We start from the raw sequence: 52,735 nt of genomic DNA, 5'->3' as shown, positions 1-52,735 counted from the left end.
GATATGATTTTGTATTTGTCCCCCCCCACCCCCCCCGCCCGCGGGCAGCGTCCCCCGCGGGGGCGCGCGGCCCGCGGGGGGGCCCGCGGGCGCCCCCCCCCCCGGGTTCGGAGGAGGGGTGGGACTGGGGCGCCCCGCGGAGGTCAGGACTCGCTGCGCTCGTGATACGTCTGGCGCGTGTGCTCCGTGTGCGCACGCATGACCTCCGTCGCACGGGACTCGTCCCGTGCGGCGATCGCGGCGATGAGCTCACGGTGCTCGATCCAGGACTGCTTGCCGCGCTGGCGGGCCACCGGCGTGTAGTACCAGCGGACACGCCGGTCGACCTGCCCGGCCAGCTCGGCGAGGACGACGTTCCCGGCCAGCTCCATCACCTTGGCGTGGAACGCCGCGTTCGTGGCGACGACGAGGTCCACGTCACCGGCGGCGACGGCCGACTCCCCCTTGGCGCACAGCTCTTCGAGGGCGGCGATCCCGGCCGTACCGGCGTTGGCGGCGGCGAGCCGCGCGGCCTCGGCCTCCAAGAGGGTGCGGACGGTGAGGAGTTGGTCGGCCTCCTCCTCCGTCGGCTCGTGCACGAACGCCCCCTGCGCGGGCCGCAGGTCCACCCACCCCTCGGTGTTCAGCCGCTGCAGCGCCTCGCGCACGGGCTGCCTGGACACGCCCAGGTGTCCGGCGAGTTCGCTCTCGACGAGGTGCTGGCCGGGGCGCAGGGCGCGGGTGGTGATGAGTTCGAGCAGCGCCTCGTAGACCCGCTCGCGCAGCGGGCCGGGACGCTCCAACTTGGGCACTGTCCCCTGTGGCAGTCCTGCGGACAACATCCCGGCCCCCTCCTGGACGACGTCAAGCCGAGTCAAGCCAAACGGATTGGCTTTTGTCTACAGTTTACCGAGCACAAGGGCCAGCACCAGGGGCAGTTGGACGCGTCACAACGACGGACCCCCTCCCGTCACAGCGACAGCGCCCCTCACGGACAGCGCACGACCTGCCCCGCGTACGACAGGTTCCCCCCGAAACCGAACAGCAGCACCGGATCGCCCTTGGAGATCTCGCCCCGCTCCACCAGCTTGGACAGGGCGAGCGGTACCGACGCGGCCGAGGTGTTGCCGGAGTCCACGACGTCCCGGGCGACGACCGCGTTGACGGCGCCGATCCGGTCGGCGAGCGGCTCGACGATGCGCAGGTTGGCCTGGTGCAGGACGACCGCCGCGAGGTCGGCGGGGACGAGCCCGGCCCGTTCGCAGGCCGCGCGGGCCAGCGGCGGCAGCCTCGTGGTGGCCCAGCGGTAGACGCTCTGCCCCTCCTGCGCGAACCGGGGCGGCGAGCCCTCGATGCGCACCGCGTGCCCCATCTCCGGCACCGAGCCCCACAGGACCGGGCCGATCCCGGGCTCCTCCCCGTCCCCGCAGGGCTCGACGACGGCCGCACCCGCCCCGTCGCCGACGAGCACGCACGTCGTGCGGTCGGTCCAGTCCGTGACGTCGGACATCTTGTCGGCGCCGATGACCAGGGCCCGGCTCGCCGCCCCGGCCCGTACGGCGTGGTCGGCGGTGGCGAGGGCGTGCGTGAAGCCCGCGCAGACGACGTTGACGTCCATCGCGGCGGGCGAGGCGAGGCCGAGGCGGGCGGCGACGCGCGCGGCCATGTTCGGCGAGCGGTCGATGGCCGTGGACGTGGCGACGACGACCAGGTCCACGGACGACGGGGCGCTGCCCGCGGAGGCGAGCGCCTTGGCGGCGGCGTGCGCGGCGAGCTCGTCGACCGGCTCCTCGGGGCCCCCGATGTGGCGGGTGCGGATGCCCACCCGGGAGCGGATCCACTCGTCGCTGGTGTCGACCATGCCCGTCAAGTCGTCGTTCGTGAGCACCTTGGCGGGCTGGTAGTGGCCGACGGCGGCGATGCGTGAGCCGGGCATGGGCGGATCCCCTCGTGGTGCAGGCAGTACGGGACCGTCCAGTCTGCTCAGCGACTCACGGGTAACAGGTGAGGTAATGCAACAGGAAAGGAGCTTCCGCTTTGGATGCTTCGCCACATCGTGTCACCCGGTGAAGAGCTGTTTGGCCTTGTGTACGAGTTCGTAGAGACCGTAGGCCAAGGGCAGCCCCACCCACAGCCAGGCACCGACGATCAAGGGGCGACGCCTTGGCGGGGTCTCACTTGGCTGCGGGCTCGGCGGCGTCGTCTGCGGTGTCATCGGATGGCTCCTTCGGCGCGCTGATGTGGTGGCGGGCGTGGACCGGACGTACCAGCTCGTTGGCGACGAAGCCGATGACGAGCAGGCCGATCATGATGGAGAGGGAGACGCCGTAGAGGCCGGGGCCGTGCTTGCCCGCCTCCTCCTGGCGGTCGGCCACCCAGTTCACGATCAGCGGGCCGAGCACCCCGGCGAGCGACCAGGCGGTGAGCAGCCTGCCGTGGATCGCGCCGACCTGGTAGGTGCCGAAGAGGTCCTTGAGGTAGGCCGGGATCGTCGCGAAGCCGCCGCCGTAGAAGGAGAGGATGACGAGGGCGCAGACGATGAACAGGGGCTTGGAGTCGTCGCCGAAGCGGGCGATGAGCAGGTACATGAGCGCGCCCGCGCCCAGGTAGAGGCGGTAGACGTTCTTGCGGCCGACGAGGTCGGAGGCGGACGACCAGCCGATGCGGCCCGCCATGTTCGCCGCCGAGAGCAGCGCGACGAAGCCCGCGGCGGCGGACGCCGAGACGGGCGTCGAGGTGTCCGCGAAGAAGTCGGTGATCATCGGGGCGGCCTTCTCCAGGATGCCGATGCCGGCGGTCACGTTCATGCACAGGACCACCCACAGGCACCAGAACTGCGGGGTGCGCACGGCCTGCCGCGCCGACACCTGCGGCCCGTCGAGCGGCGCCGGAGCCCCGGGGACGCGCGCGCCCTCCGACCTCGGCACCCGCACCAGGAACACGCCCAGCGCCATGAACACCGCGTACGTCAGGCCGTGCACCAGGAACGCGAGCGCGATGCCGGAGGAGTCGGAGCCGAAGGTCTCCAGCATCTGCGCCGACCACGGCGAGGCGATCAGCGCGCCGCCGCCGAAGCCCATGATCGCGATGCCCGTGGCCATGCCCGGCCGGTCGGGGAACCACTTGATGAGCGTGGACACCGGGGAGATGTAGCCGATGCCGAGCCCGATGCCGCCGACGAAGCCGTAGCCGAGGACGATCAGCCAGTACTGGCTGGTCGCGGCGCCGAGCGCGGCGACCAGGAAGCCGGAGGAGAAGCAGACGAGCGCGACGGACATCGCCCAGCGCGGCCCGTTGCGCTCCACGAGGGTGCCGCCGAACGCGGCGGACAGGCCGAGCATGACGATGCCGAGCTGGAACGGCAGCGCGCTCTGGGTGCCGCTGAGGTCGAGCGCGGACTCCAGGGGCGGTTTGAACACGCTCCAGGCGTAGGCCTGGCCGATCGAGAGATGCACCGACAGGGCGGCGGGCGGCACGAGCCAGCGGCTCCAGCCGGGTGGCGCTACGGGGGGCCTCATGATCCCGAACGGTAGGAATCCAGGAGCCTGTTGGGAAGGGGGCGGACAGGGATTGGTCGACGGTATGCAATGTTCGGTACGCGGATGGGCTACGGGCCGGTCTCCCCTTCACCCCCGCCGAACGCCCCCTCCGCGAGCGCCGCCCGCCGCAGGTGCTCGGCCAGCGCCCGTCCGGCCGTCGACGCGGCTCCCTCCGTGACGCCCCAGGCCAGCAGGTGGTGGCGGCGCGCCCAGGGCTCCCGCAGCGCGGACACGTCGAGGGGCAGGCGGGGGTCGACGGCGCGGCGCGGTACGACGGCGAGCCCGACGCCCGCGGCGGCGAGGGAGACGAGGACGTCGAGGTCGGAGGCGGTGGTGCGGTGGCGTACGACCGGCGCGTGCGGGCCGAGGTGGCTCTCGATCCAGCGGCGCAGCGAGGAGCCCGCGTCGAGGCCGACGAGCGGGTGCTCGGCGACCTCGTCGTAGGTCAGCGCGGCGCGTCCGGCGAGTGCCCCGCCCGCCTGGCCGATGACCACCAGCGAGTCGTCCCCGAGGGGTTCGGTGACCAGTCCGCAGTCGCGGGCCTCGTCGTCGACCACGACGCCCAGGTCCGCCTCGCCGTCGGCGAGCAGCCGCAGGGTCCGCGGGGTGCGCTGCTCGGACACCGTGACGTCGACGTCCGGGTGGGCGCCGAGGAACGTGACGAGGGCCTGCGGGACGAGCCGGTAACGCGCGGAGCCGCCGCAGAGCAGGGTCAGCGGGGCGGCCGGGGCCCGGGTGTAGCTGGCGACGGCGCTGTCGAGGCGGGCCGTCTGGGCGAGGACCTCGCGCGCGTGCCGGGCCAGAGTGGCGCCCGCGGGGGTGGGCCGCACGCCCCGTCTGCCGCGGATCAGGAGCGGCACCCCGGCGTGGTGTTCGAGGGCGCGCACCCGGGCGCTGGCCGAGGGCAGGCTCAGGTGCACGCGGCGGGCGCCCGCCGTGATGGAGCCCTCCGTGACGATGCCGAGGAAGAGCCGCAGGTCGTCCAGGTCGTAGCGCACCCGGCTCAGCCTATGTCAGGGCCTTAGGCTGGGTACGCGGATCGCGCATTGTGGGCGTACCGCCCGGGGGCCGATGCTCGACAGATGTCCGAGACGCTGTGGGTGCTGCTCGCCGGGGTCGCCGCCGGCGGTCTGAACGCGCTCGGTGGCGGTGGCACGTTCGTGGCGCTGCCCGCACTGGTCGCGGCCGGGGTGGAGCCCGTGACGGCGAACGCGTCCTCGACCGTCGCCCTCGTGCCGGGGGCGGTGGCGGGTGCCTGGGTCTACCGGCGTGAACTCGGCCCGGTCGGCCCGGTGTCCACGCGGTCCCTGACCGGTGTGAGCGCGCTCGGCGGCGGCCTCGGCGCCGGACTCCTGCTCACGCTGCCCGCGGCGTCGTTCGAGGCGGCGGTGCCGTGGCTGCTCGCCTTCGCCACGGTGCTCCTGGCCTGCGGCCGCCGTGTCCTGGACGCCTTGAGCAGGGGATCCGGCGGCCCCGTCGCGATGGGCCCCCGGGCCGTGCTCGCCGCGCAGTTCGCCCTCGCGGTGTACGGCGGATACTTCGGCGGGGCCGTAGGCATCATGATGCTGGCCCTGTGGAGCGTGGGCCTGGGACTCGACGCCGCGGCGGGCAACCCGATGCGGATCGCGCAGGTCGCCGCGGTGTACCTGACCGCCGCCGCGCTGTTCCTCGTGGCCTCGGACGCCCTGGACACCCCGCTGGTCCTCGGCGCCCTCCTGACGGGCGCGGTGGCCGGGGGCTTCGGGGGCGCCCACCTGGCGCGGCGCCTTCCGGCACGGCTGCTGCGCGGCATCGTGCTGACCACGGCGGTGACGATGACGGTCCTGTACTTCGTCCGGGGGTGAGGTCATGAGCGCACCCGACCCGGCGGCCGCCGCACCGTGGCCGGAGGCGGCCCGCGCCCGCCTGGCCCTGGCCTACGAGGCGTACGAACTGGCCGAACTCGCCCGCGCCGCCGTCCCCGTGGGCCCGGACGAGCTGCGCCCCGACGGCACCCGCGCGGCCCCGGGCAGCGCGCTGGCCGACGCGGTCCGCCTCCTCGGGGCGGCGCATCGGCTGCTGGCCGCGGCCGCCGTGTACGAGCGGGCCGCCGGGGCGGACTGGCGGGCGGTCGGGGCCGCGCTGGAGGTGGCGCGGGCCTCCGGCGAGCCCGAATGGTGGCGGTCGCACCTGCTCAGGGAGCCGCTGGAGGCCGCGCGGGACCTCGACGACTGGGTTCTGCGGCACCAGGACGGCGAGAGCGGTCTCGGGGCGGCACCGGTGTCCGGCCCCCTGCTCCGGCACGCGCGCCACAGCCGCCCGTAGAACACCGCCCGCAGAAACGTAGAAGGCAAGGAGAGAAACGCCTCCTTGCCACTCTCAAGGTATAGCGGACGAGGGGGCTTGCGGCAAGGCCCGGGGCATGGCGCACAATGACCGGCCCAGGCCAGGACCTGCGGAAATCAAGAGTTCGCTGCATACGTATGCCTTTGTTTGCTTCATGGGGGATTTCATGGGGAGTTCCATGTTCGACGTGATCGTCGCCGGTGGCGGCCCGACCGGCCTGATGCTGGCCGCCGAACTGCGACTGCACGGGGTGCGGGTGGTCGTCCTGGAGAAGGAGGCGGAGCCTTCCCCGCAGTCCCGTGCTCAGGGGCTGCACGTGCGCAGCATCGAGCTGATGGACCAGCGCGGCCTCCTCGAGAAGTTCCTGCCGCTCGGGAAGCAGTTCACGGTCGGCGGCTTCTTCGCCGGTCTCGGCACGGTGTGGCCCGAGGACCTCGACACCGCGCACTCCTACGTCCTCGGCATCCCGCAGGAGATCACCGAGCGGCTCCTGACCGAGCGCGCCACCGAGTCGGGCGCCGAGATCCGGCGCGGCCGCGAGGTGGTGGGGCTGGGCCAGGACGAGGACGGCGTGGATGTCGAGCTGGCCGACGGCACGCGGCTGCGCTCGCGCTATCTGGTGGGCTGCGACGGCGGTCGCAGCACGGTGCGCAAACTGCTCGGCGTCGACTTCCCCGGCGAGCCCGCGCGGGTCGAGACGCTGCTCGGCGCGATGGAGCTGGGTGTGTCGCAGGAGACGCTGACCGAGGTCGTGGCCGAGGTCCGCAAGACCCAGCAGCGGTTCGGCGCGATGCCCATGGGGGACGGCGTGTACCGCGTGATCGTGCCCGCCGACGGGGTCTCCGAGGACCGTACGGCCGCGCCGACCCTGACGGAGTTCAAGCAGCAGCTGCGGGCGTTCGCCGGGACCGACCTGGGCGTGCACTCGCCGCGCTGGCTGTCCCGCTTCGGCGACGCCACCCGGCAGGCCGAGCGCTACCGGGTCGGCCGGGCGCTCCTCGCGGGCGACGCCGCGCACATCCACCCGCCGACCGGCGGGCAGGGCCTCAACCTCGGCATCCAGGACGCGGTCAACCTCGGCTGGAAGCTGGCCGCCGCCGTGCACGGCTGGGCGCCGGAGGGACTGCTCGACAGCTACCACGCCGAACGGCACCCGGTGGCCGCGGACGTCCTCGACAACACCCGCGCGCAGATCCACCTGATGTCCGACGACCCGGGCGCCCTCGCGGTACGCCGGCTGCTCGCGGAGCTGACGGGCTTCGACAACGTGAACCGGCACCTGATCGAGAAGATCACCGCGATCGGGATCCGCTACGACTTCGGCGCGGGGCACGAGCTGCTCGGCCGGCGGCTGCGGGACGTGGAGTTGAAGCGCGGCCGGCTGTACGGGCTCATGCACGGCGGCCGCGGGCTGCTGCTCGACCAGACCGGCCGGCTCTCGGTGGCGGGCTGGGCGGACCGGGTCGACCACGTCGTCGACACGAGCGAGGAACTGGACGTGCCCGCCGTGCTGTTGCGGCCGGACGGGCACGTGGCGTGGGTCGGCGAGGACCAGCCGGGCCTTGAGGAGGAGTTGCCCAAGTGGTTCGGGGCCGCCGCGAACTGACGCCCACGCCAACCGACGTACACACGAACTGACGCTCGGTCGGGCGAGAGAGGGCTCGCCCGACCCCTTGCTGCCCCAACTTCCATACTGTAGACAATATTCCATCTACCGTGTGCGGCTTCTCGGCCGCACACGACCAGCGCAGCCTGAGAGCGCTGCCGGTCCGTCGGAACCCTCAACCGAACGGAGCGCCCCATCGTGAAAGTCGCAGTCCTGGGCGCCGGAGCCATCGGCGCCTACGTCGGAGCCGCCCTGCACCGCGCGGGAGCGGACGTCCATCTCGTGGCCCGCGGCCCGCACTTGGCGGCCATGCGGCAGCACGGCGTCCGCGTGCTCAGCCCGCGCGGTGACTTCACCGCGCGGGTCCACGCCACCGCCGACCCGGCCGACATCGGCCCCGTCGACTTCGTCTTCCTCGGCCTGAAGGCCACTTCGTACGCGGCGTGCGGGCCGCTCATCGAACCGCTGCTGCACGACCGGACGGCCGTGGTCGCCGCCCAGAACGGCATCCCCTGGTGGTACTTCCACCGCCACGGCGGACCGCACGACGGGCACCGCCTGCAGAGCGTGGACCCGGGCGGGGCCGTCAGCGCGGTGCTCGCGCCGCGGCGGGCCGTCGGCTGCGTGGTGTACGCGGCCACGGAGCTCGCCGAGCCGGGCGTCGTACGGCACCTGGAAGGCACCCGCTTCTCCGTCGGCGAGCCCGACCGCACCCGGTCGGCGCGCTGTCTCGACTTCAGCGAGGCGATGCGCGCGGGCGGCCTGAAGTGCCCGGTGGAGCCGGACGTGCGCGGCGACATCTGGATCAAGCTGCTCGGCAACATCTCCTTCAACCCGATCAGCGCCCTCGCCCGCGCCACCATGCGCGAGATGTGTCTGCACGGCGGCACCCGCCGCGTCATCGAGATCATGATGGCCGAGACCCTGGCCGTCGCCGCGGCCCTCGGCTGCAAGCCGGACATCTCCATCGAGCGGCGGCTCGCGGGCGCCGAGCGCGTCGGCGACCACCGCACCTCCACGCTCCAGGACCTGGAGCGCGGCAAACCGCTCGAACTCGACGTGCTGCTCGCCGCCGTCGTGGAACTCGCGGAGATCACCGGCGTGCGCGTGCCCACCCTGCGCACCGTGCACGCCCTCTCGGACCTGCTCGCCCACGGCATGAGGAGCGCCGTAGCGTGACCCAGCCAGACCGCACCCGAACCCGGCCGGACCGTGCCCGGGGCAGCCGTGGGCGCGACCGCGCCCCCAAGTCGTACACCCGCCTGACCCAGCCCCTCGTCCGCGACCGCCGCGACGCCCCACTGCGCCCGGCCACCTGGGACGAGGCCCTGGCCCGTGCCGCCGACGGCTTCCGGCGCGCCCGCGCGGACCACGGCCCGGACGCCTTCGCGATGCTCTCCTGCGCCCGCGCCACCAACGAGCTGAACTACGTGGCGCAGAAGTTCACCCGCGTCGTCATGGGCACCAACAACGTCGACTCCTGCAACCGCACCTGCCACGCCCCGAGCGTCGCGGGCCTCTCCGCCGCCTTCGGCTCCGGCGGCGGCACCTCGTCCTACGAGGAGGTCGAGCACACCGACCTCATCGTGATGTGGGGCTCCAACGCCCGCTTCGCGCACCCGATCTTCTTCCAGCACGTCCTGAAGGGCATCCGTGGCGGTGCCCGGATGTACGCCGTCGACCCGCGCCGCACCTCCACGGCGGAGTGGGCGGAGAGCTGGCTCGGCCCGAACGTCGGCACGGACATCGCCCTCGCGCACGCCGTCGGCCGCGAGATCATCCACGCGGGCCTGCACAACACCCTGTTCATCGAGCGCGCCACGTCCGGCTTCGCGGAGTACGCCGCGCTCGTCGAGCCGTGGACGCTCACCCTCGCCGAGAAGGTGACGGGCGTGCCCGCGGCCGCCGTCCGCGACCTCGCGCACGCGTACGCCACCGCCGAGCGCGCCCAGCTGTGCTGGACGCTCGGCATCACCGAGCACCACAACGGCACCGACAACGTACGGGCGTTGATCAACCTGGCGCTGCTCACCGGGCACGTCGGCCGCTACGGCGCCGGGGTGCAGCCGCTGCGCGGCCAGAACAACGTGCAGGGCGGCGGCGACATGGGCGCCATCCCCAACCGCCTCCCCGGCTTCCAGGACATCCTCGACGACGGGCACCGGCACAAGTTCGAACGGGCCTGGGACACCGTCATCCAGCCGCGCTACGGCATGACGCTCACCGACATGTTCGAGGCCATGGAGAGCGGCGAGCTGCGCGCGGTGTACTGCATCGGCGAGAACCCCGCCCAGTCGGAGGCCGACAGCGAGCAGGCGGCGCGGCGGCTGGCCGCACTCGACCACCTGGTGGTCCAGGACATCTTCCTGACGAAGACCGCCGAGATGGCCGACGTGGTGCTTCCCGCCACCGCCGCCTGGGCGGAGACCGACGGCACGACCACCAACAGCGAACGGCGGGTGCAGCGGGTGCGGGCCGCGCTCACGCCGCCCGGCGCGGCCCGTGAGGACATCGACATCATCTGCGAGGTCGCCGCCCGCCTCGGCCACGACTGGAAGTTCGCCGACTCCCAGGCCGTCTGGGACGAGCTGCGGTCCCTCTCGCCGGACCACTTCGGCATGACGTACGACCGTCTCGACGCGCACCAGGGCCTCCAGTGGCCCTGCCCCGACCTCGACCGCCTGCCCTCCACCTTCCTGCACGGGCGCCTGTGGGAGGCCGACCCGGCCCGGCGCGGACCGCGCGCCCCCTTCGGCCTCGTGCACGACGACCCGCCCGTCGACCTCACCGACGAGTCGTTCCCGCTGCGGCTCACGACGGGACGGCGCCTCGACTCCTACAACACCGGGGTGCAGAGCGGGAGTTTCGCCTCCCCGCTGCGGCGCGGCGAGTACGTCGAGCTGTGTCCCGAGGACGCCGAGCGGTACGGGGTCGTGGTCGGCGAGGAGGTCAGGGTGTCCTCGCGGCGCGGCGCCGTCGTCGCGCCGGTGTGGGTCGACCCCGGTCTGCGGCCCGGGCTCGCCTTCATGACCATGCACTTTCCCGACGAGGTGGACACCAACCAGCTGACGATCGAGGCCAATTGCCCGATCGCGGGGACCGCCGAGTTCAAGGCGTCCGCCATCCGCATCGAGAAGCTGACCGCCGTCGGACGCGACTGACCGTGAGGAGATGACCAGGACGTGGACCTGCGCTTCGGGGACAGCAAGCCGACCGACGACGAACGCGCGGCCGTGGACGCGCTGCTCGGGCCGCCGGAGTCGGCCTGGGAGGGCGCCGACGACCGCTCGGACGCGGATCTTCGGTGGGCGCGGGGCGGGCGGGACGCCCGGGGACGGCGGGATCTGCTCCTCCCCGGGCTGCACGCGCTCAACGACCGCGTGGGCTGGATCAGCGAGGGCGGCCTCGACTACCTGTGCCGACGGCTCACCGTGCCGCCCGCCGAGGCGTACGGGGTCGCCACGTTCTACTCCTTGTTCTCCCTGAAGCCGCGGGAGCGGACCGTGGTGCGGGTCTGTACGGACCTGGCGTGCGCGGTACGAGGGGCCGTCCCCTCGTCGGACCGGGGCACGGCCCCCGAGGGGGTGACCGTCGAGGACAGCCCGTGCCTGGGCTTGTGCGAACGGGCGCCGGCGGTGCTGACAATGCGGGCCGGGAGCCCTGCGGGGCATCGGCGCTCCGCGCCTCGTCCTCAAGCGCCGGACGGGCTATCTCCCACCCGCCCGCCCGAACTTGCAGCGGCTGAGCAACAGCCCGGCACTTCCAGCCCCGAAACGGCCCACGCCGCAGCGCCTCTCCGGCCCGCCCCGGGGGACTTTTCAGCCCGTCCGCCGTTTGAGGACGAGGCCGCAGGCCGATCGGCGGAGGCTGTCCCACCCGAAGGGGACACCCACCCCGGGGTCCGGGGCGAAGCCCCGGTTTCGGGAAGGGGCGGGGTCGGGGAGAGAGCCGTCCCCCAAGCAGGCGACCCCGCCCTGGTCCTGCTGCGCCGCATCGGCGTCGTCGACCCGTCCTCGCTGGACGACTACCGCGCGCACGGCGGCTACGCGGCCCTGCGCCGGGCCTTCGCCATCGGCCCGGCGGCCGTGATCCGCGAGGTCACGGACGCGGGCCTGGTGGGCCGGGGCGGCGCCGCGTTCCCGACGGGGCGGAAGTGGCAGGCGACGGCGTCCCAGCCGGACCACCCGCACTATCTGGTGTGCAACGCGGACGAGTCGGAGCCGGGCACGTTCAAGGACCGGGTCCTGATGGAGGGCGACCCGTACGCGCTGGTGGAGTCGATGACGATCGCGGCGTACGCGGTGGGGGCGAGGCACGGGTACCTGTACCTGCGCGGCGAGTACCCGCACGCCCTGCGCACCCTGGAGCACGCCATCGGCCAGGCCCGCGCACGGGGCCTCCTCGGGGAGGACATCCTCGGGCAGGGGTTCTCCTTCGACATCGAGATCCGGCGGGGCGCGGGCGCGTACATCTGCGGTGAGGAGACCGCGCTGTTCAACTCGATCGAGGGGTATCGGGGCGAGCCACGGTCCAAGCCCCCGTTCCCCGTGGAGAAGGGCCTGTTCGGCAAGCCCACGGCCGAGAACAACGTCGAGACGCTCGTGAACGTGCTGCCCATCCTGACGATGGGCGCGGCCGCGTACGCGGCGATCGGCACCCCCAAGTCCACCGGCCCCAAGCTGTTCTGCGTCTCGGGGGCCGTGACCCGCCCCGGACTGTACGAGCTGCCGTTCGGCGCGACGCTCGGCGACCTCCTCGGCCTCGCGGGCACGCCGGACGACCTGCGGGCGATCCTGCTCGGCGGCGCCGCGGGCGGCTTCGTACGGCCGGACGAGCTGGACATCCCGCTGACGTTCGAGGGCACGCGGGAGGCGGGGACGACGCTCGGATCCGGGGTCGTGCTCGCGATCGACGACTCCGTGCCGCTGCCCCGGCTGCTGCTTCGCGTCGCCGAGTTCTTCCGCGACGAGTCCTGCGGGCAGTGCGTGCCGTGCCGGGTCGGCACGGTCCGTCAGGAGGAGGCCCTGCACCGCATCGCCGACCGCACGGGCGCGGCCGCGGCCGCCGACATCGCGCTCCTGCGCGACGTCGGGCAGGCCATGCGGGACGCCTCGATCTGCGGCCTCGGCCAGACCGCGTGGAACGCCGTGGAATCCGCCATCGACCGTCTGGGGGCGTACGAATGACCGCCATTCCGTTGCAACCGCCGCGCCGTCTGGTCGAGTTCACGCTCGACGGCGAGCCCGTGCGCGTGCCCGAGGGCGGCACGGTCCTGGACGCCTGCCGGGCCGCGGGCAAGGACGTGCCGACCCTGTGCGAGGGCGACACGCTGAAGCCGAAGAACGCCTGCCGGGTGTGCGTCGTGGAGGTCGAGGGGGCCCGTACGCTCGCCCCGGCCTGTTCGCGGCGCGCCGAGCCCGGGATGGCGGTGCGCACGGACACCGAGCGGACGCGGCACAGCCGCAGGCTCGTCCTCGAACTCCTCGCGTCGTCCGTCGACTTGTCGACCACGCCCCGCGTGGCCGAGTGGCTGAAGGAGTACGAGGCGAAGCCGGACCGGTTCGGCCCGGACGCGGCCCGTCTCAACGAGTCCCCCAAGGTCGACAACGATCTGTACGTGCGCGACTACGACAAGTGCATCCTCTGCTACAAGTGCGTGGACGCGTGCGGCGAGCAGTGGCAGAACAGCTTCGCGATCTCCGTCGTGGGCCGCGGCTTCGACGCCCGCATCGCCGTCGAGCACGACGCGCCGCTGACCGACTCGGCGTGCGTGTACTGCGGCAACTGCGTGGAGGTGTGCCCGACGGGCGCCCTCAGCTTCAAGAGCGAGTTCGACATGCGGGCCGCCGGGACCTGGGACGAGGCCGCGCAGACGGAGACGACCACCGTGTGCGCGTACTGCGGAGTCGGCTGCAACCTCACCCTGCACGTGCAGGACAATGAGATCGTGAAGGTCACCTCGCCGCACGACAGCCCGGTGACCCACGGCAACCTCTGCATCAAGGGCCGCTTCGGCTACCAGCACGTACAGAACCGGGACTGATCGACATGGGACGAGTCACGGAACGCCGCCGCGTCATCCGCATCCGCGACGGCGCGGTCAGCGAGCGGCCGGACACGCTCGTCGCCGAGGAGCCCCTGGAGATACGCCTCAACGGCAAGCCGCTCGCCATCACGATGCGCACCCCCGGCGACGACTTCGCGCTCGCCGCCGGGTTCCTCGTCAGCGAGGGCGTGCTCGGCTCGGCGGACGAGCTGCGGAACATCGTGTACTGCGCGGGGGCGACCGCGGATGGCAGCAACACGTACAACGTGGTCGACGTGTCGACCGCTCCCGGTGTCGCCATTCCGGACATCACGCTCGAACGCAACGTCTATACGACCTCGTCCTGCGGGCTGTGCGGCAAGGCCAGCCTGGACGCGGTCCGCACCACCGCCCGCTGGAGCATCGACGACGACCCTGGAGGACACGGTGCTCCCCCGGTCCGGCTGACGCCCGAGCTGCTCGCCCGCCTCCCCGACCGGCTGCGCGCGGCCCAGCGGGTCTTCGACCGGACCGGGGGGCTGCACGCGGCGGCGCTGTTCACCGAGGACGGCGAGCCGATCGACGTGCGTGAGGACGTGGGCCGCCACAACGCCGTCGACAAGCTGGTGGGGCGGGCCCTTCAGGACGGCCGCCTGCCGCTGTCCCGCACCGTCCTGATGGTGTCGGGGCGGGCCTCCTTCGAGCTGGCGCAGAAGGCCGTGATGGCGGGCATCCCGGTGCTCGCGGCGGTGTCCGCGCCGTCGTCGCTCGCCGTCGACCTCGCCGCCGAGACCGGCCTGACCCTGGTCGGCTTCCTGCGCGGCTCCTCCATGAACGTGTACGCGGGCGAGCACCGCCTGGCCCTGCGGACCGCGGCCGCCCGGACCTGACCGGCGCTCCCGCCGCGACACGGCGACGGGGTCCCGGCCCGGCGGGGAGCGCCCCCTGCGCCGGCCGGGCCCCAGCGCCGCCCCGTCCGGCGGCCCCCGCCGCCCGGGCTCACTCGTCGACCCGCGCGACCCTCTCCAGCATGTCCAGGAACGCCTCCCGCTCGGCTGCCGACAGGGGCGCGAGCAGGTCGGCGTTGGCGGCGCGCGCGGCCGTGGCGCACCGGCGCAGCAGGGCGCGTCCTTCGGCGGTGAGGGTGACGGCGTTCTTGCGGCGGTCCTTGGGGTCGGGCGTGCGTTCCACGAGCCCGGCCCCCTGCAGGTCGTTCAGGACGCCGACCAGGTCCTTGGGGTCGAGCTGGATGCCCCGGCCGAGGTCGGCCTGGGCCACCGGGCCGAGGTCGGCCACGGCGGCGAGCACCACGTGGTGCCACATCTTCATGCCCTCGGCGGCGAGCGCCTCGGCGACCAGGCCGCGGCCCCGGGCGGCGGCCCGGCCGAGCAGCCAGCTGGGGAGGGTGCGGACGGCGGAGGGCACGGTGGGCGCGGCGGGGGACGCGGCGGGCGTCGGTGTCGTACGCGTCGGCTGGGTCTCGGGCATGGCGTGAGCCTATCCAAGAATCGTTGGACTTCCCCATGAGTTTGCGATTACCGTTGGGACTCCCAACGATTTCTCACGACTGCGTGGAGGTGCGGATGCGTCGCGTCCGGTACGAGCGGCAAGGCGGCCCCGAGGTCCTGTTCGTCGAGGAGGCACCGGTCCCCGAGCCCGGCCCGGGCGAACTCCTCGTCCGGGTCGCGGCCGTCGGCGTGACCCTGCCCGTCGTCCGCAAGGTGCGCGAGTCCGCCGAACCCGTGGCGCTCGGCGGCGAGATAGCGGGCGAGGTGGTCCGGTCGGGCGACGGCGCGACCGGCTTCGCGCCCGGCGACCGGGTCACGGGCCTGGTCTTCGGCCACGGCTACGCGGACTACGCCCTGCTGCACACCGCGATGGCCTCCCCCGTGCCCGACGGCGCGAGCGCGGTCGACGCCGTGGCCCTGGTCCGCAGCGGGCTCGTCGCCCGCGGCGCCCTGGAGGCCGCACGCCCCGCCGCGGGCGAGAGCGCGCTCGTCACGGCGGCGGCGAGCGGCGTCGGCCATCTGGCCGTGCGCCTGGCCAGGCTGCGCGGCGCCCGGCGCGTCGTGGGCGCGGTCTCCGATCCCGCGAAGGCCGACTTCGTGCGCGCCCTCGGCGCCGACGACGTCGTCCGCTACGACGCGCCGGACTGGGGCGAGCCCGCCGACTACTGCCTGGACGGCGTGGGCGGGGAACTGCTCGGCCCGGCCGTGGCCGCGCTCGCGCCGCACGGCAGGCTGGTGGCGTACAGCTCGGGCGGCGGCACCCTGTCGGCCTACGACCTCCTCGTCGGGGCCAAGTCGGTGACGGGCTTTCAGATGGGGCTGATCGCGCGCGAGCGGCCGGAGCTGTACGAGGAGTGGCGCCGGGACCTGTGGCGGCTGTTCCACGCGGGTGAGCTGCGGCCCGCCGTGCACGCCGAGTTCGACCTCGCGGACGCGGCCGCGGCACACGCGGCAATCGAGTCGCGCGTCAACACCGGAAAAGTCGTACTTACCCCGTAATCTGACGCCATCCGCGCCCGGCGCCCCGCCGGGATTCCGTTACGCGCACGCTTCTTGTGTTGCTCCAAGGCCCCCAAGTAGCTTCAGTGACGCGCACGTTGGACGTGGGATGTCCGAATGTCCGGTCGACATGAAGGGCCCGCACCATGCCGTCGAGACTCCGTGTACGCCTCAGACCCTCCTGGTCCCCCCGCTCCCCCGGGTCCCCCCGGTTGCCCCAGCTCCTGTTGTCCCCCAGGCGGCGTACCGTCGCCGCGCTGACCGCCACCGCGCTCGCCGCCCTGGCGCTGCCGCCCGCGCTCGGCGGCGCGGCCCGGGCCGCGGGCGAGGTGCGGGCTCCGTTCGAGCAGCAGATCCTGTTCAAGGCTTCCCAGGATCCCGGCTACGCGTGCTTCCGGATACCAGCGATCGTGAAGACGACGAAGGGAACGCTGCTCGCCTTCGCCGAGGGACGCGTCAACGACTGCAGCGACGCCGGTGACATCGACCTGGTCCTCAAGCGCAGCCACGACGGCGGCAGGACCTGGGGCCCGATGCGGGTCATCAACGAGGGCGGCGGCGACACGCACGGCAACCCCGCGCCCGTCGTCGACCGCGAGACGGGCCGCGTGGTGCTCGCCGAGACGTACAACCCGGGCCGCACGGACGGCAAGAACTGCGAGGTGCCGTGCGAGCGCACGCCTCATATGCAGTTCAGCGACGACGACGGCGAGACCTGGTCCAGGCCGCGGGACCTGAGCGACGAGATCCTGCCCGATTCCTGGAACTCCTGGTACGCCACCGGCCCCGTGCACGGCATCCAGCTCAGCCGCGGTCGGCACAAGGGCCGTCTGGTCCTGACCGTCAACGCCGAGTCGTGGAACGGCAGCCGCGTCACCGAGAACCACGCCTCACTGGTCGTCAGCGACGACGGCGGCGACACCTGGAGGATCGGTGCGACGGACTCGTACCCGATCTCCGCGAGCGACGGCACCTTCCGGCAGAAGCCGTCGGAGATGACCCTCACGGAGCGCGCGGACGGCACGATCTACGTGTCCGGGCGCGAGCAGGACGGCACCGACCTCGGCCACCGCGACCACGTCGTGAGCCGGGACGGCGGCGAGAGCTTCACCGGCTCCTTCGAGGCCAGCCCCGACCTGTACACCCCGCAGGTGCAGGGCTCCACGCTCCGGTTCGGCGGCCGGCTCCTGCTCGCCGCCCCCGGCGACCCGGACCGGCGCCGCACCATGACGGTCCGCTCCTCCTACGACGGCGGCCGCACCTGGGACAGCTTCGACCGCTCCACCGTCGTCACCACCGACTGGTCCGGCTACTCGGACATGGTGGCCGTCGACGACGAGCGGGTGGGCCTGATGTACGAGGGCGGCGCGGTCGACGCCCGCGACGAGATCCGCTTCGCGCGCTTCACCGAGGAGTGGCTGAAGCCGCGCCGCGGCCCCGACCCGCGCACCAGCGACTGGGCGCCGGGCGCGCCGGACGCGACGGTGCTCGGCGGCGCCCGGCCCACGGAGGGCGTGTTCGGCGGCCAGGCGCTCGCCTTCGACGGGGTCGACGACGCCGTGCGGCTGCCGTACAGCTCCCGGCTTCCGCTGCACAGCCGGGACTTCACGGCCTCGCTGTGGTTCCGCTACTCGGCGACGAACGGTGAGCAGCCGCTGCTCTGGATGGGCGGTGTCGGCACCGGCCAGCCGCAGGTGTGGCTGCGCGGGGAGCCCGCGAACAACCGCGTCACGGGCCTCATCACCACCCGCGACGGCGGCAGCCCGCCCCGCTCGGTGTCGCTGAGCACCGAGGGCGCGTACAACGACGGCCAGTGGCACCACATCGCGCTGCGCCGCGGCGGCGGGGAACTCTCCCTGTTCCTCGACGGCAACCGTCTCTCCCGGCCCGACGTCCCGGGCAGCGTCAGCCGCAACTCGCCGTTCGGCGTGCACATCGGCCAGCGCATGGACAGCCGGGCCCACTTCACCGGCGCCATCGACCAAGTGGCCGTCTTCGAGCGGGCGCTGAGCGACGACGAGGTGACGCGGCTCGGGTCCGACCGGGCCCCGTCCGCCGCTGTGAAGTGGAACACCGTGACCTGGCTGCCCATGGACCGGGTGCGTCCGGGGAACTAGCGTCCCGGGAGTGTCCGCAGCCACAGAGCCTTATGCGGCGCCGTCCACCACGGGCGGGCCACCGCCGGGTCGGGGCGCGCGCAGGACCTGGATCGTCCTGCTGCTCGCCCTGGCCTGCGCCGCCGTGCTCCTGACCGCTCTCCCCGGCGGCGAGGACGACCGGGAGAGCGGTCCCGCGTGCGCGGCCACCACCGTCGCCGCGTCCACGCCCGAGCGGGGGCTCACCCGCGCGTTCGCCTCGTACGGCGACGACGGCGGCCGCACCGACGACTGGACGGGCGGCGACGGCACGCACTCGGTGAAGCTGCCGGACGGGCGGGTGCTCTGGCTGTTCTCCGACACCTTCCTCGGGCAGGTGCACGCGCCGCCCAACCCGCAGGGGCAGCCGCACGCGTGGCGCGACACGAGCGCCCCGATGGTGCGCAACTCCGGTGTGGTGACGGACCGTTCGGGAGCCCTGGAGCGCACGCTCACGACCCCGATGTTCGCCGATCCGGCGCCGGGGCAGTGGCGCTGGCCGGTCGCCGCGAAGGTCGAGCCGCGCTCGCCGGGCGCCGACGAGGACGTCCTGCGGGTGCTCCTGTGGACCCGCGCGTCGGCCTCGGGCCCGTGGATCTACGGGGTGCCCGCCGCCACGGAGGTCGCCACGCTGTCCCTGCCGGACCTGCGGGTCGAGAACATCACGCAGATCTCGGACCAGCGCGGTGTCGCCGACCCCGAGAAGCGCGTCCTGTACGGCACGACGACCGTCGACGACGGCGAGTGGACGTACGTCTTCGGCGGCACCGACGCGCAGGCCGCCGCCCGCCCCTCCTCGCACGCCTACGTCGCCCGGGTCCGGCACGGCGCGCTCGCCGACCCCGCCGCCTGGGAGTACTGGGACGGCGCGGACTTCACCCGCACGGGCAAGCCTCGCCCGGTCCTCGGCAACGGCGACCACAAGGGCGTGGGCAGCGCCTTCACCGTGGTCCGCGCCCGGGGGACGTACGTCCTGCTCACCATGGCCGCGGGCGCCCAGGGCCTCACGGACGTCACGTCGTACTGGTCGTGCTCCCCCACCGGACCCTGGCACGGGCCCGCCAAGGCGTTCGCGCCGCCGCTGCCGAAGGACAGCGGGGGCGCCGGGGGCAGTGGGAGCGGCGCGGGCGCGCCGGACACGGCGGCCGCGGCGCCCTACAACCCGCAGGCCCACCCGGCCGTGAGCGGCGACGGGCGGCTCGTGGTGAGCTACGACGTCAACTGGCTGGAAGCGGCGGCGGCGAACGCGCAGGCCCACGTCAACCGGAACGTGGAGCTGTACCGGCCGCGGTTCGTGTCGCTGCGCTTCCAGCGCGAGAGCTGACCGGTCCGGTTCCGGTGTCCACCGCGCGCGCCTCGACCGCCTCCGGGTCCCGCGAGCGGCGCTTGGCGATCACCGCGCAGACCATGAGCTGCATCTGGTGGAACAGCATCAGCGGCAGGACCGCGAGCGAGGCCTGGGCGCCGAACAGGACGCTCGCCATGGGCAGCCCGGCGGCCAGGGACTTCTTCGACCCGGCGAACTGGATCGCGATCCGGTCGGCCCGCCCGAACCCGAGCTTCTTCGCGCCGTACCAGGTCAGCGAGAGCATCAGGGCGAGCAGCACCGCCTCGACGCCGAGCAGCGCGCCGAGCCGGGCCGGGGTGACCTGGCTCCAGACGCCCTCCACCATGCCCTGGCTGAAGGCGGTGTAGACGACGAGCAGGATCGAGCCCCGGTCGACGAGGCCGAGCACCTTCTTGTTGCGGGCGAGGAAGCCTCCGACCCACCGGCGCAGGAACTGACCCGCGAGGAACGGCACGAGCAGTTGCAGCACGATCTTCAGGAGCGAGTCCGCGGAGAACCCGCCCGCGCTGTGCCCGAGCAGCCAGGCCGCGAGCAGCGGGGTGAGCACGATGCCCGCGAGCGAGGAGAACGAGCCCGCGCAGATCGCCGCGGGGACGTTGCCGCGCGCCATCGACGTGAAGGCGATGGACGACTGGATCGTGGAGGGCACGAGCGTGAGGAACAGCAGTCCGCTGTAGAGCGCGGGCGTCAGGACGTACGGCACGAGTCCCTTGGCGGCGAGGCCGAGCAGCGGGAAGACCGCGAACGTGCAGAGCAGCACGGTGAGGTGGAGCCGCCAGTGGCGCAGGCCGTCCATCGCCTCGCGGGTGGAGAGCCGGGCCCCGTACAGGAAGAAGAGCAGCGCGACGGCGGTGGTCGAGGCGCCGGAGGCCACGTCGGCGGCGGTGCCGCGGGCGGGCAGGAGCGCGGCGAGTCCCACGGTGCCGAGCAGGGCCGCGATGTACGGGTCGATCGGCATCCAGGACGGCCAGGACGGGCGTTTCACAGTGCTCCATGCGCTCGGGTCCGCACGGGGCGGTGCGGCCCCCGTGCTCTTCGTCGTACGCCCCGTCGGCTCGGGGCGGTACGTGCCCTCTCCATGCTCCTCCTTCCGGCCGCGATCGGGAATCCCGCACACCGCTCTGACTGTCATCACGTTCCGCGATAGCCTGGGAGCGTGTACGACCCCGTTCAGCTGCGTACGTTCCTCGCGGTGGCCCAGACGTTGAGCTTCACGCAGGCCGCGCGCCGCCTCGGTCTGCGCCAGTCCACGGTGAGCCAGCACGTGCGGCGCCTGGAGGACGCGACGGGGCGGCCGCTGTTCACGCGGGACACCCACAGCGTGGAGCTGACGGAGCCCGGCGAGGCGATGCTCGGCTTCGCCCGCCGCATCCTGGAGGTGCACGAGCAGGCGTCCGCGTACTTCACCGGGGCGCGGCCCGGCGGGCGGCTGCGCTTCGGCGCCTCTGAGGACTTCGTCCTGACCCGGCTCACCGACATCCTGGAGTCCTTCCGGCGCGGGCACCCCGAGGTCGACCTGGAGCTGACGGTCGAGCTGTCCGGCACGCTGCACGAGCGCCTCGACGCGGGGAAGCTCGACCTGGTCCTCGCCAAGCGCCGCCCCGAGGACCCGCGCGGCGAACTGGTCTGGCACGACGACCTGGTGTGGATCGGCGCGCCCCGTCTGCGCCTCGACCCGGGCCTGCCGGTGCCCCTCATCGTGTACCCGCCGCCGGGCATCACCCGCGCACTCGCCATGGAGGCCCTGGAGCGCAGCGGCCGCCCCTGGCGCGTGGCCTGCACCAGCGGCAGCCTCAACGGCCTGGTGGCCGCGGCCCGCGCGGGCCTCGGCGTGATGGCGCACTCACGCGGTCTGATCCCCCCGGGCCTGGCCCGGCTCCCGGACCGGACGGGCCTGCCGGAGCTGGGGTCGGTGGACTTCGTGCTGCGGCACGGCGAGCGGGGCGCGGCGGCGCGCGGCGCGGCGGACGCGCTGGCGGCGGCGATCCTGACCGGCGGGGACCGTCTGCAACGGGGCCGGGGCTGAGCGTCCGGAGGGCGGCGGGAGCGCTCAGCGGCTCTGGCGGTACTTCAACTGCTTGATCCGGCGCAGGAACGGGGCCGTCTCCACGTGCTGGACGCCCTCGAGACGGCCGAGCCTTCCGCTGATGTAGGCGTACAGACCCGCCGTGTCGCGGGCCACGACCGTGGCGACCAGGTTCGAGGGGCCCGCGGTCGCCGAGGCGAAGGCGATCTCGTCGTGGGAGGCGAGGGCCTCGCCCACGGAGTGCAGGGCGGCGGGGGCTGCGGTGATCCACAGGGCCGCGGCCACGCGGTAGCCGAGCAGTTCGGGCGTGTACTCGATGTCGACGAAGACGGCCCGGGACTCCAGGAGCGCGGTCAGGCGGCGCTTCACCGACGACTCCGAGAGGCCGGTGGCGCGCTGGAGTTCGGGGTAGGTGGCGCGGCCGTCCGCTTCGAGCGCGGCCACCAGCGCCTCGTCCTCGGGCGCGATGCGGGCCGGGGTCCCCGGGGCGGCCGGGAGGCGCGGGGTCAGCGCCGCGAGCTGCGCCGCGTTCAGGGGCGCGAGTTTGCTGAGCCAGCCGCGCGCCCCGCCGAAGAAGCCGTGCAGCAGCTGGAACGCGCGGATCTCCACGATGTGCGGGGTGCGCGGCAGCTTGCCGAGGAGCAGGTCGTCGTGGTCGCCGGGGTTGCGGGGCCGGGTCAGGCAGGTCACTTCGGTGCCGCCGGACATCAGGGCGACCCAGGAGGTGTCGGGGCGGCGCGCGAGCGCGTTCGCGATGGTCTGCGCGCCCTCGGGCGTGCAGCGCAGCCGCAGCATCCAGAAGTCCGTGCCGAGCCGCTCCGCGTTGCGCACGCCGACCACGCTCAGGCCGCCCTCGGCGGTGAGCCTGCGGTAGCGGCGCGCGACGGTCTGGTCCGAGACGCCGAGGACCGCCGCGATCTTGCTGAAGGGCGCGCGGCCGTCGGTCTCCAGGGCGTGCAGGACCTGCGTGTCCAGCTCATCGAGGGTGCGGGGAGTGCGGGGAGTGCGGGACTTGTGGGATTCCACCGGCGTTCGCCTCTCTGATGTCGGATTCCGTCGGACTTCCACTAGGAGCCGTCACAATCGTGCGGCTCCGATGGATCGTACGTCGTCGTACGAATCCTTTGGACGTGGCACGAGGAGTGAGGAAGCATGCGCGCATGGGGGCCGCTGACCGCGGTGTGCCTGGGCACATTCATGCTGTTGTTGGACGTGACGATCGTGGTGGTGGCGCTGCCCGACATGGCGCGGGCGCTCGACGCGTCGCTGAGCGATCTGCAGTGGGTGATCGACGGCTACGCGCTCGCGCTCGCCGCGCTGCTGCTCGGCGTCGGCGCCGCCGCCGACGTCCTGGGGCGGCGTCGGACACAGGTCGCGGGCACCGTCGTGTTCGCGCTGGCGTCGCTGGGCTGCGGCCTGGCGTCGAACGCGGAGGTCCTGGTGGCGGCGCGGGCCGTCCAGGGGCTGGGCGCGGCGGCGATGTTCGCGACGACGCTGCCGTTGCTCGGGGCCGCCTACCAGGGCAAGCAGCGCTCGGTGGCGCTCGGCGTGTGGGGCGCGGTGAGCGGAGGTGCCGCCGCGCTCGGGCCGATCTTCGGCGGGCTGCTCACCGAGGGGCCCGGCTGGCGGTGGATCTTCTTCGTGAACCTGCCGGTGAGCGTGGCCGCGGTGTGGCTGACGCTGCGCTGGGTGCCGGAGTCGGCGCGGGCGGCGCAGGCGGCACAGTCAGGGGGAGCCGCGGCGCGGCGCGTGGACTGGGCGGGCACGGTGACGTTCGCGCTGTTCGCGGGGGCGCTGACGTACGGGGCGGTGCGGGCGTCGGCCGAGGGCTGGACGTCGGCGCGCACCGGCGTGACCTTCGCGGTCGCGGCGCTCGCGCTGGTCGCGTTCGTGGTCGTCGAGCGCCGCGTCACGCACCCGCTGATCGATCTGCGGCTGCTGCGCAAGCCCGCGTTCACCGGCGTCCTGATCGGCGCGATCGGCTACAACGCGGCCGCGTTCGGCGTCATCCCCTACCTCTCGATCTGGCTGCAGACGGTGCTCGGCATGAGCCCGGTGCGCGGCAGCCTGGTCCTGCTTCCGCTCGCGGCGACGGCGTTCGTGGTGGCGGCGATCGGCGGCCGGCTGCTGCACGGCGCGCCCGCGCGGTACGTCATCGGCTTCGGCCTCGTCCTGATCGGCGCGGGCGGCCTGGCGATGGCGGTGCTCGACGCCGGCTCCTCGTGGGGCGCGCTCGTGCCGGGTCTGACGCTGGCGGGCATCGGGACGGGCCTGGTCTCGCCGGGGCTCGCGGGGGCGGCGCTCGCGGCGGTGCCGCCGCGGGACGCGGGTATGGCGGGCGGTGCGGTGAACACGTTCCGGCAGCTCGGGTACGCGCTCGGCGTCGCGGTGTTCGGCACGGTCCTCACCTCCCGGATGCAGGACGCGATCGGCCAGGACGCGGCGCACACGGCCGCCGGGGGCGGGGCGTCCGCCCTCGCCGGTCAGGTGTCCGCGCACGACGTGCGGGAGGCCTTCGCCGCCGGGCTCAACGGGGCGTCCCTGACGGCCGGTGCGGTGGGGGTCGCGGCGGGCCTCGCGGTGCTCCTGATGGTCCGGACCAAACCCGCGTCCGGCGCAGGTCAGACCCCGTCCACGGCCGCGGAGCCGACCCCCGCGAAGCAGCTCCAGGGGTAATCGGCCGGTACAGATTCGGTGGAGATTACGCCACCGAAACTTACTCAGCCGTCAGTAATCTGTCCTGCCCTTACCCTTGTGGCCGCATTTCGCCTGCTGACCTGTGCCGATCGTGCACCTATGGGCGCTTCCCACCCCCCTCCCGGAAGGGATCGGGGTGGGGTACCGTCACCGGCGCTGTGCGGAGCGCCACAAGGAGCACCATTGCGCGAGTTCACGAACCCTCCCATGGCGTCGGCGCCACGGGTGGGCGGCCTTGCCGACGCCGTGTTCGACCATGCCCTTGAGGATCCGGTCCGCGTCGTCCTCGGCCGCAAGCTCGACGGGGTGTGGCAGGACGTGACGTCGGCGGAGTTCCGCGACGAGGTCCTCGCGCTCGCCAAGGGGCTGCTCGCGCAGGGGGTGCGGTTCGGCGACCGGGTCGCCGTCATGTGCCGCACCCGCTACGAGTGGACGCTGTTCGACTTCGCCCTGTGGACGGTGGGCGCGCAGGTCGTCCCCGTGTATCCGACGTCGTCGGCCGAGCAGGTCTTCTGGATGCTGCACGACGCGCAGGTGTCGGCGGCGATGGTCGAGCACGAGGACCACGCCATGACCATCGGCTCGGTCGTCGACCGGCTGCCCCAGCTGCGCCGTCTGTGGCAGCTCGACGGCGACGCGGTACGCGAACTCGTCGAGGCCGGGCGGGACCTGGACGACGAGGTGGTGCACCGGCACCGGCGCGCGGTCACCCCGGACTCCGTCGCCACCGTGATCTACACCTCCGGCACCACGGGCCGCCCCAAGGGCTGCGTCCTGACCCACGCGAACTTCATGTTCGAGGTGGACACGCTCATCGAGCGCTGGGAGCCGGTGTTCCGCGGCAAGCGCGGCGACGAGCCCTCGACCCTGCTCTTCCTGCCGCTCGCGCACGTCTTCGGCCGCATGGTGCAGGTCGCCGCGGTGCGCGCCCGCGTCAAGTTCGGCCACCAGCCGAGCCTGAACGCGGCCGCCCTCATCCCCGACTTCGCCGCGTTCCGGCCGACGTTCATCCTCGCCGTGCCGTACATCTTCGAGAAGGTCTTCAACGCGGCCCGCCGCAAGGCCGACCGGGAGGGGAAGGCGGGCCCGTTCGACAAGGCGGTGGAGGCGGCGGTGCGGTACGCCGACGCGATGGAGGCCAAGGCCTTCGGCACCGGACCCGGTCCTTCGACGGCGCTGCGCATGCAGCACCAGGTCTTCGACAAGCTCGTCTACGCCAAGGTCCGTGACGCCATGGGCGGCAGGGTGCGGCACGCCATGTCCGGCGGCTCCGCGATGGACCGGCGCCTCGGCCTGTTCTTCGCGGGCGCGGGCGTGCAGGTCTTCGAGGGGTACGGCCTCACCGAGTCCACGGCCGCCGCGACCGCCAACCCGCCCGAGCGCACCCGCTACGGCACGGTCGGCCAGGCCATCCCCGGCACCACCGTGCACATCGCCGAGGACGGCGAGGTGTGGCTGCGCGGCGGCCATGTCTTCCAGGGCTACCTCAACGACCCCAAGGCCACCGACGCGACCCTGCACGACGGCTGGCTCGCCACCGGTGACCTGGGCGCCCTCGACGACGACGGCTACCTCACCATCACCGGCCGCAAGAAGGAGATCCTGGTGACCTCCGGCGGCAAGAGCGTCTCGCCCGCGCAGTTGGAGGAACGCGTCCGCGACCACCCCCTGGTCGCCCAGTGCATCGTCGTCGGCAACGACCGCCCCTACATCGCCGCCCTCGTCACCCTCGACGCGGAAGCCGTCGAGCACTGGCTGTCCATGCGCAACAAACCTCCGATGCCCCCCGGCGACCTGGTCCGCGACCCCGACCTGGAGACCGAGGTGCGGCGCGCCGTGGTGGCCGCCAACACCCTGGTCTCGCAGGCCGAGTCGATCCGCACCTTCCGCATCCTGGCCCACCAGTTCAGCGAGGAGCACGGCCTGCTCACGCCCTCGCTGAAGCTCAAGCGCAAGGCCATCGAGCAAGCGTACGCGGACGAGGTCGAGGCGCTCTACCACTCCTGACCGGCGCCGCTCGCGGGGCGCTGGTCCTGGGGCGCCGGTCCTGGGGCGGGTCAGCCGCAGTCCTGGCTCGACCCGCTCTGGCTGATCCGCAGGGCGCGGCCGCCGGTGTCGGCGCTGTCGCGGACGCAGTAGCCCCGGGTCTTCTGGAAGACGAGGTCGGCGGGGCTCGACGTGCCGCGTTGGGCGGTGAGGGTGGTGAAGCGGATGGCTGTGCTCTCGTTGGCGATGACGGCGGGGCGGCCGTCGTCCGACCCGAAGCGGACCTCGCTGTCGACGAACGTGATCCGGTCGGCGCGGCGGATGTACCAGCCGTAGGCGGGGCGGGTGCCGATGCTCTTCGGGTTGTAGTCGGTGGACTTGTTGTCGGGCACGTCGGTGGACATGGCGCCGTTGCCGCCGGGCACCGTGAGGTCGACGTCGGTGAAGGTGACGTCCTTGATGCGGCTCTGCCCGGACTCGCCCCACAGGGTCGGTGAGAAGGACGGGCTCGCCCCGGTCGCCTTGATGTTGGTGTACGTGACATTGCTGATCGAGCCGACGCCCGGGTTGTTGCCGCAGCGTTTGCGGTTGCCGATCTTCTGCATGATCGGTGAGCGCACACCGGTCATGGTGATGTCCTTGTAGTGGACGTCGGAGATCTTCGAGCCGTCCATGGACACCATGCCGAGCCCGGACTTCTCCGAGCCCTCGATCCTGATCCGCTCGAAGCGGTAGTCGGTGAAGTCGCCGCAGGTCTCCGAGCCGAACATGAGCGCGTTGCAGCACCCGGCGGAGAGGTACGAGTCGCTCACGCGCACCCGGCCGTTGGACAGCTTCGCGCCGAGCGCGTAGTCGCTCTTGAACGCGAGCGCGTCGTCGTTGGCGTCGAGGTGGGCGTTGGTGATGGTCACGTCGGTGGTGTTGATGACGTTCCAGCCGTCGCGGTCCATCGCGGTGTCGATGGTGAGGCGGTCGGAGACCACGTCGTCGCAGCCGTTGATCAGCGCCGCGAAGTGGCCGCCCTCACGCAGCGTGAGCCCGTCGCCGATGCGCAGGCCCTGGCACCGCGTCAGCGAGATGATCTTGTCGGCCTCGCCGGACTTCGGGTCGCCGGTGATCAGGGCGCCGTCGCCGTCGATGACGCCCTCGCCGACGAAGGCGACATCGCGCAGCCGGTCGCCGTGGATCATCGCGTTGCGGAAGTGGCTGTGGCCGTAGTCCTGGTAGTCGTCCCACTCGTTGGGCTCGGGCGGGTCGTAGTCGTCGGCGCCGTTGCCGGAGAGCGTGGCGCCCTTGTCGATCCGGAGCGTCACCTGGCTCTTCATGTGCAGGGTGTTCTTGGACTCGTACGTCGCCCTGCCGTCCCCGGGCAGGCGCACGGTGCCGCCGCCCGCGGCGCTGGCCGCGTCGACGGCCTTCTGGATGGCGGGGGTGTCGTTGCTCGCCCCGTCGCCCTTGGCGCCGTAGTCGCGTACGTCGAACTCGGCTGCGGGCAGCGGCTGTCGGGACACCGCCGATCGGGTCGTGGTGGTCGCTTCCTCGCGGAACTGCGTGGCTCCGGCGGGCCGTCCGTCGAAGACCGCGAGCACCGCGAGCGCGGCGAGACCCGCGGCCAGGGCTCCGGCGCGTGTGCGTGATCTGCTCGGTGATCTGCTCATGTCCCGTCCCCTCGCTGTGCGTCGGCGGTCCGGAGCCGGTGCGGCCCCGGACCGTTCCCGCCCCGGCCGGGCCGACCGGCGACCGCCCGCCCCCACGGCGCGCGGCCGCCGCCCGCCCGGCCGGTGGTCACGCGGCCGGCCGGAGGCTCTCCGGCTAGCCGATGGTCACGCGGAAGATCTTGTCCGCGCCGTCCGGCTGCCCGCCGTTGCCGTCCGCGTTGGTCGTGGACAGCCACAGCGCCTGTGCGCCCGGCACGGCGGTCACCGCGCGCAGGCGGCCGTACTGGCCGACGTAGAAGGCCTTGGCCGTGCCGACGTTCTCGTTGTCGGCGTTGATGGGGATGCGCCACATGCGCTGGCCCTTGAGGGCCGCCATGTAGACGGCCCCGTCGACGATCGCCACCCCGCTCGGGGAGGCCTCCGCGACGCCCCAGGTCTTCTTCGGGTTGGTCATGCCGGAGACGTTGCAGTTGCCCTCGCAGGTGGGCCAGCCGTAGTTCTTGCCCGGCTTGATGAGGTTCAGCTCGTCCCTGGTGGCGTCGCCGAGCTCGGCCTCCCACAGGCGGCCCTGCGGGTCGAAGGCGATGCCCTGCGGGTTGCGGTGGCCGAGGCTGTACACGTGGTTGCCGAAGGGGTTGCCGGGGGCGGGCTTGCCGTCCCGGGTCATCCGCAGGATCTTGCCGTTGAGCGAGTTCTTGTCCTGGGCGAGGGGCCTGTCCTGGGCATCGCCGGTGGTGGCGTACAGATAGCCGTCCGGGCCGAAGGCGAGGCGGCCGCCGTTGTGGTACCTGGCCTTCTTGATGCCCTTGAGCAGCACGGTGTAGCCGCTGAGGGTGGAGCCGTCGTACGTCATGCGCGCGACGCGGTTGCCCTCGGACGAGGTGTGCATGAAGTACACGTAGTGGTTCGTCGCCCACTGCGGGTCCACGGCGACCCCCATGAGGCCGCCCTCGCCGCCCGTCGTCTGGGACTCGGGCACCGTGCCGACCTGCTTCTTCGTCGCGCCGTCGGCCGATATCGACCAGACCCGGAAGTCGTCGCGCTCGGTGACGAGCGCGGATTTGCCGTCGGGCAGCCAGGACGTGCCCCAGGGTATGGTCCAGCCGCTGGAGACGGTCTTGATGTCGGTGGGCTCACCGGCGGGCGCGGCCGGGGCGGCCGACCCCGACGGGGCGTAGGCCACAAGTCCCGTCGTCAGCGCGGCCGTCGCGGCGAGCGCCACCTTCCGGGCCAGACGGCTCCTGCTCCTGCTGTCGTGCACGAGAACCTCCATGGGGGGATTGCGGACGTGGGGGGGTGTCAGCCCGCGTACTGGGCCACGATCTTGGTGAATTCATAGGGCTGCTGGCTGATGCCGCTGCACGAGTCGCCCGGGCTGCCGCCGCCCGCGCAGGACCGGTCGCGGTTGACGGCCCAGAACGCGAAGCGCGCGATGTGGTGCTGCTGCGCGTAACCGAGGATCTTCTTGAAGTCGGCGGTGGTGACGGTCTCGCCCGCGACATCCGTCTTGCCGTTCATCGACGAGACGCCGATGCGCTTGTAGGCGTCGGCGTCGCTGTAGCCGTAGGCGCTCTTGACCGTGGACTTCAGGCCTTCGAGGGCGCTCACCGAGGCGTCGCCCATGGTGCCGCTGTGGCCGTCGAAGTCGAACGGCATGATCACCCAGGCGTCGGCGGCGAGCCCGGCCCGCGCGCCGCGCTGGATGAGGTCCTTGCCGGTGGCGTCGGGGCCGTTCGGGGTGGTGCCGAGGGTGACGTAGGTGACGATGCCCGGGTTCTTCTGCTCCACGATCTTCAGCGCGTCGACGACGCGCTGGCGCACGGTGGGGTTGTTGAACTCGGTGTTCTCGATGTCGACGTCGAACGCCTTCAGCTTGTAGGCGTCGATGACCTTCTGGTACGCCCCGGCGAGGGCGGTGGCGCTGGAGCACTTCTCGCCGAGCTTGGCGCCGCTCCAGCCGCCGACGGACACGACGATGTCGCCGCCCGCCGCCCGGATGGACTTGATGGCGGACTCGTCGGAGCCGCCCTTGAGCGGCCTGCTGCCGTCCCAGGCCGGGTTGCAGCCGCCGTCGGACAGGATGAACGCCAGCGTGAACCACTTCACGCCGGTCGCGGCCATCACGTCGGTGGGCTTTTGCGGATTGCCCCAGCCGAGGTACTCGTAGGGGGCGGCGTGGATCGTGCCCGCGGCCCGGGGAGCGGCCTTCGTCGGAGGAGCGGCCTTCGTCTGGGGAGCGGCGGCGGTCGCGGGCAGTGGGGACAGTCCGAGGACGGCGGCGAGGGCGAGTCCGCCCAGGCCCATGAGTCGGCGCACGGGGATTCCTTTCAGGTGCTTCGCACGAGTCAGGTGCTTCGCAAGAGTCGGCGTTTTCACACGAGTTGGTAGCCGCGCATGCCCGTCAGGAGCATGTACGTGTTCTGCAGTGAGCCCGAACTGTCGCCGAGGGAGCGGTAGATGCCCCACTTGGGCCGCACCCGGTCGGCGAGGAAGGTGTCGATGCCGGACCTCGACTTGTCGATGACGGTCGTGCCGCCGCTCTTGAGGATCCAGCGCACGGACCCCGACGAACCGTTGCCGATCTTGATCTGGAAGTCGACGTCGGTCCAGGTGTCGTGCAGCGGCTCCAGGTCGGTGCGGCCGACGAGGATGTCCTGCTCGAAGATCTTCAGCTCGATGGTCTGCCTGCCGTCGACCCGGCGCAGCGACTGCACGACGATCGGCGCGCTGCCCGCGCCGGGCTGCTTCATCTGCATGATGTGCGTGAAGCTCGTCGTCGCCTTCAGGGTGCTGGGCAGGAACATGCGGTAGGTGACCCGCCAGGTCTGGCCCTGCTGCCACTTCAGGAACGAGTCGCCGGTGCGGCAGCCGGTGACCTCGTGGCGCTGACGGTCGTCGCTGGTGTCGCGGTCGACGGTGTGCATCTGGAAGCGGAAGTTGTCGCCCTCGGCCTTGATGTGCGGCTTGGCCGCCGGGTGCGAGTTCGCGCGGTCGTCCTCCAGCGTCTCGAAGGCGCGCAGCCCGACGTCGCGGGCGGACGGGGACCAGCGCAACTGCCAGTCCGCGGCGGGCGCGGCGGCGGCCGGGAGACCCGCCGCCGTGGCGGCCGCGCCCGCGCCGGTGCCGAGCGCCGCGGCGAGGAGGGCTCTGCGGGAGGGGGTCATGAGGGGCTCACCTCTTCTTCCTGAGTTGCTCGTTCATGATCAGAAATGCCCCGAGGCCGTGGAAGTCGTTGGTCTGCCGCGGGCGGGCGATGTAGAAGGCGTAGTCGCCGACGTTGGTGCCGATGGAGATGTCCGTGAGGTCGGTCAGGCCGTCGGAGCCGAGGGAGATCTTCTTCAGGACGCCCGCGTGACCGCGCCGCGCGACGCTCTGGTAAGACGGCGAGACATAGCCCTGCTCGGCGGCGCGCGACAGCGCGAAGGTGAACATGCTGGAGCAGGACGTCTCCGTCCAATTGCCCTCCTGTGCCCCCTTGTTGACGACCTGGAACCAGCGTCCGGTGGCGGGGTCCTGGGCCCGCGCGATCCCCGCCGCCAGCTTGCGCACGTGCCCGAGCAGCTCCGGGCGTCCGGGGTCGCCGCTCGGGGTGGCGTCCAGGACGTCGACGGCCGCCATGGAGTACCAGCCGATCGCCCGGCACCACTGCTCCGGGGCGCGCCCGGTGTCCTTGTCGGCCCAGGCCGCGGTCCGCGACTCGTCGTAGGCGTGCTGGAACAGGCCGTTGTCGGCCTGGAGACGGCGCGCGTACACGTTGAGCTGCTCGACGGCCTCACGGTCGGTGTACGCCTCGTCGTCGAACTCCTTGCCGTACTCCACGAGGAACGGCGTGACCATGTAGACGCCGTCGGACCAGAGTTGGTGCGCGCGGCTCGCGGTGTCGGCGTGCCAGAAGCCGCCGTCCTCGGTGCGCGGGTAGGTCTTCAGACGGTCGCGGATCTTCCGGGCGGCGACGCGGTAGCGGTCGTCGCCGGTCTCGTGGTGCAGGATCACCAGGAGCCGCCCCGCCTGGATGCTGTCGAGGCTGTTGAACTTCTGCCCGATGTTCCCCTCACGGTCGACGAAGCGGTCGACGTAGCTCTTGATGTACGTCAAGTAGCGCTCGTCGTGGGTGCGTTGGTAGGTCCGGTACTGGCCGAAGAGGTAGAGGCCGACGGGGTAGGACCAGCCGCCGATGGTGGCGGGCGTGAACCGGGTCGTCGTCGAATCGACCATGGCGACGGACCAGTCGGTGCCCTGGGGCCGCGCGGTGGCCGCCCGGTCGGCGGCGGGCGCGCCCTCGGCCGACGCGGGCGCCGTCTGCGCGGTGAGGGCCGCGCACCCGGCGAGGACCGCGGCCAGGACGGCGCGGGCTCCCCTGAGGCGCCGCCGCGCGGGCGGCGCGCCGGGCCCGGACGACGCGGACGTGAACGGCGCGGACACGGCGGGCTCCGGCGGGGTCGGTATCGGTGAGGTGGGTGAGCTGGGGCGGCGCATCAGGTTCCTCCCTCGCGGTAGGCGTAGCCGGGGTGGTCCGGTGCGGGCCCGCGCGCCGCCTCGACCAGGGCGCGCACCACGCCGTGGTCGGGCGAGCGGTGGCAGGCGGGGTCCGTGCGGGCGGCGTCGCCGGTCAGGGCGTGGGCCTGGCAGCGGCAGCCGCCGAAGTCGACGGTGCGCAGCTCGCAGGAGCGGCAGGGCTCGCGCATCCAGTCCTCGCCGCGGTAGCGGGTGAACGCGGGCGACTCCCGCCAGATCCAGTCCAGCGGCCGGTCCCGTACGTTAGGGGCGTCCGCGCCGAGCAGCTCCGCCGCGGCCGGGCAGGGCAGCACCGTGCCGTCGGGCGCGACGGTCAGGGACACCGCGCCCCAGCCGCCCATGCACGGCTTGGCGGTGGCGTCCACGTAGTCGGGCGCGACCCACACCAGCTCCATCCGGCCGCCGAGCCTGACCCGCCAGCGCTCCAGGGTCACCCGGGCGCGGGCCACCTGCTCCGGGTCGGGAAGCAGCGCGTCGCGGTTCCGCAGCGCCCAGCCGTAGAACTGGGTGTTGGCCAGCTCGATCCGGTCGGCGCCCCAGTCGAGGCCCAGCTCCACGAGGGCGTCGAGGGCGTCGAGGTTGGCGCGGTGCAGGACGGCGTTCAGGCCGAGCGGCAGGCCGGCCTCGCGGACGAGCCGGGCGGCGCGCTCCTTCGCGCCGGTGGCCCGGGCCCCGGCGATGAGGTCGGCGCGTGCGGGGTCGGCGTGCTGCACGGACAGCTGGACGCTGCGCAGGCCCGCGTCGACGAGCCCGGCGAGGCGCGCCTGGTGCAGACCGACGCCGCTGGTGACGAGCTGGGTGTGGATGCCCGCCGCGTCCGCCGCCGCGACGATGTCACGCAGATCGCGGCGCAGCAGCGGTTCGCCGCCCGACAGGTGCGTCTGGACGACGCCCAGGTCAGCGGCCTGCCGCAGCACGTCAGCCCACTCGTCGCCGGACAGCTCGGCTGACCGACTGTTCAGTTTGACCGGGTTGGAGCAATAGGCGCAGCGGAGCGGGCAGCCGTGGGTCAGCTCGGCGAGGAGGGCCCAGGGCGGTTCGGGGGCAGGGTTCATCGCAGCCACCTCTGCGCCCGCAACCGGCCCAGGAACACCGGGACTTCGGCGCCGACCGGCGCGCCCGGGTGGCGCCGCTCCAGCTCCGCGACGATCCCGGCCACGTCGCGCTCCCCGTCGCACAGCGCCACGATGCTCGCGGCCGCGCCCCGCAGGACCACGACGCGCTCGGGCAGGAGCAGCAGGTCGACGCCGCGCACCCGGTCGTGGCGCAGGACGACGGAGCGGGCGAGGACGGGCCGCCAGTCGGGGCGCACGGGCTCGCCCTCGGGGGTGTCCGGGCCTTCGGCGCCGCCCGGCTCCCCGGCGACCGGCGCCCGATCGCCCACGAAGGCCTCACGCATCACCGTCCCCCTCCCCCGCGCCCCCGTCGGCCACCCGGCCGGAAACCGCACCGGACGCCCCGCCGGAAACCCCTCCGGAAGCACCCCCGGACGCCCCGTCGACCGCGTCGAGCAGCGACCACAGCACATCGCACTTGAAGGCGAGCGCCGCCACGGCCCGCTCCTGCTCCTCGCGGGTGCGGGCCCAGGCGCGGACCAGGCCGAGGGCCTCCTGCCCGTCCCGGCCGCCCTGTCCGACCCGGCCCCGGAAGTAGGTGAGGCCCTCGGTGTCGATCCACGGATAGTGCCGCTCGAACGCGGTGATGCGGGTGCGCATGAGGTCGGGCGCGGACAGCTCGGTGAGCGAGGCGGCGACGGCGTCGAGCGCGGGCCGCAGCCGGCAGAAGTTGACGTACCCGTCGACGGCGAGCCGCACCCCGGGCAGCACCCGGGAGGTGTCCCACAGCTCCTCGCGCGCGATGCCCGCGGCCTCGCCGAGCCTGAGCCACCGCTCGATGCCGCCCTCGCCGGGGCGCTCCCCGTCGTGGTCCCTGATCCGCCGCGACCAGCCCCGGCGCAGCGCGGGGTCGTCGAACTTGGCGAGGATCAGGGCGTCCTTGACGGGGATGTGCCGCTGGTAGTGGAAGCGGTTGGCGATCCAGCGGCGCAGCTCGGCCCGGGTCAGGGTGCCTTCGTGCATGCGGACGTTGAAGGGGTGGCGGTCGTGGTAGCGGGCGGCGGAGACGGCGCGCAGCCGCTCGGTGAGTTCGTCGGGGGTCCAGGAATCCCGGTCAACTTCTGTCCTGGACTCCGCGTCGGTCCTGTCGGTCGTGGTCACAGCTCGATCACCATCCGGTCCTGCGCGACTTCGAGCCCCCAGTCGGCGAGTTGCTTGTGCTGCTCGGCGCTCGGGTCGCCGAGCGGGTTGGTGTTGTTCAGGTGCGTGTAGAGGCACCGTCCGGGCAGCCCGGCGAGCCGGTGGGCGGTGCCGCCGGGTCCGGCGATGGGCAGATGGCCCATGCCGGTGGCCGTGCGGTCGCTGAATCCGGCCCGTCGGGGTTCCTCCTCGTCCCAGAAGGTGCCGTCGACGAGGACGACGTCCGCCTCGCGGGCGGCCTCCTCGAAGGCGTCGGTCCAGGCGGCGAGCGCCGGGGCGTACAGGACGGTGCGGCCCGTCCCGGTGTCGGTGAGGCGCAGGGCGACGGACCAGGCGCCGTCGTCCGGGCCGAGGTCGGCGGCGTAGCGCGGCCGCTTGGCCGAAATCCGCACCGCGGCGACCCGCACTGCTGAATGGTCGTTCAGTTGCCGCCCCGCGGCCGTGAGTTCGTGCCAGCGCGTGCGCGTGTACGGGCCGAGCACGGCGCCGAGCCCGAGGCGGTCGCGGACGGCGCCCAGCACGGGCGTGGTGGCGAGCACGTCGACGCCGTCGCGGGCCTCCCGCAGCCGGGCGATGCCGAGGGTGTGGTCGAGTTCGGCGTCGGTGAGGACGACGCCCGCGAGCGGGGAGAGCCGGGTGTCGGCGGTCGGCCCCGCTTCGGGGAGCAGACCGGGGCAGGCCTCGATCTGTTCGCCGATGTCGGGGGTGGCGTTGACGACGTACCAGCGGCCTGGGCTCGCGCGCAGGGCGAGCGAGGCGTGCAGACGGCGGCGTTCCGGGTGGGCGCGTGCCCCGGCACAGCCGGGGCACGCGCAGTTCCACTGGGGGAGTCCGCCGCCCGCCGCGGTGCCGAGCACCTGGAGCAGCATCGGGCGGGTCTACCGGTCGGCGAGGCGGTACGCGGTGACCTCGAGCGAGGTCTCCACGACCGTGTACTCGGGGGTCTGCCAGCCGGTGGGCCCGGCCTCCGGGGAGACCGGAGTGACCTCCGACGTCTCCATCTCATGAGTGTGCATGTGCGTGTTCCTACCTTCCTGAAAAGTGGGGGTTCAGGAGCCACTGGGACACTTCGCCACGCATGCGCATAGGGTGTTCACATGGATGGCCTGCGTTCAGCGACGTGCAACAGAGTTGCGTCATGGCGGGACGCGGTCAATGGTTCGGACCGATAAGGTCGGAGCTATATCTAGCCATTCTCAGGGCGCCGGACAGCGGGAACGCCACGCCAGGAATGCGACACGGGCCCTGATCGTTGACCATGGACGTACCACCCGACGACGTATAAGGATCGAGAGCTCGTGAGCAAGGTCCCCCCGATCATCCTGAACAACGGCATTGAGATGCCGCAGCTGGGCTTCGGTGTCTGGCAGGTGCCGGACGACGAGGCGGAGCGGGCCGTGGCGACGGCACTGGAGTCCGGGTACCGCAGCATCGACACGGCGGCCGTGTACGAGAACGAGGCGGGCACCGGCAAGGGCATCGCCGCCTCCGGAATCGACCGCGACAAGCTCTTCGTCACGACGAAGCTCTGGAACACGCAGCAGGGGTACGACTCGACGCTGCGCGCGTTCGACACCTCCCTGGAGAAGCTGGGCCTGGACTACGTCGATCTGTACCTGATCCACTGGCCGATGCCGTCGGCGGACACCTACATCGACACGTACAAGGCCTTCGAGAAGATCCTCGCCGACGGCCGCGCCAAGTCCATCGGCGTCTCCAACTTCCTTCCGGAGCACCTGGACCGCCTGATCGACGCCACGTCGGTGATCCCGGCGGTGAACCAGATCGAGCTGCACCCGCACCTCCAGCAGCGCGCCTCCCGTGAGTATCACGCCGAGCAGGGCATCGCCACGGAGGCCTGGTCGCCCCTCGGCCAGGGCAAGGGCCTCCTGGAGGTCCCGGCGATCATCGCCATCGCCCAGAAGCACGGGCGCACGCCCGCGCAGATCGTGCTCCGCTGGCACCTCCAGCTCGGGAACGTGGTCATCCCCAAGTCGGTGACCCCCTCCCGCATCAAGGAGAACATCGACGTGTTCAGCTTCGATCTTGACCCGGAGGACATGGCGGCGATCAGTGCGCTGAACGAGGACCGGCGGCTCGGGCCGGATCCGGCGGAGATGTAGTTCTGGTCGTTCCCGCCGGTCCTCGCGGACAGGTGACTTCCGTGGACCACCTGCGTCGGCCCTTCGGGGTCAGCGCAGGTGGTCCAGTTCTTCGCGGATCCTGAGGGTTTCGGGGTGGTCCGGGCCGAGTGCGGGGCCGATGTAGTTCTGGGCCCACTCCAGCAGGAGCCGGGCCTCGGGGACATTCCCCACGGCGGCGCAGTGGTTCACCACCCTGCGGTACGTCACGACGGCGCTCTGCGTGTCACCGGCCTCCGCGTACAGCCAGGCGACCCGCCGGACCGCGGCGAGCGTCTCGGGGTGCAGCGCTCCCAGCGAGACACGCCGCAGTTCCAGTGCCTCTCGGTAGGCGTCCACGGCCCGCCGCAGGTCGTCGGCGTCCAGGTGGACGCGGGCCAGCGCTTCGAGCGTCACGACGGTGCCGAGGTGCTGTCGGCCCAATGCCGCGGTCCTCAGTTCAAGGACCCGTTCGTACAGCGTGAGCGCGTCCGCTGTGTTGCCGACCTCGCGCAGGGCACCGGCGAGCAGGTCGTATGACCGCCAGGTGTCGGCGTGTCCGTCCCCCAGCGTCCTGACGCGGGCGTCGAGGACCCGTTCGTGGAGCGCGATGGCCTCTCCCCAGGACCCGGCCGAGCTGTGCGTCTCAGCGAGGGTTTCGGCCGTGCCCAGAGTCTGCGGATGGTCCTCGCCCAGTGCGGCCTCACGGGCGGCCAGCGCCTCCTCGTACAGAGCGGTCGCCCGCTCCCAGTTCTCGTCCCGCGTGTACACGGCCGCGAGCCGCTCCCGCAGGACCAGGGTCTCCGGGTGCGCCGCACCACGCAGCGCCGTGCTGTGCGCCAGCGCCTCCCCATACGACTCGATCGCCCACGGCAGGCCGCGCCTCGATCCGGCGTACACGTACGCCAGATCGCTCATGGCCTTGATCGTCCGTGGATGGTCCTCCCCGAAGGCACGGCGGCAGGCGGCCAGCGTCCACGCCGCCTCGCTGCGTGCCCGCACGTAGTCACCCACCCTGTAGTCGGCGGCGGAGAGCTTGCCGCGCACGTCGATCGTGAGCGGGTGGTCGTCGCCCAGAACCCTGACGCACTCGGCCAGGGTGTCCTCGTACAGGGACACCGCCTCTTGCCCGTTCTCCTCAAGACGGACGTCCGCGAGACCCGCACGTGCGGCAAGGGCGTGCTGTTCGTCCTGCGGGTACCTCTCCGTGCCGAGCTGGTACACGGCCTCGAACTGCTGCTGGGCCTGCGGCACGGAACCCTGTTCCAGGTACGTCGCCGCGAGTTCGAGCCGGAGCTCCAGGGTCTCGCTCTGCCCCGCACCCAGCACCCGGCCCAGCGTGAGCACCGTGCTCTCGTACAGCGCGACGGCCCGCCGCGCGTCCCCCGCCGCGCGGTACGCCCCCGCGAGCTGCCCGGACGCCGCCAGGGTCTCGGGCGCGTCCGCCCCGGAGATCCTGCGCCGGCTCTCGACGGCACGCTCCAGCATGCCGACGGCCCGGTCCGGCTGGCCTTGGGCGAGGACGTATCCCGCCGCCAGCGCGAGCGAGGAGGCGAGCGGCGCGGAGTCGTCCTCGGGCCGGACGTGCTCCGCCAACGCGAGGACGTGCGGCAGCACTTCGCGCCAGCGGGGCCAGGTGTAGACGGCGTTCGGGTCCCGCGGCAGGGTGTTGGCGAGGCAGACGGCGGCCTCGGCGCGGGCCCAGGTGACGGCCTGGCGGCTCCGGGACGGGGTGGAGTCGTCCGCCGTGCGGACCGCGGACTGGACCCCGGGGCGCACCCGGATCGCCTCGTCGTCGACGTCGACGAGGTCGAGGCCCTCCAGGAGCCGCAGGGCGCCTTCCAGCTCCCGGGCGCCCGCCATGCGGGACACCACCGAGCGCGGTACGGGATCGGGTGCCAGCCACGCGAGCATGTTCAGGAGTCGCGCCGCCAGGGGATCCTCGGACGCACGCACCACCTGCCGCAGCCGGGACATGACGTCGCGTTCGGGACCACGCCCGATCAGCGTCCGGTACTCCTCCACGGAGATTCCGGCGCGGGCGATGTGCGCGGCGGCCTGTGTCACCGCGACCGGGTGGCAGCCCAGTTGCTCGCAGAGGGCCGCCGCGCCGTCCAACTCCGCCCCCTCCCCCGCCCGCCGGGTCAACAACTTGACGGCATCCGGGAGTTGCAGCACGCCGAGGGGCACAGACGTCAGGACGATGTCGTGGTCCTTGACGAGCGTGGGAGCCCATCCGTCCGCGATCCGCGTGGTCACCAGGACCAGGCCCCCGGGGCCGAGTCGAGCCAGGAGTGCTCTCAACTCGGCGGGGTCGCGCACGTCGTCGAGAGCGAGCACCCAGTCCGACTGCGAGGCGAGCCACTGGACGGCCCATTCGGTGCCTTCGGCCCGGGACAGGCCACCCACGGAAGGACTCACCCCGAGAGCCAGCGCCAGCAGGCCCTCGTCGACCTCCTCCGGTGAGTCCGCGCGCACCCACCACCAGGGAGCCCGCGGGCGGTCCGGAGCGTTCCTCCGCATCCAGACGGCCGCGAGTTCGGTCTTGCCCACGCCCGCCGCGCCGTGGACGACGACCACACGCAGCCCGGAGGAGGAGACGTCCCTACCGAGGAGGGCCGCGTCCAGGTCGTGGAGTTCCCCGGACCGGCCGACGAACGTGCTGCCGCGCCTCGGGATGTTCACCATCTCCAGCCCGGCAGGCGGGGGCGGCGCGGGGACTCCCTCCTCTGCCACCTCCCCTTCCACCGCCACCGGCCGCTCCACCACCGCGATGGCCCTTCCCCGCAACAGCCCCAACGCCTCCTCACTCACCAACGCGAACGGCTCCCCCGCCACCCCAAGGCCCCGGCTCCCCGCCCCCTCCGCCACGGCCACCACTGCCCGGAACGCACGCGTCGCCGAGCCCGCGCGGGCCTCGATCTCCGCGCCGATGCGGCCGAGGAGTTCGGCGACGGCCAGGGACTCGGGGCGCGGCAGGGTCTGGAGGAGGGCGCTGCGGGCTCCGGGTACGAAGTCGTAGAGGCCCCGGGCCGGGTCGACCGGTTCCAGGAGGCCGCTCAGGAGCACCTCGGCGAGGTCGCTGGGCCGGGAGCCGGGGGTGACGCGCTGCTGGATGAGGCGCATCACCGGCAGCGCGGGCACCGAGAGGGCGACGTGGGCCGCGAGGTCGGCGGCCGTGGGCGAGGCGGCCGACTGGAAGCGGAGGATGCGTTCGGTGATCGGCAAGTCGCCCTCGTCGGCGACTGGTTGCTCCTGCGGGTGGGAGTGGGCGGTGACGTAGGTGACGGCCGTGTCGCGGTGGTGGTCGCCCTGGGCCATGAGGAGTCCGGCCCAGTCGGCGAGCCACTCGGGGTCGAGTTCCAGGACGGGGACGGGGACGGCTCCGGTGGGGCGGCGGGCGCGGCCGTCGTGCGGGGTGAACCGCAGGGCCGTGTTGGGGGCGCCCGCGCGGGAGGCGATGGCGCGGCCGGGGACGGCGGGGGCGGCGGTGCGCCGCCAGAGGCGTTCGGGGAGCGGCTGGAGGAGGGCGGTGGGGCCGCGCCCGGCCCACAGGTGCAGGGCGGGGCCCGCGCGGCCGCCCCACCAGTGCGGGCCCGAGCAGTCGCTGAGGACGAGGACGACCTGACGGCCCGTCGGGTCGGTCACGGCGGCGGGGGCGATGGCGGGGCCGTGGGGCGAGGAGCGCACGCCGACGCGCGTCCCGAGGTCGGCGAGGTGCCACACGCGGACGTCACGGAACGCGCCGGTGCGCTGCATGGCTTCCCGCAACTCCCGTACGAGGGGCCGCCACACGGTCATGGCCGGGCCGGTGTCGACGACGAGGGCCAGGCTGAACAGGCGGTCGGTGGCGGGCACCAGGACCGGGGCCCATGGGAGGGAGCCGGGGTGTTCCGCGGCGCGCGCGGCCGTCGCCGCCTCGTCGAGGACGCGGCGGCGCCGGTCGGGGACGCGCTGCTTCAGGGGGCGCAGGGCGCGCTGGATCGCCAGTTCGTGGCGCAGGGCCTGTGGGGCGGGTACGAGGACGTCGTCGGCGTCGGCGCCGGGGTGGGCGGGGCCGCGCGGGAGGTGCAGGGCGGCTCTGGGGGCTCCGGAGGCCTTGAGGGCGGTGTCGGCGGCGGTCGCGTGGGCCGGTCCGGGGCCGTCGTGGCCGGGGCTGTCGTCGGCGACGGCACCGGACCCTCCGGCGCCCGCCGCTCCCCCGTCTCCGCCCTCTCCACCGATTCCCCCGGATCCGGGTCCGTGGCCGCCGGGACGTCCGGGTGTGCGGGCGCCGCCGACCCCGCTCCCCTCGCCCAGCGGCGACAGCGGCCCGCCCCCGGCACCGTCCTGGCCCGGCGGCAGCCGCTCCGCGAGCCACAGCATCTCGGCGAGGTCCAGCGGCGTGACGGACGGCCCGAGGGCGGCAAGGAGGTCCCGGAGCCGGTCAAGCGTCATCGGACCGCGTCGCTTCGGCGGTCAGGAACGGCATCACCTGGTCCGCCAGCTCCGCGACGCTCTCGGGCGGTTCCGTGAGGGCCGCGTGGTGGCACATGTAGATGGCGTTGAGGAGCTGGTCGTTGGCGAGGAGTCCGCCGCTGCGCCGGTCGAAGAACCGCTGGATGACGTCCTGCACCCCGGCCGGGAGCGTGCCGTCCGCGTCCTCGACGACGGGGCCCAGGTGCTCGCGGACGATGGCGGTCAGCTCGTCGAGGGTCGCGGGCTGCTTGAGGTCCACGGTGACGCAGCGGCGCAGGAACGCGGGCGGGAACTCGCGTTCGCCGTTGCTCGTCATGACGACGAGGGGGAAGGCCCGGCAGGTGACGGTGCCGTCGTGGATCTCGACCCGGTCCTTGGTGCTGTCGGCCGTCATGACCCGGGCGGTGGGTGCCGCGCGGCGGGCCAGCTCGACGAGTTCGTAGGAACCCTTCTCGAAGATGGTGAGCAGGTCGTTGGGCAGGTCGATGTCGCTCTTGTCGATCTCGTCGACGAGCAGGACGCGGGGCCGCGCGAACGGCAGCAGGGCGGTGCCGAGGGGGCCGAGGCGGAGGTAGTCGCCGATGTCGTCGCCCGCCGGGCCGCCGCCCCCTGCCCGATCGCCGTCAGCACCGCCCGGCGCGTCGCCCACCCCGTTGCCGTCCGCTCCCCTGCCGCCCGCCCCGATGCCGCCCGTGCCGTCGTACCGTGCGCGTTCGGCGGCGTAGAGGCGGGTCAGGGGGTCGTACGCGTAGAGGCCGTCGCGGAGCGTCACGCGGCTGGTGATCGGCCAGTGCAGGACCTTGCCGAGGCCCAGCTCGTGGGCGACGGCGTAGGCGAGGGACGACTTTCCGGTGCCGGGGGCGCCGGTGACCAGGAGCGGCCTGCGCAGGTAGAGGGCGGCGTTGACCTGGCGGACGGCGTCGGTGCTCGGGCGGTAGCTGACGGCCGCGTGCTGGTTGCCGGAGTCGCCGGGCGGGGTGGGCAGGGGCGGGCCGCCCTTGAAGGTCCGCCAGGGCGGCGGGGCCGGGAGGCGGGTGATGCCGTCGTGGGGGGTGCGGGTGCCGGAGTAGATCTGCCAGGAGGTCGGGGGGCCGGAGGGTGAGGTGTGCGGCGGCGGGTCGGACGAGGTCGGCGGCGGCGAAGGCATCTCAGGCGCTCCCTTGGTTGCCCCTTGGGCTCACCACGGTGTTCCCCATGGCCAGCCGTGGATCAGGATCAGGCATGCGTCCCGGGTCGTCCCAGAACAGCGTGAGGTGGTGCCCGTGGTGATCGGCGCCCCCCTTGTGCGGAGAGTGCGCCTCCTTGCGCATCCTCATGATTTCCAGGGGCAGTTGGTCGGGTTCCAGAGTGGAAACGGCTTCGGTGAGCCGGTCCAGGAACGCCTTGGGCGCGCACGTCGCGTGGCCGTCGTCGGCGCAGTCGTACCGCCGCCACAGCATGATGGGCACGCCGGTGCTGAGGGCGGCATCGAGCCACTCGACGTCGGGCCGGGCGGCGTACGCGAGGGCGCACAGGTCACGGTCGGCGTCGAGCCAGCCGTAGAACTGGTCGTAGCCGTAGGGCAGTCCGCAGTCGACAGGCACGGGCCGGGTCTCGCCGCGGGCCCGGACGGTCTCCCAGCGTTTGCGGATGTCTCCGAGGGTGGTCCCCAACCTCAGGTGTTCGGGGTACCGGACGACGACGGGCACGGTGCGCATGGGGCGGGGCCGGGCGGTACCCGGCTCACGGATGTGCCACTCCTCGTACGGCTCGCTCATCAGCGCAGGCGGCACGACGAACTCCAGCATCCAGTCGAACTCGCGGATCTTGCCGACCTGTTCGGCGAGCAGCGCCTCGACGCGCGCCCGGAGCTGTTGGCGGCGGATCGGCACGGGCTCGCCCCCTCCGAACCGTACGCCGTCGACGACGGTGGACACGGACAGCTCCAGGCCGGCGCCACGCGTCATGCGCTCGGCGCGGAACCTGACGAAGCAGGTGGGAGAAGGCATCTCGGCCGGCGCGCCCGCACCGAGCCCCTCACCCAGTTCCCCTTGCAGCCCGCCGTGGGGTCCCGCGCCGGGCTCCCCCTCCTCCCTGGACATCCACCGCCGCGCCCACGCCGCGATACCCGGCCTGCAGCCACCCGGCGACCACCGCGCGAGTTCCCGCAACAGCCGGGCGAGCCGGTCCTCGCCGGTCAGCACCTCGGCCACGTACCGGACCGCCTGCCACACCGACCGGAGGGGCGGCGGATCGCGCCGCAGCGTGGGAAAGGCCCGCCGCACCACCAACTCCAGGATGCCCGGCTCGACTTGTACGCCGTCGAACAGGGCGCGCAGCTCGCGTCGCGGCTCGGTCGGCAGCCAGTCGAGGGGCAGCAGGTCGTCCAGGTCCTCCCAGTGCCGGCGGATGACCTCCAGGGAGAGCATCCGGCCCAGGTAGCCCTCCTGGTCGCCGGCGAGCACCGCGTCGGTGACGATGCCGACGACCTGGCGGGACTCGATGTCGTACACGGCAGATCCACTGAACCCCTCGTCCAGGCGTTGGAGATGGGCTTGCTCGACGTCCATCTCCAGCCACTCACCGCCCAGTTCCCGGTCCTCGCTGGTGCGGAGCGTGACGTGGGTGCCGTTCTCCTCGTGCCCGCGCGGGAAGCCGAGGGCGCGCAGTACGTACGCGGTGCGCCCGGCGCGCGGCCGCAGCGTGCCGAGCGGGGCGAACACGCAGGCCGGTACGCGCAAGGGGGCGTCGAGCGTGAGCACCGCGATGTCGCCGGGGTCGCCGAGCCGCCGCCAGTCCCCGGACCAGGACACGGTGGCCCGCAGCCCGTCGGCGTGGCCGGGCAGCGCCACGCGGATCTTGTGCAGGCCGTCGACGACGTGGGCGCAGGTGATCAGCCGGGTGCTGTCGACCAGCACGCCCGCGCCCAGCGGCGCACCGCCGACCGTGCCGATGCGGGCACGCCAGTGCATGTCCGCCATTATTCGCCTTGCGCGCCCTCACGGGACCAGGTCAGTTTCACGGTCAAGTGCCCCTCGGCCGCGGTCTTGGCGATGACGGCACCCGCGGCCGCGCTCAGCTTGACCCCGAACTCCAGGGATATCTCATCGGGGTCGAGCGCCTGCGTACGGAAGGTCCGCAGGGCGGAGAGGGCGGCGCCGCGCACGTTGTCGAGCGCCGACTCGAACCGGCCCTCCACGTCGTGGATCTCGCCGTTGCCGTCCCGGCGCGACACGGACTTGTACCCCGGGTCCCTGGAGTCCACCTCCACGACGACCGGCCCCTCGTCCGATTCCCACCGCATCAGCTCGTTCGCCATGTCCGCCCCCCTGGGTCAGGTGTCCCGTTCCCTTCCCTCCACGATCCCTCAACACGTGCGCCGATACTTGAGAGTGGGCAAATACGTCTCCCATTCGTCGCGGGTGAGTCCACCGGACCGCGTCTCGCCAAAGGGCAACCCCTCCCTTCACCTATTCAACTTTGACTAGACTGACCCGCATGGCCGAGAAAACCATCCCCCTCCTGCCCTGCCAGACCGTCCAGCCGGTCGTCGACTTCTACACCGCCCTTGGGTTCGAGACGACGTACCTCCAGAAGAGCCCGTACGCGTACGCCGTCGTCGAACGCGGCACCGTGGAGCTGCAGTTCTTCGGCATGAAGCAGTACGACCCGGCCGAGTCGATCTCGGGTTGCTACATCCTCACGGACGACGTGGACTCCCTGCACGCCGCGTTCCGCGCGGGGCTCAAGGCCGCGTACGGGAAGATCCCCAGCCGGGGGCTGCCGCGCATCGGGCCGCTCAAGGACATGTCGTACGGAGTGCGGCAGTTCCTGATGACCGACCCGGCGGGGAACAGCATCCGCGTCGGACAGCAGATCAGCGAGGATCAGTCGCACCGGCCCGCGCCGAAGGAGACCTTCGCGCGGGCCCTGCACATCGCGGACGTCTTCGTCGACTCCAAGGAGGACCTGGCGGGCGCCGCGAAGGTCATCGACCGCGCCCTCGGGCTCACGGACGAACGGCCCACCCCCGCGCAGCATGTGCGGCTGCTCGTGCTGCGCGGGGACATCGCCCAGCGGCTCGGCGAGGACGCGCTCGCGGGGCAGTTCCTGGAGCGGGCCGCCGGGGTCGGGCTCACGGAGGAGGAACGGGCGGAGGTGCGGGACGCGTTGGTGCGGTTGGAGGAGTTGCGGGGGTGAGGGGGTGAGGGGCGGTGGAGGGTGAGGGGTGAGGGGCGGCGGGGTTGCCCCGGTGCCCGGCTCACCCGCCCCGGGCCTACGCCTCCCGGACCGCCACGTGCACCGTGTGCGCCGTCAGCAAGAACAGGTCGGTGCGCCGGTGCAGGCTCTCGGGGTCCTGCGGGTCGAGGAGGCGGTCGAGGGTGGCGCGGTCGTCGGGGTCGAGGATCGGGTTCTCGGCGTCGGCGGCGAGATCGCGGTAGCGGCCGAAGGTGGTGACGATGTGGTCCCGGGCCGCGTCCTCCAGCGGCGCGGGCAGGTCGACGAGGAAGCTGCGCGTCGCCACATGGCGCAGGCCGGCCGCCGTGAGCAGCTCCGCCCAGTCCTCCCTCGCCTCCTTCGCGCCCGGCAGGTCGGCCCGCATCCGCGCGAACCACTCCTCGTTGGCCGCGTCCAGGCGGGCCTGGAGCCCGGGGCGGCCGATGCCGAAGTCGCGCGGCAGGCTGCGCGGCGCGAGGCCCCCTTCGAGGATCGCGAGCGTACCGCCGGGCGCGAGCCGGTCGGCGAGCGCCGTCAGGGCGGCCACCTGGTCGCCTACGTGGTGCACGGAACGCGCCGCCCAGACGAGGTCGGCGGGCGGCAACTCGCCCAGGCCGTCAGGGAGTTCCGCGCGGTGCGTGCGCACCCGGTCCGCGAGGCCGAGGCGGGCCGCGCGCTCCACCGTGCGCGCGAGGAGCGCCTCCTCGGGGTCCGCCGCGATCACCTGGGCCTTCGGGAACACCTCGGCGAACAGGCAGGTGACGACGCCGGGGCCGCTGCCCGCGTCGACGATCAGCGAGGGGTCGCCGTCGGCGGGGCCTCCGTCGGCGGCGGGGTTCCCGCCCGCGCGTGCCGCGCGCAGGTCGCGCAGCCAGGCCGCCACCTCGCGGTAGACGGGGGCCGTGACCTCCGCGTTCTGCTCCAGGACGGGGGCCATGACGGCCCAGTCGATGTCGGCGTGCCCATGGCTGTGGCCGTGCCCGGCCCCATGGCCGTGCCCGTGGCCCGCCCCGTGGTCGCTCCCGCGCTCGGCCCCGTGCCCGTGCTCCGTGCCCGCTCCGTGCGCCACACCCTCACGTTCCGCCACCGTCACCGCCGCCTCTCCTGCGTTCTCGGCGCTTCCGCACCCCTTCGTGGTTACGTCGTCAGCCTGCTCCCCCTTCCTCGATTTCGCCCAGTGGCGTTGCCGTTTCGGCAACAAGGTGTCTGGGAGGGGGGTGGCTCCGCGCGACGCGGAGGTCCGCCTTAAGGCCCAGCGGCGCCGGGGGCAGCGTGAGAATCCGGGGCCCAGGGGGCGCGCGGGCCCCGCTCCCGGCCTTGCCCCCTGCCCCAGCGCGTCAGCCCAGCGGCTTGCGGAACGCCAGGAGCGTGAACTGCGGGTCGGGGCGGCAGACTTCCTGGTCCGGGAGTTCCGCCAGGCGGCGCGCGAAGCGGTCCGCCATGGGGCTGTCCGGCGGGACGCTGGTGAACCAGCCGCGGCGCAGGTCCTCGACCGTGCTGCGAGGGCTGCGGCCCTGGCCGTGGCCCCGGAAGCGGGTCCGGCCCGCGCGAGTGAGGCCGTACGCGGTCGCGTACTGCTCGACGCGGTCCGCGCCGTCCACCGGTGAGCGGACGGGACGGCCCGCGAGCACCGCGTCGATGTCGCTGCCCACGTCGTGCGCGGCGGCCTTGTCGACGGTGGTGACGAGGACCCCGCCGGGCCGCAGGACCCGCGCGCACTCCCCGACGACGGCCGCGGCCTCGTCCGGGTCGGACAGCAGATGCAGCAGCCACACCGCCGACGCCGCGTCGAACGTGCCGTCGCGGAAGGGCAGGCGGCGGCTGTCCCCGAGCACGATGGCGCCGGGTACGCGGCTGGCCGCCATCCGCGCCATGGCGGGCGCCGCGTCCACCCCCACCACCCGCAGCCCCGGCCGCTCCGCGAGGCACCGCGTGACCAGACCCGTGCCGCAGGCCACGTCGAGCAACGCACCGGTCCCCGAGGGCGGCGCACCGGTTCCCCGCGGCAGCAGCGAGAGCACCGCGTCGGCGGCGGCCACGGCCCGCGGCTCACCCCCGCGCGACGCGTCGTACCGCACCGCCTCCTTGCCGTAGTCGAGCATCAGACACCCGCTCCGTGCGTGGCGTGGCCCCTGCCCGGCCCCGGCCCCGGCGGACGGCTTCCGGCGGGCCGTGAACCGGGCGGTCGCCGCATGGCCGTGACGGGACCGGGCGGTCGTCGCCGCACAGCCGCGACCGGACCGGGCGGGCGCCGCACAGCCGTCACCGGACCGGGCGGGCGCCGCAAGGCCACGACCGAACCAGACGAGCGCCGCACAGCCACCACCGAACCCGACAGGCACCGCACAGCCGTCACCGAACCCGGCAACCCCCGCACAACCGCCACCGAACCCGGCACCCCCCGCTCGACCACGTCGGAAAGCCCCCCAGGAGCCAGCGCACATTCCGCCCCGGCAGCCCGCACCGGCCCACCCCACTCCGTTCCGTCCCGCATCATTCCGCTCCGTGGCCCGTCGCCAGCGCCTCGACCCTGCGGGCCAGTTCGAAGTCGAGGTCGGTGAGGGCGCCGCCCGCGCTGTGGGTGTTCACGGCGAGCGCCACCGTGTTGTAGCCGAGGGTCAGTTCGGCGTGGTGGCCAAGTTCCTCCTGGACCTGGGAGACGTGCACGACGAAGGCGGTCGCCGCGAAGTGCGAGGGGAGGCGGTAGGCGCGGGTGAGCTTCACCTCGGCGGCACCGGATCCGGCGGAGGCGTCGGCAGCACCGGCCTCCGTGCGGCCCGATGTGAGCGACCAGCCGGGAAGCTCGGCGAGCCGGTCCTCGATCTCCTTCTGCGACAGCGGTTCGAGAGGCATGGCCGCGCTCCTTCCTGCGTTTGTGCCGGTGGGGACCTTGTCGTGCCAGCGTGCCACAGCACCTGCCGGGCGGAGCGTCGGCGGCACGCCTCTACGGGCAGCCGCCGCACACATCCGGCCGCGCGGCCGATGCCCCCGCCGCACGACCGCTCCCGCCCGGCAGGCCCTCAGCGCCGTACGCACTCGCCCGACAAGTCGTCCGCCACCGCCGCGATCACCGCGCGCCCCTCGGTCAACCGCAGCCACTCCTGGGGCAGTTCGTGGTCGCCCCGCAGCGCGCCGATGAGGTTGCCGCAGACGGAGCCGGTGGAGTCGCTGTCACCCGAGTGGTTCACGGCGAGGAGCAGCGCGTCCTCGACGCGGGGGGTGACGAGGGCCGCGTACACGCCGATGGCCAGGGCCTCCTCGGCGACCCAGCCCTCGCCAAGGGACTCGACGCGCTCCGCGCTCGGCTCGCCCGCGGCGGCCAGGTCGACGGCGGCGGTCAGGGCGGTCGACGTCTCCTCGTGCCCCGCGTACCGGGCGAGCAGCCGCAGGGTGCGCAGGACGGCGCCCTCCAGGGAGTCGCCCTCGACGAGGTGCGCGACGATCGCGGCGAGCGCGCCCGCCGCGTAGTAGCCGGTCGGGTGGCCGTGGGTGATCTGGGCACAGCGCGCGGCGAGTTCGAAGGCGCGGTCGGCGGGGGCGCGCGTGAGTCCGAAGGGCGCCGAGCGCATGACGGTGCCGCAGCCCTTGGACTCGGGGTTGACGCGGCCGCGCGGGCCGAGCTCCAGGGCGGGGTCGGGCGCGTACCCCTGCGCCGCTCCGCTCAGGCAGGCGTTGCCGGGGGCCCGCCGGGCGTACAGCCAGGCCTGGGAGCTGAGGTCGGCGGGGTGCGGGGGTCCCTGCGGGGTGTCAGCAGGGTCGGTGCCGGGCTTCGGCCGGGGTGCGGGGCCCGGCTTGTGCTGGGTGTCCAGCCAGCGCAGATACGCCTGCTGCACCAGCCTCGGCGCCGCGCCCCCGATGCCCTTGCGGCGCTCGCGGGCGTGCGCGGTCCGCAGTGCCTCGGCGGTGAACAGCGTCATCTGCGTGTCGTCGCTGATCCGGCTGAGGCCCGCCGCGTCGGCCACCGGCCCCCGCAGTCCGCGTGGGCCGTGCGCGGCGCGGATGGCGTCGAGGGAGCTGAACTCGACCGCGTACCCGAGCGCGTCACCGACCGCGCCGCCGAGCAGACAGCCGCGCACCCGGGCCCGGTACGCGACGGTGGCCTCCCACGACAGCGGGTCCCACGGATTCGTCATGCGCTCCTCCTCGATTACCGTCTTTGCCATGCCAACTGTCGCGCCTCGCCGTCGGAACAGTGAAGTCGGCCCCCAGAACACCAGGACCAGCCGGGCCGAGAGCCCACGCGCCGCCGCGCCGTCCGGTGCCGCCGAACCGTCCGAGGTGGGCGCGCTGCTGCGCGCCTGGCGCGAGGAGCGGCGCGTCAGCCAGCTGGACCTCGCCCTGCGCGCGGACTCCTCCGCGCGCCACATCAGCTTCGTCGAGACGGGCCGCGCCAAGCCCAGCGAGGACTTCGTCCTGAAGCTCGCCGAGCACCTGGACGTGCCCGTGCGCGAGCGCAACGCGCTGCTCCTCGCCGCCGGGTACGCGCCCCGCTTCAAGCAGACCCCCCTCGACGACCCGTCGATGGCGACGCTGCGCGCCGGTCTCGAACAGCTCCTTCAGGGCTACGAGCCGTATCCGGCGCTGGTCGTCGACGCGACGTACCAGGTGGTCGCCGCGAACAGCGGCATCGCGATGCTCCTCGACGGAATCCCCGAGGACCTGCTCGAACAGCCGCCGAACGCGATGCGGCTCGTCCTGCACCCGCGCGGCCTCGCCCCGAGGATCCGCAATCTGCGGGAGTGGCGCGAGCACCTGCTGCACCAGATGGGGCGGCAGATCGCCCTGCACCGGTCGGCGGAGCTGAAGGCGCTGTACGACGAGGTGGCGGCGTTCCCCGTGGCCGATCCCGGCGAGGACGCGGCCGCCGACGGGCAGGTGGCGCCCTTCGCGCTGCCGCTCAGGATCGAGCACGAGGGCCGGGTGCTGTCCTTCGTGTCGTCGATCTCCACGTTCAACACGCCGATGGACGTGACCGTCGCCGAGCTGGCCATCGAGACCCTGCTGCCGGCGGACCCGGCGACGGTCAAGTACCTCCAGTCGAAGGCGTAGCGGGCCGCCGGGCGCCCCCGGGAGCGGCGGCCGGGCCCTGGCGGGTGCCGGCCGCCGTCAGGTCCGCGGCGGCCGGTCGTCCTTGCCGCCGCCCCGCCCGGGGCCACCGCCCGGCCCCGTGCCGTCGTCCGCCCGCTTGCCGCCGTCCGGTTCGTCGTCCACGATCTCCGCCTCGACGACGCCCTCGTCGGCGCCGCCCCGGGCCCCGGTGGCGTCCCCCTGGGGCGGGGCGTCCTCGGCGCCGCCGCTCTCCGGACCGGGATGACCGGTCTGGCCGCCCTGGTCGGCCTGCGCGGCCGCGTACATCGCCTGCCCCATCCGCTGGCTGACGGCGGCGAGCTTCTCCGCCGCGGCCCGGATGGCGAGGGTGTCGTCGCCGGCGAGCAGGGGCTTCAACTCGGCCGCCGCGGCCTCCACTTCGGCCTTGGTGTCGGCGGGGATGCGCCCGTCCTCGCCGCCGTTGTCCCGCAGGAACCGCTCGGTCTGGTAGAGGAGCTGTTCGGCCTGGTTGCGGGTCTCGGCGGCCTCGCGGCGCTTGCGGTCCTCCTCGGCGTGCGCCTCGGCCTCGCGGACCATGCGGTCGATGTCGTCCTTGGGCAGCGCAGAGCCGCCGGTGACGGTCATGCGCTGCTCGCGCCCGGTGGCCTCGTCCTTCGCGGAGACGTGCATGATGCCGTTGGCGTCGATGTCGAAGGTGACCTCGATCTTCGGCACGCCGCGGGGCGCGGGCGGAAGCCCGGTGAGGTCGAAGACGCCGAGCTTCTTGTTGTACGCGGCGATCTCGCGCTCGCCCTGGAAGACCTGGATGCCGACCGAGGGCTGGTTGTCCTCGGCGGTGGAGAAGGTCTCCGAACGGCGCGTGGGGATGGTGGTGTTGCGCTCGATGAGCTTGGTCATGATGCCGCCCTTGGTCTCGATGCCGAGGGACAGCGGCGTCACGTCGAGCAGCAGGACGTCCTTCACGTCGCCGCGGATCACGCCCGCCTGGAGGGTCGCGCCGAGTGCCACGACCTCGTCGGGGTTGACGCCCTTGTGCGGGTCCCTGCCGGTGAGTTCCCGCACCAGGTCGCCGACGGCGGGCATCCGCGTGGAGCCGCCGACGAGGATGACGTGGTCGACCGCGGCCAGCTCGACCCCGGCGTCCTTGACGGCCTGGTGGAAGGGGCGCTTGCAGCGGTCGAGGAGGTCGGCGGTCAGCTCCTGGAACTGGGCCCGGGTGAGCTTCTCGGCGAGGTGCAGCGGGCCGTCGGCGGACGCGGTGACGTAGGGCAGGTTGATGTCGGTCTCGCTGGACGAGGACAGCTCGATCTTCGCCTTCTCGGCGCCTTCGCGGAGCCGCTGCAGGGCCATCTTGTCCTTGCCGAGGTCGATGCCGTGCGCGTTCTTGAACTGCCGTACGAGGTGCTCGACGACCCGCTGGTCCCAGTCGTCGCCGCCGAGCTGGGTGTCGCCGTTGGTGGCCTTGACCTCGATGACGCCCTCGCCCATCTCCAGGAGCGACACGTCGAAGGTGCCGCCGCCGAGGTCGAAGACGAGGACGGTCTGGTCGTCGCCCTTGTCGAGGCCGTAGGCGAGGGCGGCGGCCGTCGGCTCGTTGATGATCCGAAGGACCTTCAGGCCCGCGATCTCCCCGGCCTCCTTGGTGGCCTGGCGCTGGGCGTCGTCGAAGTACGCGGGCACGGTGATCACCGCGTCGGTGACGTCCTCGCCGAGGTAGGACTCGGCGTCCCGCTTGAGTTTCTGCAGCACGCGGGCGGACAGCTCCTGGGCGGTGTAGCGGGTGCCCTCGATGCTGCCGGACCCGCTGTCGGGGAAGCGCCAGCTCCCGTCGCCCATGTGGCGTTTGACGGAGCGGGCGGTGCGCTCCACGTTGGTGACCGCCTGCCGCTTGGCGACCTCGCCGACGAGGACGTCGCCGCTCTTGGCGAAGGCGACGACCGACGGAGTGGTGCGGGCGCCCTCCGCGTTCGCGATGACGGTGGGCTCACCGCCCTCCAGGACGGCCACCACCGAGTTCGTCGTCCCGAGATCGATCCCGACCGCACGTGCCATGACCAACAACCCCTTCCGACGCGGCGCTACTTCGCCCTCCAGCACAAAACTTGAGCGGGCCATTGTCAATGCCGCGTACGGGGGCGGGGTGTGCGGGCGGGGCGCGCGGCCGGGGCGTCCGGTGCCGGACATGGCGGAGCCGCCGACCGATGGCTCCGGTCGGGGGGGCCGCCCCGGTCGTGCGGGGGGTCAGGCCAGCGTGGGCGAGAGCGGGATAGTCGTGGCCCGGTGCGCCGGGCTGTCCGGGGCGGTGGCCGT

43 protein-coding genes are annotated in these 52,735 nt (G+C 73.1%); 17 read left to right on the top strand and 26 right to left on the bottom strand.

The features are described 5' to 3' along the window. Nucleotides 1-143: 143 nt before the first annotated feature. From ACFVHO_RS36620 to ACFVHO_RS36605, 4 genes are all read right to left on the bottom strand, one after another. Nucleotides 144-821: a GntR family transcriptional regulator gene (locus ACFVHO_RS36620; protein WP_385724613.1), complete on the bottom strand. Its 678-nt coding sequence runs from the start codon at nucleotides 819-821 to the stop codon at nucleotides 144-146. A 146-nt stretch (nucleotides 822-967) separates the two neighbouring features. Next, the gene (locus tag ACFVHO_RS36615) at nucleotides 968-1,915 is read right to left on the bottom strand and encodes a beta-ketoacyl-ACP synthase III (RefSeq protein WP_385724610.1); all 948 of its coding nucleotides are present in this window, start codon (nucleotides 1,913-1,915) and stop codon (nucleotides 968-970) included. A gap of 238 nt (nucleotides 1,916-2,153) precedes the next feature. Beyond that, on the bottom strand, nucleotides 2,154-3,497 hold the full coding sequence (locus tag ACFVHO_RS36610) for an OFA family MFS transporter (protein ID WP_385724607.1): 1,344 nt from the start codon (nucleotides 3,495-3,497) through the stop codon (nucleotides 2,154-2,156). Nucleotides 3,498-3,586: 89 nt separating this feature from the next. After that, a complete protein-coding gene (locus ACFVHO_RS36605) occupies nucleotides 3,587-4,516 on the bottom strand; it encodes a LysR family transcriptional regulator (RefSeq protein WP_385724604.1) in 930 nt (309 codons plus the stop codon). A gap of 84 nt (nucleotides 4,517-4,600) precedes the next feature. Between ACFVHO_RS36605 and ACFVHO_RS36600 the strand changes: the two genes are divergently transcribed. The 8 genes from ACFVHO_RS36600 to fdhD all read left to right on the top strand — a co-directional run bounded on the left by ACFVHO_RS36600 (nucleotide 4,601) and on the right by fdhD (nucleotide 14,364). Further along, nucleotides 4,601-5,362 carry a sulfite exporter TauE/SafE family protein gene (locus ACFVHO_RS36600; RefSeq protein WP_385724601.1) on the top strand — a complete coding sequence of 254 codons (762 nt, stop codon included), beginning with the start codon at nucleotides 4,601-4,603 and terminating at the stop codon, nucleotides 5,360-5,362. 4 nt (nucleotides 5,363-5,366) lie between these two features. Continuing rightward, nucleotides 5,367-5,822 carry a hypothetical protein gene (locus ACFVHO_RS36595; RefSeq protein ID WP_385724598.1) on the top strand — a complete coding sequence of 152 codons (456 nt, stop codon included), beginning with the start codon at nucleotides 5,367-5,369 and terminating at the stop codon, nucleotides 5,820-5,822. A 199-nt stretch (nucleotides 5,823-6,021) separates the two neighbouring features. Beyond that, nucleotides 6,022-7,449, top strand: a complete 1,428-nt coding sequence (gene rox, locus ACFVHO_RS36590; RefSeq protein WP_385724630.1) for a rifampin monooxygenase — start codon at nucleotides 6,022-6,024, stop codon at nucleotides 7,447-7,449. 198 nt (nucleotides 7,450-7,647) lie between these two features. Beyond that, entirely contained in the window at nucleotides 7,648-8,628 is a 981-nt protein-coding gene (locus ACFVHO_RS36585) for a 2-dehydropantoate 2-reductase (RefSeq protein WP_385724597.1), read from the top strand. Continuing rightward, a complete protein-coding gene (locus tag ACFVHO_RS36580; RefSeq protein ID WP_385724594.1) occupies nucleotides 8,625-10,610 on the top strand; it encodes a molybdopterin oxidoreductase family protein in 1,986 nt (661 codons plus the stop codon). Before ACFVHO_RS36585 ends, ACFVHO_RS36580 begins: the two co-directional genes overlap by 4 nt. A gap of 21 nt (nucleotides 10,611-10,631) precedes the next feature. Beyond that, nucleotides 10,632-12,635 carry an NADH-ubiquinone oxidoreductase-F iron-sulfur binding region domain-containing protein gene (locus tag ACFVHO_RS36575; protein ID WP_385724591.1) on the top strand — a complete coding sequence of 668 codons (2,004 nt, stop codon included), beginning with the start codon at nucleotides 10,632-10,634 and terminating at the stop codon, nucleotides 12,633-12,635. Beyond that, nucleotides 12,632-13,492, top strand: coding sequence for a 2Fe-2S iron-sulfur cluster-binding protein (locus ACFVHO_RS36570; protein ID WP_385724589.1), 861 nt, complete (start codon nucleotides 12,632-12,634; stop codon nucleotides 13,490-13,492). Before ACFVHO_RS36575 ends, ACFVHO_RS36570 begins: the two co-directional genes overlap by 4 nt. A 5-nt stretch (nucleotides 13,493-13,497) precedes the next feature. Then, a complete protein-coding gene (gene fdhD, locus ACFVHO_RS36565) occupies nucleotides 13,498-14,364 on the top strand; it encodes a formate dehydrogenase accessory sulfurtransferase FdhD (protein ID WP_385724586.1) in 867 nt (288 codons plus the stop codon). Between the two features lie 109 nt (nucleotides 14,365-14,473). On the opposite strand, the gene ACFVHO_RS36560 is transcribed toward fdhD, so the two are convergent. Next, nucleotides 14,474-14,962 (bottom strand): MarR family winged helix-turn-helix transcriptional regulator, encoded by a 489-nt coding sequence (locus tag ACFVHO_RS36560; RefSeq protein WP_385724583.1) that lies wholly within the window; start codon nucleotides 14,960-14,962, stop codon nucleotides 14,474-14,476. 95 nt (nucleotides 14,963-15,057) lie between these two features. On the opposite strand from ACFVHO_RS36560, the gene ACFVHO_RS36555 reads away from it, so the two are divergent. The 3 genes from ACFVHO_RS36555 (at nucleotide 15,058) to ACFVHO_RS36545 (ending at nucleotide 19,440) form a co-directional block, all read left to right on the top strand. Then, nucleotides 15,058-15,981: a zinc-binding alcohol dehydrogenase family protein gene (locus ACFVHO_RS36555; RefSeq protein ID WP_385724580.1), complete on the top strand. Its 924-nt coding sequence runs from the start codon at nucleotides 15,058-15,060 to the stop codon at nucleotides 15,979-15,981. Nucleotides 15,982-16,127: 146 nt separating this feature from the next. After that, complete coding sequence (locus ACFVHO_RS36550) at nucleotides 16,128-18,098, top strand: exo-alpha-sialidase (protein WP_385724577.1); 1,971 nt, start codon at nucleotides 16,128-16,130, stop codon at nucleotides 18,096-18,098. A gap of 10 nt (nucleotides 18,099-18,108) precedes the next feature. After that, nucleotides 18,109-19,440 (top strand): hypothetical protein, encoded by a 1,332-nt coding sequence (locus ACFVHO_RS36545; protein ID WP_385724575.1) that lies wholly within the window; start codon nucleotides 18,109-18,111, stop codon nucleotides 19,438-19,440. Here the strand turns inward: ACFVHO_RS36545 and ACFVHO_RS36540 are convergent. Beyond that, nucleotides 19,376-20,449: a bile acid:sodium symporter family protein gene (locus ACFVHO_RS36540; RefSeq protein WP_385724573.1), complete on the bottom strand. Its 1,074-nt coding sequence runs from the start codon at nucleotides 20,447-20,449 to the stop codon at nucleotides 19,376-19,378. The two genes, ACFVHO_RS36545 and ACFVHO_RS36540, sit on opposite strands and share 65 nt — an antisense overlap. Before the next feature lie 171 nt (nucleotides 20,450-20,620). Between ACFVHO_RS36540 and ACFVHO_RS36535 the strand changes: the two genes are divergently transcribed. Further along, entirely contained in the window at nucleotides 20,621-21,490 is an 870-nt protein-coding gene (locus tag ACFVHO_RS36535; protein ID WP_385724572.1) for a LysR substrate-binding domain-containing protein, read from the top strand. A 24-nt stretch (nucleotides 21,491-21,514) separates the two neighbouring features. Here ACFVHO_RS36535 and ACFVHO_RS36530 read toward each other — a convergent pair whose 3' ends face one another. Further along, entirely contained in the window at nucleotides 21,515-22,516 is a 1,002-nt protein-coding gene (locus ACFVHO_RS36530; protein ID WP_385724569.1) for an Lrp/AsnC family transcriptional regulator, read from the bottom strand. A gap of 126 nt (nucleotides 22,517-22,642) precedes the next feature. Here ACFVHO_RS36530 and ACFVHO_RS36525 point away from each other — a divergent pair, with 126 nt between their 5' ends. Both ACFVHO_RS36525 and ACFVHO_RS36520 read left to right on the top strand, forming a co-directional pair. Next, a complete protein-coding gene (locus ACFVHO_RS36525) occupies nucleotides 22,643-24,166 on the top strand; it encodes an MFS transporter (protein ID WP_385724567.1) in 1,524 nt (507 codons plus the stop codon). 204 nt (nucleotides 24,167-24,370) lie between these two features. Next, a complete protein-coding gene (locus ACFVHO_RS36520) occupies nucleotides 24,371-26,194 on the top strand; it encodes an AMP-dependent synthetase/ligase (RefSeq protein ID WP_385724565.1) in 1,824 nt (607 codons plus the stop codon). A 50-nt stretch (nucleotides 26,195-26,244) separates the two neighbouring features. Here ACFVHO_RS36520 and ACFVHO_RS36515 read toward each other — a convergent pair whose 3' ends face one another. From ACFVHO_RS36515 to pqqA, 10 genes are all read right to left on the bottom strand, one after another. Then, nucleotides 26,245-27,831: a glycoside hydrolase family 28 protein gene (locus ACFVHO_RS36515; protein ID WP_385724562.1), complete on the bottom strand. Its 1,587-nt coding sequence runs from the start codon at nucleotides 27,829-27,831 to the stop codon at nucleotides 26,245-26,247. Between the two features lie 154 nt (nucleotides 27,832-27,985). Then, on the bottom strand, nucleotides 27,986-29,104 hold the full coding sequence (locus ACFVHO_RS36510; protein WP_385724559.1) for a PQQ-dependent sugar dehydrogenase: 1,119 nt from the start codon (nucleotides 29,102-29,104) through the stop codon (nucleotides 27,986-27,988). A 26-nt stretch (nucleotides 29,105-29,130) separates the two neighbouring features. Further along, entirely contained in the window at nucleotides 29,131-30,147 is a 1,017-nt protein-coding gene (locus tag ACFVHO_RS36505) for a chitinase (RefSeq protein ID WP_385724556.1), read from the bottom strand. A 56-nt stretch (nucleotides 30,148-30,203) separates the two neighbouring features. Then, entirely contained in the window at nucleotides 30,204-30,995 is a 792-nt protein-coding gene (locus tag ACFVHO_RS36500) for a Tat pathway signal sequence domain protein (protein WP_385724553.1), read from the bottom strand. A 7-nt stretch (nucleotides 30,996-31,002) separates the two neighbouring features. After that, nucleotides 31,003-32,310, bottom strand: a complete 1,308-nt coding sequence (locus tag ACFVHO_RS36495) for a glycoside hydrolase family 105 protein (RefSeq protein WP_385724627.1) — start codon at nucleotides 32,308-32,310, stop codon at nucleotides 31,003-31,005. Then, the gene (gene pqqE / locus ACFVHO_RS36490) at nucleotides 32,307-33,401 is read right to left on the bottom strand and encodes a pyrroloquinoline quinone biosynthesis protein PqqE (protein WP_385724551.1); all 1,095 of its coding nucleotides are present in this window, start codon (nucleotides 33,399-33,401) and stop codon (nucleotides 32,307-32,309) included. The genes ACFVHO_RS36495 and pqqE overlap by 4 nt, the downstream gene beginning before the upstream one ends. Continuing rightward, complete coding sequence (gene pqqD, locus ACFVHO_RS36485; protein ID WP_385724548.1) at nucleotides 33,398-33,745, bottom strand: pyrroloquinoline quinone biosynthesis peptide chaperone PqqD; 348 nt, start codon at nucleotides 33,743-33,745, stop codon at nucleotides 33,398-33,400. The genes pqqE and pqqD overlap by 4 nt, the downstream gene beginning before the upstream one ends. Beyond that, a complete protein-coding gene (pqqC, locus tag ACFVHO_RS36480; protein ID WP_385724546.1) occupies nucleotides 33,738-34,562 on the bottom strand; it encodes a pyrroloquinoline-quinone synthase PqqC in 825 nt (274 codons plus the stop codon). Before pqqC ends, pqqD begins: the two co-directional genes overlap by 8 nt. After that, nucleotides 34,559-35,470, bottom strand: a complete 912-nt coding sequence (pqqB, locus tag ACFVHO_RS36475; RefSeq protein ID WP_385724544.1) for a pyrroloquinoline quinone biosynthesis protein PqqB — start codon at nucleotides 35,468-35,470, stop codon at nucleotides 34,559-34,561. The genes pqqC and pqqB overlap by 4 nt, the downstream gene beginning before the upstream one ends. Nucleotides 35,471-35,479: 9 nt before the next feature. Then, nucleotides 35,480-35,602 (bottom strand): pyrroloquinoline quinone precursor peptide PqqA, encoded by a 123-nt coding sequence (pqqA, locus tag ACFVHO_RS36470; RefSeq protein WP_385724624.1) that lies wholly within the window; start codon nucleotides 35,600-35,602, stop codon nucleotides 35,480-35,482. 339 nt (nucleotides 35,603-35,941) lie between these two features. On the opposite strand from pqqA, the gene ACFVHO_RS36465 reads away from it, so the two are divergent. Continuing rightward, complete coding sequence (locus ACFVHO_RS36465; protein ID WP_385724621.1) at nucleotides 35,942-36,724, top strand: aldo/keto reductase; 783 nt, start codon at nucleotides 35,942-35,944, stop codon at nucleotides 36,722-36,724. Between the two features lie 69 nt (nucleotides 36,725-36,793). Here the strand turns inward: ACFVHO_RS36465 and ACFVHO_RS36460 are convergent, their stop codons facing one another. Genes ACFVHO_RS36460 through ACFVHO_RS36445 form a run of 4 tightly spaced genes read right to left on the bottom strand, consistent with a single transcriptional unit; the run spans nucleotide 36,794 to nucleotide 44,477 of the window. Then, the gene (locus tag ACFVHO_RS36460) at nucleotides 36,794-41,158 is read right to left on the bottom strand and encodes an SAV_2336 N-terminal domain-related protein (protein ID WP_385724541.1); all 4,365 of its coding nucleotides are present in this window, start codon (nucleotides 41,156-41,158) and stop codon (nucleotides 36,794-36,796) included. Then, nucleotides 41,148-42,326: an AAA family ATPase gene (locus ACFVHO_RS36455; protein WP_385724538.1), complete on the bottom strand. Its 1,179-nt coding sequence runs from the start codon at nucleotides 42,324-42,326 to the stop codon at nucleotides 41,148-41,150. The genes ACFVHO_RS36460 and ACFVHO_RS36455 overlap by 11 nt, the downstream gene beginning before the upstream one ends. Nucleotide 42,327: 1 nt before the next feature. Then, complete coding sequence (locus ACFVHO_RS36450) at nucleotides 42,328-44,130, bottom strand: trypsin-like peptidase domain-containing protein (RefSeq protein WP_385724535.1); 1,803 nt, start codon at nucleotides 44,128-44,130, stop codon at nucleotides 42,328-42,330. An 8-nt stretch (nucleotides 44,131-44,138) separates the two neighbouring features. After that, a complete protein-coding gene (locus ACFVHO_RS36445) occupies nucleotides 44,139-44,477 on the bottom strand; it encodes a CU044_2847 family protein (protein ID WP_385724533.1) in 339 nt (112 codons plus the stop codon). A gap of 179 nt (nucleotides 44,478-44,656) precedes the next feature. Between ACFVHO_RS36445 and ACFVHO_RS36440 the strand changes: the two genes are divergently transcribed. Then, entirely contained in the window at nucleotides 44,657-45,358 is a 702-nt protein-coding gene (locus ACFVHO_RS36440; RefSeq protein WP_385724531.1) for a bleomycin resistance protein, read from the top strand. 76 nt (nucleotides 45,359-45,434) lie between these two features. On the opposite strand, the gene ACFVHO_RS36435 is transcribed toward ACFVHO_RS36440, so the two are convergent. The 4 genes from ACFVHO_RS36435 to ACFVHO_RS36420 form a co-directional block, all read right to left on the bottom strand. Continuing rightward, on the bottom strand, nucleotides 45,435-46,445 hold the full coding sequence (locus ACFVHO_RS36435) for a class I SAM-dependent methyltransferase (RefSeq protein ID WP_385724618.1): 1,011 nt from the start codon (nucleotides 46,443-46,445) through the stop codon (nucleotides 45,435-45,437). Nucleotides 46,446-46,713: 268 nt separating this feature from the next. Beyond that, on the bottom strand, nucleotides 46,714-47,478 hold the full coding sequence (locus ACFVHO_RS36430) for a class I SAM-dependent methyltransferase (RefSeq protein WP_385724528.1): 765 nt from the start codon (nucleotides 47,476-47,478) through the stop codon (nucleotides 46,714-46,716). Between the two features lie 391 nt (nucleotides 47,479-47,869). Further along, nucleotides 47,870-48,229: a 4a-hydroxytetrahydrobiopterin dehydratase gene (locus ACFVHO_RS36425; protein WP_385724525.1), complete on the bottom strand. Its 360-nt coding sequence runs from the start codon at nucleotides 48,227-48,229 to the stop codon at nucleotides 47,870-47,872. A gap of 167 nt (nucleotides 48,230-48,396) precedes the next feature. Next, entirely contained in the window at nucleotides 48,397-49,509 is a 1,113-nt protein-coding gene (locus ACFVHO_RS36420) for an ADP-ribosylglycohydrolase family protein (RefSeq protein ID WP_385724615.1), read from the bottom strand. A gap of 28 nt (nucleotides 49,510-49,537) precedes the next feature. On the opposite strand from ACFVHO_RS36420, the gene ACFVHO_RS36415 reads away from it, so the two are divergent. Further along, nucleotides 49,538-50,425: a helix-turn-helix domain-containing protein gene (locus tag ACFVHO_RS36415; RefSeq protein WP_385724522.1), complete on the top strand. Its 888-nt coding sequence runs from the start codon at nucleotides 49,538-49,540 to the stop codon at nucleotides 50,423-50,425. Between the two features lie 57 nt (nucleotides 50,426-50,482). On the opposite strand, the gene dnaK is transcribed toward ACFVHO_RS36415, so the two are convergent. Beyond that, entirely contained in the window at nucleotides 50,483-52,477 is a 1,995-nt protein-coding gene (dnaK, locus tag ACFVHO_RS36410; RefSeq protein ID WP_385724520.1) for a molecular chaperone DnaK, read from the bottom strand. Between the last annotated feature and the right edge of the window lie 258 nt (nucleotides 52,478-52,735).

The sequence above is a fragment of the Streptomyces sp. NPDC127108 genome, assembly GCF_042677545.1.
Lineage (GTDB): Bacteria > Actinomycetota > Actinomycetes > Streptomycetales > Streptomycetaceae > Streptomyces.
This window is presented reverse-complemented; position numbering and strand designations above follow the sequence as displayed.

Excerpts from the sequence above, each read along its gene's own strand:
- ACFVHO_RS36620 (WP_385724613.1), bottom strand. The coding sequence starts at position 821 with ATGTTGTCCGCAGGACTGCCACAGGGGACAGTGCCCAAGTTGGAGCGT.
- ACFVHO_RS36615 (WP_385724610.1), bottom strand. The coding sequence starts at position 1,915 with ATGCCCGGCTCACGCATCGCCGCCGTCGGCCACTACCAGCCCGCCAAG.
- ACFVHO_RS36610 (WP_385724607.1), bottom strand. The coding sequence starts at position 3,497 with ATGAGGCCCCCCGTAGCGCCACCCGGCTGGAGCCGCTGGCTCGTGCCG.
- ACFVHO_RS36600 (WP_385724601.1), top strand. The coding sequence starts at position 4,601 with ATGTCCGAGACGCTGTGGGTGCTGCTCGCCGGGGTCGCCGCCGGCGGT.
- ACFVHO_RS36595 (WP_385724598.1), top strand. The coding sequence starts at position 5,367 with ATGAGCGCACCCGACCCGGCGGCCGCCGCACCGTGGCCGGAGGCGGCC.
- rox (WP_385724630.1), top strand. The coding sequence starts at position 6,022 with ATGTTCGACGTGATCGTCGCCGGTGGCGGCCCGACCGGCCTGATGCTG.
- ACFVHO_RS36570 (WP_385724589.1), top strand. The coding sequence starts at position 12,632 with ATGACCGCCATTCCGTTGCAACCGCCGCGCCGTCTGGTCGAGTTCACG.
- fdhD (WP_385724586.1), top strand. The coding sequence starts at position 13,498 with ATGGGACGAGTCACGGAACGCCGCCGCGTCATCCGCATCCGCGACGGC.
- ACFVHO_RS36560 (WP_385724583.1), bottom strand. The coding sequence starts at position 14,962 with ATGCCCGAGACCCAGCCGACGCGTACGACACCGACGCCCGCCGCGTCC.
- ACFVHO_RS36555 (WP_385724580.1), top strand. The coding sequence starts at position 15,058 with ATGCGTCGCGTCCGGTACGAGCGGCAAGGCGGCCCCGAGGTCCTGTTC.
- ACFVHO_RS36550 (WP_385724577.1), top strand. The coding sequence starts at position 16,128 with ATGCCGTCGAGACTCCGTGTACGCCTCAGACCCTCCTGGTCCCCCCGC.
- ACFVHO_RS36525 (WP_385724567.1), top strand. The coding sequence starts at position 22,643 with ATGCGCGCATGGGGGCCGCTGACCGCGGTGTGCCTGGGCACATTCATG.
- ACFVHO_RS36515 (WP_385724562.1), bottom strand. The coding sequence starts at position 27,831 with ATGAGCAGATCACCGAGCAGATCACGCACACGCGCCGGAGCCCTGGCC.
- ACFVHO_RS36510 (WP_385724559.1), bottom strand. The coding sequence starts at position 29,104 with ATGGAGGTTCTCGTGCACGACAGCAGGAGCAGGAGCCGTCTGGCCCGG.
- ACFVHO_RS36500 (WP_385724553.1), bottom strand. The coding sequence starts at position 30,995 with ATGACCCCCTCCCGCAGAGCCCTCCTCGCCGCGGCGCTCGGCACCGGC.
- pqqE (WP_385724551.1), bottom strand. The coding sequence starts at position 33,401 with ATGAACCCTGCCCCCGAACCGCCCTGGGCCCTCCTCGCCGAGCTGACC.
- pqqD (WP_385724548.1), bottom strand. The coding sequence starts at position 33,745 with ATGCGTGAGGCCTTCGTGGGCGATCGGGCGCCGGTCGCCGGGGAGCCG.
- pqqB (WP_385724544.1), bottom strand. The coding sequence starts at position 35,470 with ATGCTGCTCCAGGTGCTCGGCACCGCGGCGGGCGGCGGACTCCCCCAG.
- pqqA (WP_385724624.1), bottom strand. The coding sequence starts at position 35,602 with ATGGAGACGTCGGAGGTCACTCCGGTCTCCCCGGAGGCCGGGCCCACC.
- ACFVHO_RS36465 (WP_385724621.1), top strand. The coding sequence starts at position 35,942 with ATGCCGCAGCTGGGCTTCGGTGTCTGGCAGGTGCCGGACGACGAGGCG.
- ACFVHO_RS36460 (WP_385724541.1), bottom strand. The coding sequence starts at position 41,158 with ATGACGCTTGACCGGCTCCGGGACCTCCTTGCCGCCCTCGGGCCGTCC.
- ACFVHO_RS36455 (WP_385724538.1), bottom strand. The coding sequence starts at position 42,326 with ATGCCTTCGCCGCCGCCGACCTCGTCCGACCCGCCGCCGCACACCTCA.
- ACFVHO_RS36450 (WP_385724535.1), bottom strand. The coding sequence starts at position 44,130 with ATGCACTGGCGTGCCCGCATCGGCACGGTCGGCGGTGCGCCGCTGGGC.
- ACFVHO_RS36445 (WP_385724533.1), bottom strand. The coding sequence starts at position 44,477 with ATGGCGAACGAGCTGATGCGGTGGGAATCGGACGAGGGGCCGGTCGTC.
- ACFVHO_RS36440 (WP_385724531.1), top strand. The coding sequence starts at position 44,657 with ATGGCCGAGAAAACCATCCCCCTCCTGCCCTGCCAGACCGTCCAGCCG.
- ACFVHO_RS36430 (WP_385724528.1), bottom strand. The coding sequence starts at position 47,478 with ATGCTCGACTACGGCAAGGAGGCGGTGCGGTACGACGCGTCGCGCGGG.
- ACFVHO_RS36425 (WP_385724525.1), bottom strand. The coding sequence starts at position 48,229 with ATGCCTCTCGAACCGCTGTCGCAGAAGGAGATCGAGGACCGGCTCGCC.
- ACFVHO_RS36420 (WP_385724615.1), bottom strand. The coding sequence starts at position 49,509 with ATGACGAATCCGTGGGACCCGCTGTCGTGGGAGGCCACCGTCGCGTAC.
- ACFVHO_RS36415 (WP_385724522.1), top strand. The coding sequence starts at position 49,538 with ATGCCAACTGTCGCGCCTCGCCGTCGGAACAGTGAAGTCGGCCCCCAG.
- dnaK (WP_385724520.1), bottom strand. The coding sequence starts at position 52,477 with ATGGCACGTGCGGTCGGGATCGATCTCGGGACGACGAACTCGGTGGTG.